Source organism: Flavobacterium sp., assembly GCF_044357305.1.
Taxonomy (GTDB): Bacteria; Bacteroidota; Bacteroidia; order Flavobacteriales; family Flavobacteriaceae; genus Flavobacterium.
Genome location: NZ_JBIKPS010000012.1, coordinates 1 through 57,671 on the forward strand (window position 1 = coordinate 1; position 57,671 = coordinate 57,671).

The following is a 57,671-nucleotide window of genomic DNA, read 5'->3' on the forward strand; positions in this document are numbered from 1 at the left end:
CACCTCCACAACATTGTTATGTACTGGTTGAACAACCAATAATAGTAAATCCACTTCCGCTAATTGTTTCAGGACATGTTTACCAAGAATGTGATGACGATACCGATGGTTTTACCGTGTTTAATTTGAACTCCCAAGCGAGTATTTTACTAAACGGTAATGCATTGCCATTAACCAATTACACCTTGGCCTTCTATTTGGATGCGGCACTTACGCTACCAATATCCAGTACGTTTACCAACACCAATACCACAGGAAATACGCAAACTATTTATGTGGTTGCCAACAATACCGTTACCGGATGTAAAAGCCCTGTATCGCAATTTACTATAATGGTAAATCCAAAACCAACTCTTGCAGTACCATTAGATTATGCTACTTGCGATGATGAGGCAAACGATAACGACGGGTATCATTTATATGCTCTAGATGCTTTGATACCTGCTATTTTAGGCGCTACTCAAACCCTAACGGATTATGATGTAAATTTCTACGATACCCAATACAATCCATCAGCAACACCACCATTGTTACCGACGGCTATTACTAACTTGTCAACCTACCAAGCTTATACCCACACTATTTGGGTAGTGGTAAAAAACAAGCTAACGGGTTGCGAACGAATAGCTACTTTTAACCTAACCGTTGAGCAGTATCCACAACCTAAAATTGTGGCAGCTAACAATGTTATTTGTGTGGATTTCAACAACCAACAAGTGGTTAGAGATTTAGTCTTGACAGCTACAAACACCACGCCTTATTTAGGAACTGTGCCAACGTACACCTACCAATGGCTGGATGCTGCAGGAGTTGCTATACCAGGAGCAACAAATTCTACTTATACTGTAAATAATGCCTTTACCAACCAGACAAGTTCCGACTTTAGTGTGGTAATGACTAGTACCGGTTCATTAGCATGTAGTGGAACCTCAAATCCGTTCACCGTGTTGCAATCCGGACAAGCAGTGACTCTGCCAGTAGGAAGCCAAGGATACACGGTTACCAATGCTTTTTCGGAAAACCAAATCATCACAGTTACCGTTACCGGATATGGAACTTACGAATACAGTTTGGATGATGGACCACGCCAAGAAAGCAACGTATTTGAAAACGTAGGTTTAGGCGAGCACTTTATTACCGTTTGGGATACCAAAGGTGGTATTGCCATAAGTTGTGATCCATTAGTGATAAACCAGGTGCAAACCATTGATTATCCGCATTATTTCACTCCAAATGGCGATGGTATACACGATACATGGAATATTAGTGGATTGCAAAATGATTTTTCAGCAAAAATTTATATATTTGACCGCTTTGGAAAACTAATCAAACAAATTAGTCCACAAAGCCCAGGATGGGACGGAACCTACAACGGAAACCTAATGTCTTCAACAGATTACTGGTTTACTGTTGACTATAGCGAAGCAGCAGCTTACAAACAATTTAAAGCGCATTTTTCGTTGAAACGATAAAGAAAATAAATACATACTTAGAAAGTGCTGGAGCGATTCAGCACTTTTTTTGTGGGATAAATTTGTGATGAGAAACCTCACCCCCGCCCCCTCTCGATTGCTTCATACTTTGCAAAAACAGGAGAGGGGAGCCGAAGTGTGAATGTATTGTAGATGTTTTTTTTGTAAAAACTACCCCGTCTTTTGGGCTTCCCTTCAAATGAAGGAATGGATGCTAGATTTTTATAGTTTGTTTTTACTAGTTATTTCTGGTAAAATTCTATACGTGTTGCGTGAGGGATGGAAGCGGTATCCTTTTCTTTTTTTATTGCGAGGTCACGAGCAATAAAAAAAGAAAAGATATAGCGGACAGCCCGACCCGAAGGGGCACGCCATAAAAGAAAAATTAATTTTGATTAAAATGTGTTTGATGTAATTATTCTAAAATAAAACTTACCGAAACATTCGCGGTTACTTCAATTTCACCAACTGCAAGGGTTTCTTTGGGAGTCATATTTCCGGGAAGTCCAGCATCTGCCATTGCCATTTTATACATGGGTTGCGGGAAATAGGCTTGGGTATTGTCATTTATTAAAATGGCTTTACCAACTTTTTGATTCAAAACCGAAACATAGTCTTCGGCTTTGTGTTTGGCTTCTTTGATGGCTAGTTTTCGGGCTTCCGATTTGTATTCTTCTAATTTAGAAGACTTAAATTCTACATCGCTAATGTTGTTAATTCCGTTATCAACTAGACCCATCATTAAACTATCGTATTTAGAAATGTCTTTTAAAACTATCGTTATAGATTGTGATGCACGATAATTGTATTTCTTTTTATCATAATCGTAGTTTCTGTTTAAACTTACATTGGTAGTTTTAAAATCAGAAGTCGAGATTCCAAAATCCTTAATGAATTTTAGCACTTTATCAACTGTTTCGTCGTTTAGTTTTTTAACTTCGGTGGCATCTTTTCCTAAATTTTCTACTCCGAAATTAACAACCACTTGATCTGGTTTTACACTAATTTTTCCTTCTCCAGAAACGGAAATTTGAGGAATTTGTTTTTGCTCTTGTGCCTGTGCCAATGAGGCAAGCATCGCGAATGCGATTAAAATTGCTTTTTTCATAATAAAAATGTTTTAGATTATTCCTTATTCAAAATTTATGCCAATTATAGTTTCCCTTGCTTGGCCATAATCGCCATTATTATAATTGGGATGGTTAAAATAACAACCATAAACGTATTTTCGGTAAGTATTTGAGGATGCAAAATAATAGAAAAAATATAGCCACCAATGGCACCACCAAAATGCGCGGTATGTCCAATATTGTCATTTTTGGCTCTCATTCCATAGATGGAATATAGCAAATACCCAATTCCGAAAAGGTAAGCAGGTATTGGAATAGGAATGAAAAATAAAAATATTTGTAGACTTGGATCTAATAATATTGCCGAATAAATAATTCCGGTTACTGCTCCCGATGCTCCAATAGCACTATAATTGTAGTCGTTTTTGTGGAGGAATAAAGTAAGCATACTTCCAAAAATCAAACTTGCAAAATAAATTAATAGAAAGGAATAATTCCCTAACGCTCCGGACACTACCGGCGCGAAAAAATACAGCGTAAGCATGTTGAATGCTAAATGTGCAATGTCGGCATGCAGAAAGCCCGAAGTAATCATTCGTATTTGTTCTCCTTTAAGAATGCTTCCAATATGGAATTGGTATTTTCTGAAGAAATAGGTATTCTCAAACCCTTTAAAACTAACAATTACATTGACGGCAATTAGGGCTATTAAAAAAAATGTAGTACTCATAGCGTATATTTTAGGTAAAAATAACAATTGTTGTGTAGGTTTTGTTAAACCAAAGTTATAAAATTAACTTAAAATGTATATTTGCATAAAATTATTACAATGCAGTTTTTACTTTATATTCTTATTTATCCGTTATTGTGGCTTATTTCGATACTGCCATTTCCTTTATTGTATCTTTTATCCGATTTCGTTTATGTGATTTTATATTATATAATAGGCTATCGTAAAAAAACAGTTCGAGAAAATTTGGCAATGGCTTTTCCTAATCTTTCCAAAAACGAACGGTTGATTATTGAAAAAAAATCCTTTCATCATTTGTGTGATATGTTTCTTGAAATGATTAAAACGCTAACTATTTCTAAAGCAGAAATGGACAAACGGTATGTTTTTACTAATCTAGAAACCTATTTAGATTTAGAAAAGAAAGGAAAAAGTATTGCTTTGTTATGTGCTCATTATGCCAGTTATGAATGGGCAGTATCGATGAACCATCACATCAATTTTATTGGTTATGGGATTTATAAAAAAATTGCAAACAAATATTTTGACAAACTAGCCAAAGATATTCGCTCTAAGTTCAAAGCGGTTTTGATAACTACCAAAGAAACTAAACCAACTATAGAATATAATACCATACATAAAATATTAGGCGTTTATGGTTTTGCAAGCGATCAAACCCCAAGACGTTCCGATAATTTGTATTGGGATACTTTTTTAGGAATTCCAACCCCAATTCACTTTGGTGCCGAAATGCTCGCCAAACGATACGATATGAATGTTATTTATCTGAGGGGAAAAAAAGTGAAACGTGGCTATTATGAGGCAACCTTTGAAGTACTTTCCGAAGATGTAAAATCAGTTCCCGATTATAAGATTTCAGAACAATTTATGCGAAAAGTAGAAGAACAAATCCACGAAGCTCCCGAATTCTATCTTTGGACACACAAGCGTTGGAAACATAAGAAAATAGATTAGGAAAAGTACGAGGCACGAAGTCGGAAGTCGGAAGTACGAAGTTGGAAGTACGATTTACGAGGTTGGAAGTTGAAAGTATAAAAAAATCCAAAAATTAGAATTTCTAATTTTTGGATTTTTCATTTCGTACCTCGTACTTCCAACCTCGTACCTTAATTATACATTTTCTTTCTTAACTCTTGTACTTTTTCATCATCCAAATATTCATCAAATGTCATGTAACGGTCAATAACACCATTCGGAGTGATTTCTAAAACTCTATTGGCAACAGTTTGAGCAAATTCGTGGTCATGTGTCGTGAATAATACCGAACCCTTAAAGTTTTTCAAGGAATTGTTAAATGCCGTAATAGATTCTAGATCCAAGTGATTTGTAGGTTCGTCTAGCATTAATACATTGGCACGCATCATCATCATTCGAGATAACATGCAACGCACTTTTTCTCCACCCGAAAGTACCGTACATTTTTTCAATGCTTCTTCGCCTGAGAAAATCATTTTTCCTAAGAAACCACGAACATAAACTTCGTCACGCTCTTCTTCGGTTTTCACAAACTGACGCAACCAATCTACTAAATTCAAATCACCATCAATAAAAAACTGACTGTTGTCATTAGGTAAATAGGATTGATTAGTAGTAATTCCCCAATTAAATTCCCCAGCATCTGCTTGTTGATTTCCGTTTAAGATTTCATAAAAAGCGGAAGTAGCACGGGAGTCTTTAGAGAAAATAACAACTTTATCACCTTTAGCCATATTCAAATCCACGTTTTTAAACAATACATCCCCATCTACAGACGCAGCAAGATTTTGAACATGCAATATTTGATCTCCAGCTTCACGTTCTACATCAAAGATGATTGCAGGATATCTTCTACTAGAAGGGCGAATTTCGTCAAGATTTAATTTTTCAATCATTTTCTTACGAGAAGTTGCTTGCTTAGATTTAGCAACATTCGCACTAAAACGACGGATGAATTCTTCTAATTCGGCTTTCTTTTCTTCCGCCTTTTTATTTTGCTGTGCTTTTTGTTTAGCAGCCAATTGGCTAGACTCGTACCAAAAAGTATAATTTCCAGAATAGTGATTGATTTTCGAAAAATCAATATCGGATATGTGGGTACAAACCGAATCTAAAAAGTGTCTATCGTGCGAAACTACAATAACCGTATTTTCATAATTAGCCAAGAAATTTTCCAACCAAGTGATGGTTTCAAAATCCAAGTCATTGGTAGGCTCATCCATTACCAAAACATCCGGATTACCAAAAAGTGCCTGCGCCAATAACACACGAACTTTCATTTTCCCTTCAATTTCGCCCATTAAATTATAATGCATGTCGGCAGAAATTCCAAGATTAGAAAGCATTGCTGCAGCGTTAGAATCGGCATTCCAACCGTTCATTTCTTCAAATTGTACTTGCAATTCTCCAATTCTATTGGCATTTTCATCCGAATAATCGGCGTACAAAGCATCCATTTCTGTTTTTACAGCAAACAATACTTTGTTTCCCATCATCACTGTTTCTAAAACCGTATTTTCATCAAACATGTTGTGGTTCTGATTCAAAACCGACATCCGTTTTCCAGGCTCCAAAATTACTCTACCCGAAGTTGGGTCAATATCGCCAGCAAGAATTTTTAAAAAGGTAGATTTACCAGCGCCATTAGCACCAATAACTCCGTAACAATTGCCTTGTACAAAGCTCGTATTTACTTCGTCAAATAATATTCTTTTGCCAAATTGAACTGATAGATTGGAAACCGTAAGCATAAAATTGGGTGTTTTAAATTTGGTGCAAAAGTAGTGAAAAACGATTAGATTTTAGTAGGTTGGAATAGTTTTTTTGCTTCCGCAAAATTGCTGCTCTTTGTATATGGATTAAAGTTGGCTTTCTTTTTTTAATGCCAATTCCAATCCTTCATAATCCAACAAAACTTTAGAGATTTGACCTTTTTTATTCAAAATAAAATGGGTTGGAAATCCGCTTAAATGCAGCGTTTCATTCATGTATTTTTTCATGTTTGGAACGGCCGAATAGGCTAAGGGTTTTTTAGTTAAAAAAGTACGCAATTGTTGCGAAGTATCTTCGGCTAAACTTATAAAGACTATATCATTTCGATCTTTGTATTGTGCAACCAACTTATTAACTGCAGGAAATTCTTTAATACAAGGTGCGCAATGAATAAACCAACATTTAATAACTACAATTTTCCCTTTTACAGATTCGTTTGTGATTGTTTTTCCGTTTAAATCGGTAAAAGAAAACTCCGGAAATGGCTGTCCTTCCATTTTGTAATGTTCTAATTCTTCTACAGCAAGAGCAGTTAAACTGGCTTTTATGCTGGTGTCGGTTCCAGGAAGGATTTTAAAAAGTTGGTAATAAATTATTGAATTAGTAGAAGTTAATTTTATTGGAATAAAGTCTCCGGTAGTAAGCTGGTTTAAAAAAGATTCCTTTGTAATTTCATTAGATTCAGCATCTAAAGCAATATAATCTGAAGAAAGAAGAATGTTTTTTCTTTGGTATTCCTGCCAGCCTTGATAATTTTTTTGAATTATGGAGGGATCCATTTCTGGTTTTCCGTAATTTTTTTGTCCAAAAGATATAAAGAAGGAAAGCAATACGATTAGGATACTTATGGATTTTTGCATTGTTTTTTTATTTGAATTCAAAAATACAAAATAATTAACAAAACTTTTGTTTAATATTTTGAATTAATCATTAAACAATATTTATCTTTACACTTTAATAAACCCTCAATTAAATACTAATGGAAAAAACAGCTAAACCTACTAGTAAAAAGAAATTAATAGACGAAACTATTATTATTTCTATGTACATGGATTATGTTTTGAATTCTAATCAAGAACCTAAAAATGTTTTTGTTTTTTGCAAAGAGTGCAAAATTACTGAAACAGAATTTTATACCTTCTTTAGTTCTCTAGACGCATTAAGGCAGGACATTTGGTTGAAGTTTTTTGAAAATGCCTTGGAGACAATCGAAAAAGAAGAAGCATATGAAGGTTATTCAGATAAGAATAAGTTACTAACCTTGTATTTTACTTTATTTGAAGTATTTGGATTAAACAGAAGTTTTATCTTGTTTTCTTTAAAAGATAACAAAGATGTGTTAAAAAACTTAAAGAGCTTAAAGAACCTTAGAAGTTATTTTAAAAGTTACGTATCAAATCTTTTAGAAAACGGCAATTCGGAAATACGTCAAAAAGCTTCTTCGGTTATTAACCCTGTTTTGTCAGAAGGGGCATGGATACAGTTTTTATTTGTTTTAAAATTTTGGTTAGACGATACTTCAAAAGCGTTTGAAAGTACAGATATATTAATAGAGAAATCGGTAAATACAGTAGTAGATTTATTAGATACAAAACCATTAGAAAGCTTATTTGATTTGGGTAAATTCCTTTGGAAGGAAAAAATGGAACGATGAAAACATTAGATAAAATTCCTACGGGAAAAATGGAACGAGCAGGGCAATTAATTAGAACTGGATTTAAAGTTGGAGGAAACTATGCCGCCTATTATGGAGAGAAAATAGTGAACCCTTCTTTGAATAAAGACAAACTGAATGAAAATAATGCCGAAGATATTTATGACGGCTTAAAGAATTTAAAAGGAAGTGCTCTTAAAGTAGCTCAAATGTTGAGTATGGATAAAAGCATCATGCCACAACAATATGTAGATAAATTCTCGTTATCACAGTTTTCGGTTCCGCCATTATCTGCGCCTTTGGTTCGAAAAACCTTTAAAAAATATTTTGGAGATTATCCCGAAAGTTTGTTTGATACTTTTACTCCAGATGCAGTAAATGCCGCCAGTATTGGGCAGGTACATAAAGCAACCAAGTACGGAAAAAATCTTGCAGTTAAAATCCAATATCCAGGAGTTGCCGATAGCATCAGTTCGGATTTGGCTTTGGTAAAACCTTTTGCGGTTAGAATGTTTAATATAAAAGGAAAAGATTCCGATAAATATTTTAAAGAAGTTGAAGATAAATTATTGGAAGAAACCGATTATGTGTTGGAACTTAAGCAAAGTTTAGAAGTTTCTAAAGAATGCCAACAAATAGCTAATTTAAGATTTCCAACCTATTACCCAGAGCTTTCATCAGAAAAAATTTTAACGATGGAATGGATGGAAGGAGAGCACCTTTCGGAATTCACTTCTCATAATAATGACCGTGAAAAAGGGGATAAACTAGGGCAGGCCTTATGGGATTTTTATATGTATCAAATGCACCATTTAAGAGAAGTGCATGCCGATCCGCATCCTGGAAATTTCTTAATTGATAAGGATTCCAATTTAATAGCAATTGATTTTGGATGCATCAAGCAAGTACCACCAGAATTTTACGTGCCGTATTTTGAATTAGCTAATCCTATTGTAATTAACGACCCTAAGTTATTTAATGATAAATTATACGAATTAGAGATACTACGGAAAGACGATTCTAAAGAGGAAATCTTGTATTTCACTAAATTGTTTCATGATTTATTAGGTTTGTTTACCAAACCTTTTCATGGCGATTTCTTTGATTTTTCCGATGAAGATTTTTTTGGTCAAATAGCTACCATGGGCGAAGAATTTGCTAAAGATACCCAACTAAGAAAAATGAATGGCAATAGAGGTTCCAAGCATTTCTTGTATATAAATAGAACCTTTTTTGGTCTTTATAATTTATTACATGATTTAAAGGCTAGAGTAGATACAAAGACCTACATTCAATATATTAAATAAAACATTTTGGTAAAGAAAGAGCAGTATTCCTATTGGGTTGCTGCTCTTTTTTTATTGGGATTAGTTTTATTTCTAATAAAAAATAATGTTATTTTGCAGCATGTTAAAAGTTGAAAATATAATCTTTTCGTATCAAAAAGAAGTTACCATTTTAGACAGTTCTTTTACTTTAGATAAAGGAAAATCGCTTGCTATAATAGGTGAAAGTGGCTGTGGGAAAAGCACGCTTTTAAAACTTATATATGGTTTGTATGATTTAGATAAAGGGAAAATCTTCTGGAAGGATTTAGAAGTTTTAGGTCCTAAATACCATCTTATTCCGGGTATGGAATACATGAAGTATTTGGCACAAGATTTTGATTTGATGCCTTTTATTACCGTTGCCGAAAATGTTGGAAAATACTTATCTAATATTTATCCTGAAGCCAAAAAAGAACGCATTACCGAATTATTAGAGATTGTAGAAATGCAAGAGTTTGCAGATGTCAAGGCCAAATATTTAAGTGGTGGTCAGATGCAACGGGTAGCCATTGCGAGAGTTCTGGCTCTAGAACCAGAGGTGTTATTGCTGGACGAACCTTTTAGCCATATTGATAATTTTAGAAAAAATAGCTTGCGCAGAAAGTTGTTTTCTTACTTAAAACAAAAGAAAATCACCTGTATTGTTGCTACCCATGATAGTACTGACGTGTTATCGTTTGCTGATGATGTATTAGTAATGCAACAAGGAGCAATAATAGAAAAAGGAAGCCCAAAATTCATTTATGAAAATCCCAAAAATCTTTATGTTGCTTCTCTTTTTGGCGATGTGAATGCTATTGAAATTAAAGGAAAAACGCATTTTGTTTATCCGCACCAACTAAAGGTGGTTAAAAATTCGGATTTAAAAATAGCCGTAACCACTTGCTATTTTAGGGGAAGCCATTATTTAATAGAGACGCAATATGAAAAAGGCATTTTGTTTTTTGATAGCAAAACGGACTTTCCTACAGATGAAGAATTGTTTTTAGATATCGAAATTACACCATAGTATATAATAAAGCAACCAATTGTTTTACCGCAATTCCACGATGACTAATAGTAGATTTTTCTTGCATGGTTAATTCCGCAAAAGTCTTAGTAAGTCCATCGGCAATAAAAATAGGGTCGTAGCCAAAGCCGTTATCGCCAACTTTAGTATCTGTAATGGTACCATTAATAATTCCAGTGAAAAGTTGTTGCACACCATTTAAATTCAAACAAATTACCGTTTTAAAATTAGCTTTTTTATTCGATTCATCTTTAAGTGCCAAAATTAATTTATCCATATTGTTCTCGTCGTTTTTAGGTTCTCCCGCATATCGAGCAGAATATACCCCTGGCGCTCCATTAAGTGCTTCTACTTCCAATCCAGAATCATCTGCAAAACAATTCAAACCGTATTTTTCGGTAACATAATTGGCTTTTAAAATGGCATTTCCTTCAATAGTAGCTGCAGTTTCTGGAATATCATCGTTACAACCAATATCTTGAAGGCTCACTATTTCTATAGAAGCCGGAATTAATTGTTGAATTTCTTTTATTTTATTGGCGTTGTTAGAGGCGAAGACGAGTTTCATTGGAGGTGTTATTTTATAATTAATTGAAGACTTTTGCTGTTTGAACCATTAGTAAGTTTACAAATATATACGCCATTTTCTAAATTTCTAGCGTCAATAGTTTGATAGTTTACACCTGTATTAAATTCATTTATTTGTACTTCTTTTACGATTCTTCCAAGGGTGTCAAAAATTGTAATTACAGTATTTTGATTTTCTTCTGATGAAAAAGTAAAATGAATTTGCTTGTCTTGAGATGGATTTGGCGCAATAGTAAAGTGAGTAGCATCCAATGAATTTTCGTTAGTTGCAGCGGTATTTGAAGTCATTAGCCAAATTGTTGCATTCATTATTAAATTTTGATGATTTCCAGCCATAGTTGGATCATTATAACCATCATAAAGTGTGTCATTTGGGTCGCCAGTGTTATCGTCAAAAGGGGAGCTATCCCCAATAGCAACTACTTTTCCAGAATTAAATGTTGTAGATGCGCAAAAAACATTAGTTAAGCCAGAATTTGTAGAGGAGTTTTTATAAATTAAACCTTTTGTATTTGGGTTTTGTGAAGTATTTAAAGTCATAGAATCTCCGCCACTAAATTTTAATTTAGTTACATTTCCCGCAATTCCATGTAAAATAGGATCCGTTGGAAGGTTGGCTACTTTTGATGTTGTTTCAGAAATTCCATTCGGGCTTCCAACTAAATTGAATTGTATTCCAAAAGGATTATTTTGAACCGAATTAGTACTCATAAAATCATTCCATACCATAGGCGAATCAAAACCATCATTATTTCTATCGGCTCCAGCATGATCTGAAATCAAGAACAAGCCACCACCATTAGAAATGAAATTCATTATAGCAGTTTTTTCTGCTGCAGTAAATAAAATATTTGGTTCTGGAACAACAAATACTTTATAATTGCTTAAGTCTTGTAAATTACTTGAATTGCCATAAGTTATTGCTCCATTATATGGAAGTGTTTCCACTACGTAGCCTTGTTTTACACAATCTACAGCCCAAGCAGATATTGCTCCATCCCAATAGCTTTCAGTAGTTGAAGACGAAATTCCAGATTGTGCAGGTGTTGGAATTTTTTGAGGATTGCTTTCGTTTCCCCCCGACAATACTAATGTACCACTAGAAGTAAAATTAATATTGAATAAATCTGTATCAATAATCCAATCAGCACTTCCAGCCATTTCTGCCTTACTGGCGTCAAAAAGTATTTTGTTTTGCGCAAAACTAGATACCGTTGAGAAAAATGTTAGAATAAATAAACAGGTTTTTAGTATTTTCATTTTATTTTATTAATGGAAACCACCAAAATTAGTACATTTTTGATTAAGGATGCTTAACCATGTCTTAAAAAGCGGTATTTAACGAAATTTTATGTGGATTAGTTTCGGAATAGTGGTCAAAAAATTATTTTTATTATTACTTTTGCCTCGCTTTTTAACAACATATTTTATCATGGTAAAAGATTTATTTGAAAGAATTCAAAACAATAAAGGACCTCTAGGAAAATGGGCTTCTCAAGCCGAAGGATATTTTGTGTTTCCTAAACTAGAAGGAGAATTAGGACCAAGAATGCAATTTCAAGGAAAAGATATTTTAAACTGGAGTTTGAACGACTATTTAGGTCTTGCAAACCATCCCGAAGTGCGTAAAGCCGATGCCGATGCAGCTATTGAATATGGTGCAGCTTACCCAATGGGAGCACGTATGATGAGCGGACACACTAAATACCACGAACAATTAGAAGAAGAATTGGCTGCTTTTGTAATGAAAGAATCGGCATATTTACTGAATTTTGGATACCAAGGAATTCTATCCATTATTGATGCGTTGGTTACTCGTAATGATGTAATTGTTTACGATGTAGATGCACATGCTTGTATAATTGATGGAGTTCGTTTGCACAGTGGGAAACGTTTCACCTACCGTCATAACGACATTGAAAGCATGGAGAAAAACCTGCAACGTGCCACAAAATTAGCTACCGAACAAGGAGGTGGAATTCTTTTCATCACCGAAGGTGTTTTCGGAATGCGCGGGCAACAAGGAAAATTAAAAGAAATTGTTGCAATGAAAGCAAAATACAATTTCCGATTATTAGTGGATGATGCTCACGGTTTTGGTACTCTTGGAGCAACAGGAGCTGGAGCAGGTGAGGAGCAAGGCGTTCAAGACGATATAGATGTGTACTTCTCTACTTTTGCAAAATCTATGGCTAACATTGGTGCTTTTGTAGCTGCAGATAAAGATATTATTGATTATTTAAAATACAATTTACGTTCGCAAATGTTTGCCAAAGCGTTGCCAATGATTCAAACTATTGGTTCATTAAAACGTTTGGAATTGTTGCGTAAATCATCTGAATTGAAAGATAAACTTTGGGAAAACGTAAATGCGCTTCAAGGCGGATTGCGTGCCAAAGGATTTAATATTGGCGATACTAACACTTGTGTAACACCAGTATATTTAGAAGGAAGTGTGCCAGAAGCAATGGTTATGGTGAATGATTTAAGAGAAAACTACGGTATTTTCTTGTCGATTGTAATCTATCCGGTAATTCCAAAAGGGATTATACTATTGCGTATGATTCCAACAGCGTCTCATACCTTAGCTGATATTGATGAAACCTTAACTGCTTTCGAAATCATTCGCGATAAATTAGTAAACGGAACTTATAAGAAAATAGCGGATGCCACTAAAGTTGATTTAGACGCTTAAGTAATTCCAGTTTTAGATATTAAAAAATCCATTCAGTTTTTGAATGGATTTTTTTTGCACAAAAGTTAAACCTTAATTTAATTCTCAAACTAGATCACTTATAGTTTAACCTAAAATTAATATTTTGGTAATACCTTCTTCCTTGTATATAATTATTTTTGATTACTATTAATTTATAAGTAGTATTACAGATAGAATATTTGAAACAGTCCACGTTATTTTCTATTTTCAATTCCTCTGTGCGAATCTCAATCGGCACAAGTTTAACCACCTCCCAAAATCAGCAATATCCAAATCTAAACCATGTGTTAATTCATTTTAATACCAATAGCCCTATTCATTATGTCAAAAAATAAAAGAAAAATTGATCTATTAGTACTTTCCGATATTCATTTAGGAACTTATGGATGCCAAAGCAAAGAGTTGTTAAACTACATGAATAGCGTAAAACCTAAAATTGTAGTGCTCAATGGTGATATTATTGATATGTGGCAATTTAGCAAAAGGTATTGGCCAAAATCGCACATGCAGGTGGTTCATAAAATAATCAATTGGGTAAGTAAAGGCACCAAAGTCTATTATATTACGGGGAATCATGACGAAATGCTTCGAAAATTTGAAGGGTTTAAAATGGGAAAACTAAGTATTGAAAACAAATTGGTTTTAGATTTAGATGGTAAAAAAGTTTGGATTTTTCACGGAGATGTATTTGATGTAACCATGCAAAATTCGAAATGGTTAGCTCGTTTAGGATCTCATGGCTATGATTTGTTGATATTGATTAATGCTTTTTGTAATTGGGCTTCTGTAAAAATGGGAAGGGAAAAAATATCCTTATCTAAAAATATAAAAAACAGTGTTAAACAAGCAGTAAAATTCATTAATGATTTCGAAAAAACCGCAGCCGATATTGCTATCCGAAATGGCTATGATTATGTGTTATGTGGTCATATTCATCATCCAGAAATGAAAACCATTACAACCGAACACGGACAAGTGGAATACTTAAATTCGGGAGATTGGATTGAAAATCTTACTGCCTTAGAGTACAATAATAAAGAGTGGAGCATGTATAAATACGATGCTAGCGATTATAAAAATGCTACTAATGAAAATGAGGACGGTTTAGTATTGATGGAAAACGAGCAAATTTTCGAACAAATGTTGGGTGGTTTTTTACAAACCAAAGATATTGCAACTTCTTTAAATTTTAAATAATGAAAATTCTATATGCTGTTCAAGGCACCGGAAACGGGCATATTACAAGAGCAATTGAAATAATTCCGTATTTGCAACAAAAAGGAGAAGTGGATATTTTAGTGAGTGGTATCCAATCGGATATAGAATTGCCATTTGAAGTAAAATACAGATTTAAAGGGATGTCTTTTATTTTCGGAAAAAAAGGGGGAGTTGATTTTTGGAGAACCTTTGTGAAACTAAATTCTATCAAGTTAATTAAGGAAGTAAAAAAACTCGATCTAAAACCGTATGATTTAATCATTAGTGATTTTGAACCTATTTCTTGTTGGGCAGCAATCAAGGCCAAAAAAGAATGTATTGGCTTGAGTAATCAAGTGGCAACACTGCATCCGCTTGCGCCTAAACCAAAGAAAAATGATATTATAGGAAAGTTAGTATTGCAAAATTATGCGCCAACTACTTACAATTACGGGTTTCATTTTAAACGATTGGACGGAACTATTTTTACCCCAATAATAAGAAAACAAGTTCGTGAATTAACTCCTACTAATGAAGGTCATTACACGGTTTATTTGCCATCGTATGATGATAATCAAATTCTAAAATGGTTGCGAAAAATGCCTGCAATTAATTGGCAGGTATTTTCAAAAAACAGCAAAAAAGATATTCAAATAAAAAATATTAGAATCACTCCAATAAATACGGAATTGTTTTTAAAAAGTATGGCTTCTGCCGAGGGGGTTTTGTGTAATGCAGGTTTTGGCACTGCAAGCGAAGCCCTATTTTTAAAGAAAAAACTAATGGTAATTCCTATGAAGAAACAATTGGAGCAAGCCTATAATGCTCAAATGCTACAAGAAATGGGTGTGGCTGTAATAAAAAAATTAAATAACGATACGATTCCAAAAATTAGAAAATGGCTAAATGACGATACCATCGTTGCGGTGGATTATCCCGATAATACCGAAGAAATCGTTTCTTTAATTGTTGCTAATCATGCAGGAAATAAAAAAATCAACACCAACTACGAATCGGATAATTACACCTTCTTTCAATAATAATGAATCATTATTGTCCGATTAAAATATTTAGTACTAAAAACTATTATATTTTTTTTCTCGCAAGGGCGCGAAGTCGCAGTTTATATTTAAGTGCTTTGCGACTTTGTGTCTTAGCGAGAATATATTAAAAATTAAGTTGAGTCTAAAATTTTGCTATATTTATAAGACTTAACAAAGCAAATAGTTAGTTTTATCAGACAACAATAATAATGAATTATAAAAAAGAAGATTTCGGAGAAGATTTTATCTGGGGGATTTCTGCTTCGGCTGTTCAAACCGAAGGAGCTCATGACCACCTCGGAAAAGGATTGTCTATTTGGGATGAATTTGTAACTAAAAAAAATAAAATCCTAAACAAAGACAACCATTATGTTGCTGCCGATTTTTATAATCAATACAAAACGGATATCGATTTAATCAAGCAAATGGGAATTCCTAACTTTAGGTTTTCCTTGTCTTGGAGTCGAATTTTACCCAACGGAATTGGAGAAGTAAATCCAGCAGGATTGGATTTTTACCATAAAGTAATTGACTATTGTTTAGAAAACGACATTCAACCTTTTATTACCCTATACCATTGGGATCTTCCTTTGGCATTAGAGAAAAAAGGAGGTTGGGTAAATAGAGAGGTCTTGACATGGTTTGAAGAATATGTCAAGGTTTGTGTTACTGCTTTTAAAGATAAAGTTACCCATTGGATGGTGCTCAACGAGCCTATGGTATTTACTGGAGCCGGATATTTTTTGGGTGTTCATGCTCCAGGCAAAAAAGGGTTAAAGAATTTTATTCCCGCTATGCACCATGCCGTTTTATGTCAGGCAATTGGTTATAATGCTATTAAATTAATAGATGCAAAAGCACAAGTGGGAACTACTTTTTCGTGTTCTTATGTTACCCCGCATTCGAGTTCAATACGAGATAAAAAAGCAGCGTTTCGGGTAGATGCCTTAATCAATCGCCTTTTTATTGAGCCTTCACTTGGATTAGGATATCCCGAAGATGCTCTTCCTTTTTTGAAAAAAGTAAAGAAGTACATCATGCCAAATGATGATTCCTTGATGAAAGTTACTTTTGATTTTATTGGGATTCAAAACTATACCCGAGAAGTAGTTGCTTATTCCATTTTTACGCCCTTTATAAATGCAAAAATAATTCCTGCGGATACCAGAAAAGTATTTTATACCGCTATGGATTGGGAGGTTTACCCCGAAGCGATTTTCGAAATGATTACCAAATACGATGCTTATGAAGGCGTAAAAAAAATAATGATTACCGAAAATGGAGCCTCTTTTCCTGATGAGGTTCTTGATGGCGTTGTGGCAGATGATAAACGGATTAATTACTTAAAATCCTATTTGAAACAAGTATTAAAGGCAAAATCAGGAAGTGCTAAACTTTCGGGTTATTTTGTATGGTCACTTACCGATAATTTCGAATGGGGTGAAGGTTTTAAACAACGTTTTGGTTTGATTCATATCGATTATGAAACGAAGAAAAGAACGGTTAAAAATTCAGGGTGGTGGTATAAGGATTTTCTTGGTGATAAATAGAAAATCCTAACTAACATCCATTAAATGTCTTTCCTATACGTTCTTCTTCGTCTAAAAATCACTGGATCAAAGTGTTTCCACAGTTGATGAATGGCGTGGTTGTCTTCTAACTCGGGTGTTCTAACACAATTAAGAATTCCTTTTTCAGTAAAAGTATTGTAGTATTCGTTAAAAATTATTGCGGTAACTCCTTTGCTTTGGTACTCGGGTGCCACACCTATTAGATAAAATAAAACTTCTTTAGACTCTTTTTTTGCTTTAAGCAAATGATAAAATCCAAACGGAAATAATTTGCCTTTTGCCTTCTGTAAGGCTTCAGCAAAACTGGGCATTACAATACTAAAAGCCACTAGATTGTGGTCTTTATCTTCTACAAATTTGATGTATTCGGGATTGATAAAACTGATGTATTTTTTCTTGAAATATTCTTTTTGAACATCGGTTATGGCTACAAACGACGATAAATCGGCATAGGAATTATTAAACAAATCAAACATTTTGTCCACAAGAGGCATGATGTCTTTTGTTTTAGTAAAATTTAAAGGTTTTAGTTGGTATCTTTTTTTAATTAACTCTTGGGCTTTATAGAAAAACTCGGGTTTTACATTTTCAAATGGGAATTTATTTTCGAGGTATTCTTTTTCTTTTACGTACCCCAATTGCTCTAAATGATCCTTGTAATATGGATAGTTGTACCAAGTAATCATCGAACCTATTTCATCAAAGCCTTCTGTAAGAACCCCAACTTTATCTAAATTAGAAAATCCCATTGGGCCTTCTATATATTCTAGATTATTTTTTTGTGCAAGTTCTCTTACTTTCTCTAGTAATGCTCGAGTAACTTCTACATTGTCAATTACATCCCACCAACCAAAACGAACTTTCTTTTTTTGTTGGTTGTTTACTTCATCCCAATTGATAATGGCGGCAATACGTCCCACAATTTGGTCGTTTTTGTAAGCCAAATAAAAATAAGCTTCGGCACTTTCAAAGGCTGGATTTTTAGTTTTATCAAATCCATCCAACTCTTCCTGAATTAATGGTGGCACCCAATAGGCATGGTTTTTATACAATGAAAACGGAAATTTTACGTACTCTTTTAATAACGCTTTCGTATTGGCTTCTTTAATTGTAATCATTTTCTATGGCTATGGTTTTTCGACTTGAACTTCGTCTAAACGTTTTTTAGTTTTTTCTTTATCTTTTCCTTTGGTGCTTTTGTCTTTCTTTTTATCTTTTTTTGGAGCTCTTAACATAACCTCTTCATAATTGGTATCATAGCGCCAAGAAAATCCAATTCCTCCATAGAGTAACCTTGGTGTATCTTTATAATTTCTACTGATTGAGGCATCAATTTGAATATCGCTATTGAATAAATAAGCGGCTCCCACGGTAAATATTCCATCTGAATAATAATCGCTTTTAATGCCTTTGTTTTCAAGAAACCCCGACCATTGGTCATTAAATCCTTTAGTTAAAGTTACTACATATCCCATGGATTGATTGACTGAACTTACTTGATCTACAAAAATATTGGTAACAAAAACCCATGCTCCAGGTAGAATGTTTTGGGTTATTACCATTGCTTTAGGTGCCAAAGTAGCCATTTTTTCTGTGGTTCTCCAAAAAGGATTGGAACTTGAATTGTAATTAAACCCTGCATAAACAGCCACTGCGGGTATTAATTGATGCCAATTGTACTTGTGGTTTTTTTTCCAACTGTACATGTCTATTTTTGTTTCATAGTTCTTCATAGGGTCGAAGGCCAAGTACTTAAATCCAACAGTTGTCGTTTTTAAACCGCTTCTTTTGGTATCCAAAAAAGGGGTTTGATAGGTGTCTTTTTGGTAATTAAAATTGACAATAGCTTCCAGTTGTTCTTTGTAAAATCCATACCTTCCAGTAAAATCAATTCCAAAACCGGTAGCATTGTAATCTAAAACATTATGCCGTTCCTTGATGTAACTAACGCCTGATTCCAATTGGATTACTGTTTTTCCAACAGAAAACGCCGACATAGAATTTCCAGGACGGTTAGAATTTATTACATCGGTATATTGCCCATAGTTATTTTGAATAAAAAATAAGCTTGTAAGCAGGATAAAATTGGTTACTCTCATTATAAATAATTAAATATTCGCTTTTGAAATTCAAATGTACTATAATTTATTATTTATTTAAGAGCTAATCCTAATTTTGAATGTGGTAATTTAGTATTTTTGACAAAAATTTTTATGTTATGCAAGAAGCTAATTTTTCGAGTCTAGTTAAAACCTTGTTTTGGATTATTGCCATTTTTTATGTTGTAAAGTTTTTAGCGCGATTATTTTTGCCCGTAATTGCTAAAAAAGTGGTTGAAAAAGCTACTGAACAATTTCAGCAACAATATCAAAATCAACAGCAGCAAAAGGCGACAAACGGTACACCTAATCCTGATAAACCCAAAGAAACCAAAAAAGTAGGTGAATATATTGACTATGAAGAGATATAAAGCTAGCCTTTGAGTTTAAAAGTAAAATTTTGAACTTAAATTTCTTAATATAACAGTCAACAGTACATTATATAAAAATACATTATACCATATACATTCCTCATAAAATGAAGCAAATTCAAAAATTATATCCTCATTTATTAGCCATTTTAGGTTTTATAGTCATTGCCCTTATTTATTTTTATCCGGTATTGCAAGGAAAAAAAATTAACCAATCAGATATTGTTCAATACACAGCCATGGCTAAAGAGCAAAATGACTTTAGAGCTTCAGATCATTCGGAACCTTATTGGACCAATTCTGCTTTTGGAGGAATGCCTACCTACCAGTTGGGCGCTAAATATCCAAATGATTTTATTGGTCATTTAGACGATGCCTTACGTTTTTTACCAAGACCAGCCGATTATTTGTTTCTTTACTTTTTGGGATTTTATGGGTTGCTTTTGGTTTTGAGAATAGATCCATTGAAAGCCTTTTTTGGGGCATTAGCTTTTGGTTTTTCCACCTATTTGGTAATTATTTTAGGCGTTGGACATAATGCTAAAGCGCATGCAATAGCCTATATGCCTTGGGTTATTGCAGGTGTGATTTTAGTTTTCAAAAAGAAATACGTTGTTGGTGGTTTGCTTACCATGATTGCGGTTGCTTTAGAAATAAATGCCAATCACTTTCAAATGACTTATTATTTATTGATTGTACTATTGGCTTTAGGAGTTTATTATGCTATTAAATTCATCAAAAACAAAGAATTCAATCCGCTATTAAAAGTGGCAGGAACTTTTGCTGTTGCTATCCTTTTTGCTGTTGGGGCAAATGCAGCAAGTCTTTTAGCTACAAAGGAATATTCAGATTTTAGTACAAGAGGAAAAAGTGAATTGCAATTGAAACCTGATGGAACAAAAAAATCATCCACTACAGTTTTAGATAAAGAATACATCAATGAATACAGTTATGGAATTTTAGAGAGTTTAAATTTAATTGCTCCAAGACTTTTTGGAGGCGGAAGCGCAGAAGAATTGAACGAAGACTCCTCTGTTTATGATTTTATGATAAAATATGGCGCTTCCGAGGCAGAGGCTAAACAATTTACAGCATTTTATGCCCGTACCTATTGGGGCGATCAACCTAGTGTTGCAGCTCCTGCCTATATTGGTGCTGTAGTTTTCTTCTTGTTTGTGTTAGGAATGTACCACGATAAACGTAAAATAAAATATGTTTTTCTTATTGCTGCAATTGTTTCTTTAATGCTTTCTTGGGGTAAAAACTTCTCAATTATTACGGATTTATTCATCGAATATGTTCCAATGTATGATAAATTTAGAGCTGTTTCCTCCATACAAGTAATTTTGGAATTGTGTATTCCAATTATAGCAATTCTCGGATTTCATTCCTTTTTTACTACAAACCAAGAAAAGCAATTGAATAGTTTGTGGAAAGCTGCTGCAACTACTTTAGGATTGATTGTTTTATTGTTCTTATTTAAAAACTCGTTTGATTTTGTAGGTGCCATGGACGGCGACTTGAGAACAATGTTTAGTCAAAGTCAAGACAAATCGTTTGCTGTTGGTTTTCTAGATACCTTGAAAGAGGACCGAAGAAGCTTGTATGCTGCCGATTTATTGCGATCTGGATTTTTTATTTTCCTAGCTGCTTTGGCGCTTTATTTATACATTAAAAATAAATTAGCACAAACAACAGCTATTGTATTAGTAGGATTGTTTATGGTTTCCGATTTATTTTTTGTAGATAAAAAGTATGTAAACAGTACCAATTTTGTTAGTGCTAGAGAAGTTGATGTCCCTTTTGAAGCTACTCCAACCGATTTACAAATTCTTCAAGATACTACCCATTTTAGAGTCTTGGAAGTAGACGGAAATTTATCGAGTGCTCGAGCATCATTTTTTCATAAATCAATTGGCGGCTATAGTGCGGTTAAACCTAGAGCTATGCAAGAGTTGTTTGATTATCAAATTGCTAAAAATAACAAAGAAGTAATTGATATGTTGAATGTAAAATACATCATTCAAACCAACGATAAAGGAGAACAGTTTCCAACATTAAATCCAGATGCCAATGGAAATGCTTGGTTTGTCTCCGATTTAATAATGGTTAATTCAGCAGATGCCGAGATGAAAGGGTTGGAAAAATTAAACACGAAAAATGCTGCAATTTCAAATTCTTATGAGTTCGGTTCTTTATTTAAAAATGATTTGAAGAAATTCACAAAAGACTCCACTGCAACAATTAAACTTACAAGTTATAAACCTAATGATTTAAAATACAACTCAACCAACAAAAATGAAGGGTTGGCTGTTTTTTCTGAAATGTATTATAAAAATGGGTGGAATGCCTATGTTGATGGCAAAGCTACCAATCATTTCAAAGTGGATTATGCTTTAAGAGCGATGCTTATTCCGGCTGGAAGTCATACAATCGAATTCAAATTTGAACCACAAGTTGTAAAAACAGGAAGTTTGATTGCTTTGGTTAGTTCATTAGGAATGGTATTGCTATTAATTGGTGGGATTTATTTTGAAAATAAAAAGCAGATAAAATAGTTAAAGTAATTTTAGTAAATTTGACTTATTATTTTCAAATAATATGAAGCCAACCAAATTTAATCATGCACATCCTATTGAAATGGAAGCACGATACATTGCAGAGGTACGAAAAATGACGCCACAACAGCGATTTGAAAAACTCATGGCTATTATTGAAATTTCTTATCTTTTGAAAACAGCCAAAAAATATTCCAAATTAAAATAATTTGTCATTAATGAAAGAAAATATTGATGGCGCTAATCCAATTCCTCCTTCGGTGGCTAGGGGGCTAAAAGTCCTAATCATAACCTACTATTGGCCGCCAGCAGGTGGGCCAGGAGTGCAACGATGGTTAAAATTTGTAAAATATTTGCCCGATTTTAATGTTCAACCTATAGTTTATGTTCCTGAAAATCCTACGTATCCTATTGTTGATGAAGATTTGATAAATGAAGTTTCTGATAAAGCAATTATTCTTAAAAATAAAATATTTGAACCTTATCAATTAGCTGGTTTTTTATCAAAAAAAGAAACCAAAAAAATCAGTTCAGGGATTATTCCTGCAGCCAAAAAACAAAGTTTTGTTGAGAAAATTATGCTTTGGGTTCGTGGCAATTTATTCATTCCTGATGCGCGTAAATTTTGGGTAAACCCATCTGTAACTTATTTAAAAAAATACATTCAAGAAAACAATATTGATACTATTGTAACATCGGGACCACCTCATTCGTTGCATTTAATTGGATTAAAATTAAAAGAAGAATTAGGCGTGAAATGGTTTGCTGATTTTCGCGATCCTTGGACAACCATTGGTTATCATAAAGCATTGAAGTTGTCTTCGTATGCCAATAAAAAGCATAAATTTTTAGAAAGTAAAGTCCTCAATACTGCTGATACTATTATCGTTACCAGCAAAACCACAAAAACCGAATTTCAAGCACTTACCAATAAGCCAATTGAAGTGATTACTAATGGCTATGATGTAGAGAATATTCCGAGGCAAACCTTGGACGAGAAGTTTACAATGGCGCACATTGGTTCTTTTTTGTCCGATAGAAATCCTAAAATTTTATGGGAAGTATTGCAGGAATTGGTTTCCGAAAATGAAACATTCGCAGCTCAGTTCCAATTGAAATTAATCGGAAAAATAAGTCAGGAAATTCTAGACAGCATTTCACACTATCAATTAGATTCTTATTGCAATAATTTGGGATATGTTTCGCATTCGGAAGCTATAGTACATCAAAGAAAATCGCAAGTATTATTGTTAATAGAAATTGATTCAGAGGATACTAAAAGCATCATTCCGGGTAAATTATTTGAATATATGGTTTCTGAACGGCCAATTATTGCCATTGGTCCAAAAGATTCTGATTTTGCTGAAATTATTTCAACTACCAATACAGGAGTTTTCTTTACCTACCATGAAAAAGAACGTTTAAAAAAGACTATTGGTTCTTATTTTGAATTGTATTTTGAAAACAAATTACAGGTTTATCCTGTTGGATTACAACACTATTCAAGAAAAAGTTTGACGGAAAAACTTGCAAAACTAATAACTCATAACTCCTAGCATGGGAATCGTTCAATCACAGTCTATAAAAAACACTCTAATTACTTTCTTCGGATTTGGAATAGGCGCTATAAATGCTTTGTTTTTTTATACTAATTTTTTAGGAAAATTGCATTACGGAATTGTAACAACCATTCTTTCAGGTGCTAATATCATGATGCCTTTGATGGCTTTTGGTGCTCAAAATACCCTAATTCGTTTTTTTTCTCAATATAAAACCGAAAGAGAACGAGAGGATTTTTTATCGTTTATGTTGTTTTTGCCCTTAGCTTTTATTATACCTATAACGGCTATTTTTTATATTTTTTACGATCCAATATCGAGTGGTTGGTTGAAAGAAAATCCAAGTTTGGAACCTTTTTTTTGGTTGATACCAATTGTAGGTTTGTTTATGGCCTATTTTGAAGTTTTCTATGCTTGGGTAAAAGTTCATATGTATTCGGTGGTTGGAAATTTCATCAGTGAGGTTCTAATTCGAGTGATTGTAATGATGTTGTTGTTTTCGGTTCATTTTAATTTAATTGACAAAACAACTTGTGTTTATGGTATTGCTGTTGCTTATTTTGCCCAGTTAGTTGTTATGAAACTGTATGCTATTTCAGTGAAAATGCCAGTTTTAAGATTTGTAATTCCTGAAAACAGTAAAGAAATTGTTCAATATTCATTGTTTATTATTGTTTCTGGAGGCGTAGCAGTCATGCTAGTTGATTTTGATAAAGTAATGATTCCTTTTTATAAAGACATCAGTCAAAATGCTTTATATGCAGTTGCAATTTTTATTTCAACTGTAATCATTGTGCCTTATAGAGCAATGAATCAAATAGTTGCTCCAATTACGGCTAAATTAATGTCTGAAAATAAACACGATGAATTGAATGAATTATATAAAAAAAGTGCTATAAATCTTCAAGTAATTGGAGGCTTTATTATGATGCTTATATTTTTGAATATTAAAGAGTTATATAGAATAATTCCCGATGAATATAGTGGTGGAATTTGGGTTGTTTTTATGATTGGATTGTGCAAGTTTTATGATGTTTTATTAGGAAATAATAATTCGATTATTGTCAATACAAAATACTACAGAACGGTTTTATTGTTCGGAATTATTACTGTAGTTTTAATGATAGTTTTAAATGCAATTTTTATTCCTCTTTATGGTATCGAAGGTTCTGCATTTGCTACTTTAATAACGATTGTGATATACAATACCATTAAATTATTGTATGTTGTTAAAAAAATGAATTTATATCCTTTTACAATAAAAACACTTTATTCCTTAGGTATATTGGTGACTTGTTTTATAATTTTCTTCTTTTGGGAATTTCCTTTTCATCCAATTATTAATATCGGGTTAAAGTCAATATTGATATCCGTTTACTACGGGTACAGCAATTATAAGTTAAAAATATCCGATGAGGTAAATTCAGTGATCACGACGATTTTATTGCGCTTAAAAGTAAAGTAAAAAAATCCTAATCCGCTTCCCAGCTTCATAGGATTTTTAAACAAACCTAACCAACCCATTTTTTTAATTTCTACCTTCTTTTTTATCTTCATCAACTAGAGCTTTAGTTCCGTCAGTTCTATAATAGTAAGACTGATTTTGACTCTGATTGTGATTTGTATTTTGATAGTTTGTTGCATAACCGCTGTATGTAAATCCAGCTCTTCTGCCTTTAACTTGTCCAATCATGTCTACAATTTCACCTCTTCGGTTGTACACTATTTGCATTCCACCCACTTGAGTCAAGGCAAATCTGTTGTATCTCATATATACGGTTCCAATTCGGCTCACTCTATCTTGGTTGTCATAATTGATGAAAGTGTTTCCAACTCTTCTAACTCTACCAAAACTATCATGTTCTATTAAAACGCCAAAGTTTACTGGAGTGTTTCTATTTCTTCGTTCGGCAGCTGAGGTTCTTTTTCCAGCCAATCTATAATTATAATCGCCGTGAGAATCTTCTGGACGAGTGTTAAAATCAAAGTCGCCGTTTGGAAAAACAAAAAACTCAATGCCTCGTTCTGTAAATGAGATTGGCTCATCAAAGCTAAATCTTGTTCTTGTTCCTTCATCAGTAAAATTTAATTCTGATGCCTTCGCTACATTTCCTAACAGTAAAATACTAGCTACTACTAATGTAATTTTTTTCATGATAATTAGAATTAATTTTTTTACTTACTCTTTCGATTTTCAGTTTCTTCGACCAGATTATTGTTCCGATGTTTGATACATTCCAAATTGCGTGCCAAACCCTTTTTAATAAATTGTCAACGATTTGTTAATGAAAATTAACTATTTGACAAGCAATTTATTATTTGCTTAAATTGGATAAAAATATAGTAGGAAGTTTATTTTATTTTATTATTTTTGGTGTCGATACCCAAACAATCTACTCATCTTGTTATGAATTTCACAAAAAGAAACCTATTATTTTTAGTTTTTACTTTATTTAGCGTAACTAATTCTTTCAGTCAATCGTTTATTCAAGCCTATGCCGATGTGGTAAACCAATGTTCGCAAACTAATATTACTACTAATTTGACTCAATATGAAGCCTTAGGAGTGAAGCGTAGAGGCACCGTTGCATTGCAAAATACTTTAGATTGGTTAAAGAATAAATATTTGAGTTATGGATATACTACTTCACAATTACAAGAATATTCATATACTTACTCAGGATCGGCTGCGGCTTGTAAGAATCTTGTAGTGACCAAAGTTGGAACAACCTATCAGAATACTTTTTTAATTGTTTGTGGTCATTACGATTCTATTTCTGGTACAGGAACTAATGATAACGGTAGTGGTGTGGTATCTATTTTGGAAGTAGCTCGATTATTACAAAATATTCCTACCGAATATTCTATAAAATTCATCAATTTTAGTGGGGAGGAAGACGGCTTAAAAGGAAGTCAAGATTTTGTGGCAAATGTTGTCAATGCGACTTCTCCTAAAATGAATATCCGATTGGTTTTTAATTTAGATGAAGTAGGTGGTGTTGCTGGATTAGTTAATAATACCATCACTTGTGAACGCGATTTAAGTTTACCAACTGCCAATAATGCCTTATCTTCTGCTTTTACTAATCAATTGATTGCCTGTGTAGGATTATATTCTCCGTTAAATACCTTTTTAGCGCAAGCTTACGCTTCTGATTATATGTCATTTCAGAGTAACAGTGACATTATCACTGGTTTTTTCGAGAAAAATGAAACTACTCATAAACATACGCCTACGGATTTATTGATAAATATGGATCCAATTTATAATTATAATGTGGCTAAAGCAACTATTGGAGCTACGATGCATTTTGCTGTTGCGAGTACTGCTTCTTTGACAACTGAAGAAGCCGTTAAAGATTTCAATGTAAGTTTCTTTCCCAATCCTGCGAAGGATACTTTAAATATTAACTTAGGTTCTATAATAGCAACTAATTATACTTTTTCATTGATTGATATTAATGGAAAAACGGTTTTAACCCTTCCAATTGAAAATGCTAAATTGATTGAATCGATTCCAATTTCTGGTTTGGCAAAAGGATTGTATTTAGGTGTTTTGCAAGCCGGAAGTCAACGAATAACTAAGAAAGTGGTTATTGAATAATTTTATTGGAAAAAGGCTGTAAAGCATATATTCTTACTTTTTTTATCAAAAAATAAATTGAAAATAGACTTGTTTTGAAACTGATAATTTAAAAAAGACAAAGCCTTTTTAGCCCTGATTGCAGTGTAAATCCTCGCCTTTTTTTGGCGAGATTGAAACGAAAAGCAGGAAAATGGATTGCTAAAATGCCCAAGCCATTCGCTCCAAAAAAACTACAACTTACCTTTCAAATACTTCCCAGTAATTGATTTTTTATTCTTTACAATATCTTCAGGAGTTCCAGCGGCTAGAAGTAATCCACCGTTTTCACCACCTTCGGGACCAAGGTCAATAATCCAATCGGCACATTTTATTAAGTCGAGGTTGTGTTCTACTACCAAAATCGAATGTCCTTTATCTATTAAGGCATCAAACGAAGCCAATAATTTTTTTATATCGTGAAAGTGCAAACCAGTTGTAGGCTCATCAAATACAAATAGTGCTTTGTCTTTTGTAGTTCCTTTTACCAAGAAAGAAGCCAATTTGATGCGCTGTGCTTCACCACCCGAAAGGGTAGAAGACGATTGCCCCAATTGCACATAACCCAATCCAACATCTTGTAAAGGTTGTAGTTTTTGTGTTATTTTAGTCTGCTTATGTTCGTTGAAAAACAAAATAGCATCATCCAAAGTCATGGTTAAGATATCATCGATATTTTTTCCTTCAAAATTCACTTCCAAGATTTCTTTCTTGAATCGTTTTCCGCCGCAAGTTTCGCAAGGCAACTCCACATCGGCCATAAAAACCATTTCCACATTGATGGAGCCATCGCCTTTGCAGGTTTCGCATCGTCCACCATCCACATTAAACGAGAAATGTTTGGGTTGGTAGCCACGAATTTTAGATAATTTGGTTTTCGAATACAAATCCCGAATATCATCGTACGCCTTAATATACGTCACCGGATTGGAACGCGAACTTCTTCCAATTGGGTTTTGATCTACGTATTCAATATGCTGAATTTTGTGGTAATGCCCTTGCATATCGGTATATTGTCCTGCTTTTTCACTAACGCCTTCCAATCTTTTTTGGATGGCTGGAAATAATATTTTCTTAACTAACGTACTTTTTCCGCTTCCAGAAACTCCCGTAATCACGGTTAAACATTCCAACGGAAACCGAACATCCAGGTTTTGCAAATTGTTTTCTCTAGCGCCAAGGATATCAATATAAGTTCCCCATTTTCTGCGGGTTCTAGGAACTTTAATTTCCATTTCACCATTAAGGTATTTGGCGGTTAACGAATCCGATTGTAAGATTTCATCAAAGGTTCCTTCGGCTACCAATTCTCCACCATGCGTTCCGGCTTCAGGACCAATATCAATAATCCTATCGGCTTGTTTCATGATGTCTTCATCGTGTTCTACCACAATAACGGTATTGCCTAAATCCCGAAGATTTTTCAACACTTCAATCAATAATTCGGTGTCTTTGGGATGCAAACCGATACTTGGCTCGTCCAAAATATACATCGAACCAACCAAACTACTTCCTAGTGAAGTTGCAAGATTAATACGCTGGGATTCGCCACCAGATAGCGTTGCCGAATTCCTATTTAAAGTCAAGTAATCCAAACCTACGTTGCTTAAAAATGCCAAGCGACTGTTGATTTCAATCAGCAATCTTTTGGAAACAGTAGTATCGTATTCGGATAGTTTTAATTCTGTAAAAAACGGAATCAATCGTTTGATAGATAAATCAACCAAATCGGAAATGGTTTTGCCTCCCACTTGAATGTAATTGGCTTCTGCTCGTAATCGTTTGCCTTTACAAACATTACATTTGGTTTTTCCGCGGTAACGCGATAACATTACGCGGTTTTGAATTTTATAATTTTTTTCTTCTAATTCCTTGAAGAAATCATTTAGGCCTTGAAAATATTGATTTCCTTTCCAAATCAAATCTTTCTGTGCTTCCGAAAGTTCAAAATAAGGCTTATGAATAGGGAAATCAAACTTGTAGGCATGGTTCACCAATTCGTCTCGGTACCAGCCCATACTTTCCCCACGCCAAGGATAAATGGCATTTTCAAAAACAGAAAGTGCAGTATTCGGAATTACTAATTCTTCATCGATGCCAATAACGTTGCCATATCCCTCGCATTTTGGGCAGGCACCATACGGATTGTTAAAACTAAACAAATGCACATTTGGCTCTAGGAACATCATGCCATCCAATTCGAAATTGGAACTAAAATGCATGCGGTTATTATCTTTTAAATCTTGCAAATAACAATCGCCTTTTCCTTCAAAAAAAGCAGTTTGCACCGCATCCGATAGACGGTTGAAGAATTCTTCTTCGTCTTTTACAACAATACGGTCAATGATTAGTAAAATGTCTTTATTGTCCAGCGAATGTTTGTCAATTTCATCCAAACGCACCATTTCATTATTTACTAAAATCCTAGCAAAACCTTGTTGCAATAATACTTTTAGTTTGTCTTCTAGTTTTCTGCCTTCTTCCAAATGAATAGGAGCAAGGAGCAACCAACGGCTTTCTAAATCGAATGTTTTTACAGAAGAAATAACATCAAAAACGTTGTCTTTTCTTACTTCCTTGCCAGAAATTGGTGAAATTGTTTTTCCAATTCGAGCAAAAAGTAATTTTAAGTAATCGTATATTTCAGTAGAAGTTCCAACAGTAGAACGGGCATTGGTTGTATTTACTTTTTGTTCAATGGCAATAGCAGGAGCAATTCCTTTGATGTAATCTACTTTTGGTTTGTCCAATCGCCCAAGGAATTGTCGCGCATAAGAAGACAAACTTTCTACATATCGGCGTTGCCCTTCGGCATACAAAGTATCAAATGCCAAAGAAGATTTTCCTGATCCCGAAAGCCCCGTAATCACTACTAATTTATTCCTAGGAATAGCCACATCCAAATTTTTTAAATTGTGAATGGCAGCACCTTTTATGATTATATTTTTCTTAGGATCGAGGGTAGCAATATCTTTTGGAATCATAGTAAAAAACTAATTTTTGCAAAGATAATGATTTCTAAAATGAGATTGGGTGTTGAACAAATCACAAATTATATTTTGATGATTTTATACTATATTTGGATTATTGTTTTACGACAATATTGCATATTTGCTATGTAACACCACAAGTTAACGCTAAGAGTAGCATCCAAACATAAAATATATTTTTTGGAAGAAAAAGAACTTATCCTAAGATTAAAGAAGAACGATGAAATTGCGTTCGGTTTAGTGGTGGATTTATTTTCCAAAAAGGTTTACAATACCTGTGTTGGGATGTTGCAAAATCTGGAAGATGCCCAAGACGTTACTCAAGAAATCTTCATTACCATCCATTTAAATATTAAAGATTTCAAGGAAGAATCTTCCCTTTCTACTTGGATTTATAGAATATCCGTCAATAAATGTTTGGAATTTATCCGAAAGAAAAACAGAAAAAAACGGTCTGGAATTTTTAGATCTATTTTTTCTTCCGAAAGTGAAAAAGCCCTTGAAAACCATTCGGATTTTAGTCATCCCGGAATCCAATTGGAAAATAAAGAACGTTCCATAATTTTATTTAAAGCCATTAGTTTATTGCCTGAACAGCAGCAAACTGCTTATATTTTGCATAAAGTAGAGCAGGTGAGTTATAATGAAATAGCCGTAATTATGGAAGTTTCGTTATCGGCAGTAGAATCACTACTTTTTAGAGCTAAACAAAATTTAAAGAAGCATTTGGCAACTTATTATGAAGAAAATGAAAAATAACCGCAAGTTTTTTAAGAATTAAATCTCTATACAAATATGAACACCCAAGAAAATACTATAGAAACCACTTTACAATCATTGGATAATCTCCAAAGATTGGAAGTGCCTATTGGTTTGCAATTTTCTATTAAAAATAATTTTAATGGAAATGCACCATCTACTATGAGTACAACTCAAAAGTGGATGTTGGCTGCAAGCGTTGTCGTACTTATTGGAATAAACGTTCTTACAATAAAACAATATTCGAAACAATCCGAGAAAACTACTGACACCGCTTCTTACGAAAAGAATTTAGTATATAAAGAATATTTTTCTAATACAATCGAATAAAAATTGAACCCATGAATAATGTAAAATTTTTAAAATCCATTTTGCTAGTCCTGCTACTAGTAAATGTAGCAACCATAAGTTTTTTATGGTTTACAAAACCACCCAAGCCTAATCTGCAAGGTTCCGCTAAAGGTTTTTTTGCACATGAATTATCATTTTCTGCAAAACAAGAACAACAGTTTGAAGCATTGCAAACTGCTTTTCAGGAGCAAAGAGAATCATTAAGACAATCGAATAGAGAAACTCATGATGCCTTTTTTGATTTGCTTCAAAATCCTAAAGTAGATTCTGCTACTGTTAAAAAAGCAGCTGATGAAATTGTTAAAATTAAAGAAAAAGAAGAACTAGCCATTTTTTATCATTTTCAAAAAGTGAGAGCCATTTGTGATGCAACACAAAAGCAAAAGTTCGATAAGATAGTTAAAGAAGCAGCGAAAATGATGGGTCCAAGACAACATGAAGGTCATGGTCCGCCACCTCCACCTCCAGGAATGGGAGACGGACAAGGGCCACCACCTAGAAGGTAATTTATGAAAAAAGTAGTTGTAGTAATAGTAATTTTTGCTTTGGCATGTCTTTCTTTTCAAATGAAAATCAATAAGAAAGACGTTCCGGTTTCATTGCATCTTAATTTTCAAAACGAACCTTTAGTTTTGAATGATAAAAAATATGTGACCAAAACAAACGACACCGTTACGGTTACTAAAATGAAATTTTATCTCTCTAATGTTGTATTAGAATTGGAAGACGGAACACAATATAAAGAAAACAATAGTGTTCATTTGGTGGATGCAGAAACCTTAAGTTCCTTAGAGTTTCATTTGAAAAACGCACCAGATTTAAAAATAAAAAAAATTCGATTTGATATTGGAATAGATAGTTTGACAAGTGTTTCTGAAAATTTTGATAGTGATTTAGATCCAGCATTGGGAATGTATTGGGCTTGGAATACAGGATATATCAATATGAAATTGGAAGGGAAAAGTTCGAGTTGTACCAATGTTAAAAAAGAATTTCAGTTTCATATTGGAGGGTATTTGCCAAAGCAAAATGCCTTGCGAAAAATAGAGTTGGAAGTTGCGGAAAGTCAAAATATAATTATAAACGTGGAATTGGATAGATGGTTAGACGCTCTATCCTTAAAGGAAACAAATTCGATTATGATACCAGGAGAAAAGGCAATAGCAATGGCTAGAATTTATAAAAATATGTTTTTAATTGATGAAGAGAAATAGTCTATTTAATATAATACTGCTACTTTTAAGTTTTTTCTTTTTTTCATGGAAAAATTTAGAAGAATCTTCTGAATATATAAGTTTTAATGTTCCAAAAGGATGGCCAAAACCTGTTTATGATTTTAAGAAAAACCAACTTACCTCGGAAGGTTTTGAATTAGGAAGAGCATTATTTTACGACCCCATTCTCTCTAGAGATAGTACTATTTCATGTTCTAGTTGTCATTTGCAATATACAGGTTTTGCACATACCGATCATGCGTTAAGTCATGGCATTGATGGCAGAATAGGAACTCGCAATGCCCCAACTTTAGTAAATTTGGCTTGGACCAAGGTATTTAATTCGGATGGAGGAGTACTTAGCTTAAGTGCGCAACCCATCAACCCGATTACCAATTCGCAAGAAATGGATAATACCTTGGTAAATGTTTTAGATAAATTAAACCAATCTAAAAAATATAAGAGCCTATTTAATAAAGCTTTTGGGGATAGTTTAGTAACCACCAAAAAACTGTTGCAAGCCATTGCGCAATTCACGGTTTCATTACAAACGTATAATTCAAAATACGATAAAGTAATGCGGCATGAAAAAGATATTTTCTTTACGGATCAAGAAGAAAATGGGCACCATTTATTTAAACGAAATTGCGAATCATGTCATAAAGAACCATTGCTTACCAACGATAATTTTGCAGATAATGGCTTGCCAATGGACAAAGATTATAAAGATTATGGAAGAGTGAATATCACCCAAAATCCAAAAGACAGTTTTAATTTTAAAGTGCCAACCTTGCGTAATATTGAATTTACTTATCCGTACATGCACGATGGACGGTTTATGAAGTTACGGGAGGTTATTAATTTTTATACCGATGGAAAAATTAAAAGAAAAACATTGGCAAAAGAATTACAAAAACCAATAATTTTAAATGAAAACGAAAAAAAAGATTTAATTGCTTTTTTGAAGACATTAACCGACAAAGAGTTTTTATTTAACCCAAAATTTAGTTTTCCTAAAGAGTAAAAAGAATATATTTTAATCTAAATCAAAAAAACAATATGAAAAAAACAAGTACTTTTTTAATTTTATTGATGACATTCTCTTTGAATGCTCAGACTAATCCTATTATTTCAAGTTGGTTACAAAATACAACTGGAATCACAGGAAGACATTATGTTGCCGGAAATGCAACACCTATATCAGATGCAGTACAAGCAAATGTTCAAACAGTTCAATACAATGCTACTAATGTATATGTTTCGGCTACAGGAATTCCTGCTTATATAACCGGACCTTTTCAAGATGGCAATCCATCTTTAGCAACTGCTCAAAATAAGATTTTCAAGTTTCCTATAACTCCAACTCAAAATACAGGAACTGCAACAGCAACTTCAGGAGGGAATATTGGGATATTCAAAAATGGAGTTGCTTTATTTGATTATCGTGATGGAGTTGCTTGGAATAATACTACTCAGTCACTTTGTGGAGGACCAGGATTTACGCCTTGTCCTGGTGGTCCTGGAACTACACAAGCATGGAATCGAGATGCAATTCCTGCAGAGCGTGCAGGTTTTGATTGTGCAAAAGCACATCCAGCGATGGGAAATTACCACCACCATCAAAATCCTAGTGCATTTAATTTAGACTTAAATATTTTATCTACAGTTTGTAGCACATACCCTTCGGATGGTTTGTATGTTATTAATACGTCTCAACATTCGCCACTTTTAGGATTTGCTTATGATGGATTTCCAATTTATGGAGCCTATGCATATACAAATATAGATGCAACTGGTGGAATTTCAAGGATGAAATCAAGCTATCAATTAAAAACTCAAACTACTAGAACTAACGGGCCATCTGTAGGTCAGGTTGTTGGTACACAAACTATAATTAATGGATATTTTAGAGAAGATTATGAATATGTTGCTCATCCTGGAGACGCTACCTATTTAGATACTCATAATGGACGCTTTTGTAAAACTCCAGAATATCCTAATGGTATTTATTGTTACTTTACCACTGTTGATGCAAATCATAATTCTGCTTATCCGTATGTAGTGGGACCAACTTATTATGGAAATGTAGTTGCAACAACTGTAACAACTGTACCAAGCGGAACAACAACTTATTCCCAACTTTCTAATGATGTATTTGAAAATAAAGAATTTAAAGTTGTAATAGCTCCAAATCCAGCTCAAGATTTTATTGCAATACAAACTCAAATGGCTGAAAAAGATTATAAAGTAGAGCTTATTGATGAATTAGGTAAAATAATTAAAACCTTAAAGATTCTTCAGGGAAGTACACTTTCAATTATTGAAACAGATACCGTTCACAACGGAGTTTATTTTGTTAGAATTTCAGATGGAATAAATTATAAATCAACTAAAGTGATACTAGAATAATAGTAATGTTTTTATTTTGACTCCTCTTTTTTTGGAGGTGGAATGCTCATTAATTTCAAAAAAAAAATTATACATTTATAAACATTTTTGATTTTAATAGTAAATATCAATTACGAAATCGAAATAGTGCAACACAACATTAACTCAACATTTTATCATTTTAATATTTTTTCAGTTTGTTGATATCAAATAAATAAATAACGAAAACCATTGATAAACATTATTTTAGGTTTTTAATATACAAAAAAAATCAATATTTTTTTTGTATAGTTTTTTTATTATAAAACAATGTTGTGGAGATTTAAAATTTATTAAATTTGAATATTAATTAATAACACAAAAATTATGAAAAAAATTACTCTTTTATCTGTCTTGATGACATCTTTCTTTGGTTTTGCTCAACCATCGAACAATGCACCTGTACCAACTAAAGCTCCTGCAGATGTAATCTCAGTTTATAGTGATAGTTATACTAACATTGCTACCAATTACAATCCAGGTTGGGGTCAGACAGGAGCTGTTAATCCAACTTTTAATCCTGGTGGATCTGGAAATTTTGTTATGGCTTACACAAATTTCAATTATCAAGGTACTAACTTAACAGCACAAAATGCTGCTGGGATGGAATTTTTACATGTGGATATTTGGTCAGCGGCAAATCCTGCAAATACTATTATACAGGTAAGTCCTATTAATCAAGGAACGGGCGCAGGTGAAACACTTGTAACAATAAATCATACTCAAGGTTCTTGGTATAGTGTTGATATACCTAAAAGTGCTTTCACTGGTATGACATGGAATAATGTGTTTCAAATGAAATTTGCTGCAAATGGACCTGGTAGTACTGTGCCTGCAGATATTTATTTAGATAATATCTATTTTTGGAAAACACCTACTGCAACTGGTACTGATGCAACATTAAGTAATTTACAAGTTAACGGTGCTACCGTTCCAGGATTTTCTGGAGCAGCTCTAGATTATAATTTTGATTTAGTAGTTGGAACAACTGTAATTCCTCAAATAACTTTAGCAACTACTAATGACCCTTCAGCAACGATTACTTTGATAACACAAGCTACTGCTATACCAGGCACAGCATCCGTTAAAGTTACTTCTCAAAATGGTGCCGTAATTAAAACTTACACAGTAAATTTTGCAGCAACAATACCAAATCAATCTCCAACCCCTTCAACTCCAAATGCTGAAGTTTTGAACATATATAGCGATACAGCTGGATATACAAATAACTGGGTTCCAGATTATTCTTTTGGTGGATATGCTGCAATTCAAGATTTAGATCTTGGAACTGGAGTTAATGAATGTATTAAAATGAATTTTGCTGCAATGGGATATGGTCAAGGGACTAATGGTGTAACAAATGTTACTCCTTACAACTGGTTACATTTTGATTATTTTGCTGATAATGATTCCAACCAAATTCGATTTATTATGATAGGTAATAATGGTGGAGTTGCAGAATATGTTTATGAATTAACTCCTGAAGGAAGTGATGGAACACTTGTAAAAGGGTCATGGCAAAGTGTTAATGTTCCATTAAGTTTCTTTGTAAACAAAGGTTTTACAAAAAGTACTTTCTTTCAATATAAATTAGGTACAACTTCAGATTTAGTATCTAAAATAGTATTTTTTGATAATATTTATCTTTCATACAACCCTGGTACAGTTTTAAATAATACTAATTTTGCTGCTTCTACAGTTAATATGTTCCCTAATCCAACTTCGGATAATGTAACAATTACTTCTAAAACTGAAATAGAAACAGTTTCTATTTATAATGTTTTAGGTCAAGAAGTTATGAAAAATACACCAAAATCGGATTCTGTAACTATTAATATTGCAGATTTCCAAGCAGGTGTTTATTTAGTAAAAACTACTACAACTGACGGAATTAGTACTTCTTCCAGAATAATTAAAAAATAATTTTTCTCCTATTTTAGAAAAGCACGTTTTATAAACGTGCTTTTTTTTTTTTGATATTTAGTGCAATTATTAATATCTTTATATTTTAATATTTAAATCACCCCATGTTTAAAATTAATTTTTCTAAGCTACTATTGTTAATTTTATTAGTAAATGGTTTTTTGAGTTTCTCTCAAGAATTACCTCCTATAATAAAATATAGCCCTAATATTTATAATGCTGGTAATCAAAACTGGATGGTTTCGCAAGATAAAAACCACATTTTATATTTTGCTAATAATGAAGGTTTGTTAGAGTATAACGGTACCGTTTGGACTTTGTATAAATCTTTAAATGAAACCATCATCAGATCGGTTAAAGCAATTGATGATTTGATTTATACTGGGAGTTATATGGAATTTGGTTATTGGAAAAGAATGACTAATGGTCGATTAACTTACTTTTCATTGAGCAATAAAATAAAAGATAAAATTATTGATGATGAACAGTTTTGGAATATACTAAACTTTGATAAATGGGTAGTTTTTCAATCTTTAAACAGAATTTATATTTATGATTTAGAAAGCAAAAATTTTAAAATAATTACTCCAAAAAATAGCATTACAAAGATTTTTAAAACCGAAAGTGCTATTTATTTTCAAGTTATTAATGAAGGTTTATTTGAAATTGAAAACGGAAAAAGTCAATTAGTTTCAGAGGATTTAATTTTTAAAAACAATAGAATTGTCAATGTTTTTCAAGATGAAAGTGGATTAATAATTCACACCCAAACGAATGGGTTTTATAGATTAATTAAAAACAGTATTTCTAAGTTTGTTACTTCTGCCGATTCTGAATTAATTAATACTAGTATTTATAGTAGTTACCAATTAAATAACGGCAACTTTGCAGTGGGAACCATTTCCGATGGAATATTTATTATTTCTAAATATGGAAAAATAGAATACCACATTTCACAAACCAATGGATTAAGTAATAATACCGTACTTTCATTATTAGAAGATTTTGATAAGAATTTATGGATCGGTTTAGATAATGGAATAAATTGCATCAATTTGCAATCCCCTGTTAAAAGTTATTCCGATGAATCGGGAAAATTAGGTACTGTTTACGCTTCAGTTCTATACCAAGGGAAACTATATGTGGGCACTAACCAAGGGTTGTTTTACAAAGCCAATAATAGTAAAGATTCCTTCCAATTTATTTATGGTACAAAAGGTCAAGTTTGGTCTTTATTTGTAAATGGAGATACTCTTTTTTGTGGTCATGATTCAGGAACTTTTGTAATTGAAAGCAATATTGCTAAGTGTATCTTTAATCAATCGGGCACTTGGAAATTTCAAACTATCCCAAATAAAAATTTATTACTTCAAGGAAATTACTACGGAATCTCAGTATTAGAAAATAATAACGGTCAATGGGTGTTTAGAAATAAAATAGCTGGATTTGGCTATTCTTCAAAGTATTTTGAATTAAGTAGTTCTAATCATGAAATATATGTAAGTCACGAATATAAAGGGATTTTCAAATTTACAATTGATAATAATTTCACTAAAGCAGAAAAAATAATTAAGCTTAATTCTCCACCAAAAGGTAAAAATGCGAGTTTAATCAAATATAATAATGCTATTTATTATACTTATAAAGAGGGCGTATTTAAGTTAAATAATAAAAACCAAACTTTTGAAAAAGATTCATTGTTAAGCAATATTCTTACCAAAGATGAGTATACTTCGGGGAAAATGATAGTAGACAAATCGAATAAAATTTGGTTTTTTTCCAAGAATTACATCTATTATTTTTATCGAAATAAATTGAACTATAAACTAAAGCAAAATACTATACCTATTCCTTCAAAATTCACAAATTCATTAACTGGATATGAAAATATCTCGCAGCTTAATAATTCAGAGTATTTTATTGGCACTACCGATGGTTATTATACCATCAATTTAAATGATTTAAGTTTTAAAAACTACACTGTTTTCATATCTACAATAAGTGTTAATAAGCTAAACGAAAAATCTAATGATATTTCCATTCAAGATGTAGGCGAGTTGCATTACGATGAAAACAATATCGCTATTAATTATTCTGTTGCAGAATTTAACAAATACATCAATGCAGAATACCAATATAAATTAGAAGGCTTCCAAGAAAATTGGAGCCAATGGAGCACTAAGTCTAGTATAAATTTTAAAAATTTATCTCCAGGAGATTATAAATTTATTGTTAGATCTAAAATTGCTAATTCTAACCTTGAAAATTCTGCAGTTTATAAGTTTACAATTTTAAAGCCCTGGTATTTCACTAATTTAGCTTTATTTATTTATTTTCTAGGACTACTTTATCTTGCCTTTTTTATAAATAAAAGATATAAAAGCTATTATACTAAACAAAAAACGAAGTTAATTGAAGAGAATAATTTATTGTTAGAAATTAAAGAATTAGAAAATGAACAGCAGTTAATGAAGTTGCGTAATGATCAATTATCGTTGGATGTAGATGCCAAAAATAAAGAGCTTGCCTTTTCAACAATGAGTTTAATAAAAAAGGATGAATTGCTTACGCTCATTAAGGATGATTTAAAGAAAACTACCGATGAAGGAAATAAAAGCATGAGTATTAAATCTGTTATTTCTACAATCACCAAAAACATTAATAACGAAGACTCTTGGAACATCTTTAAAGATGCTTTTGATACAGTAGATAAAGACTTTTTGAAAAAATTAAAAACCATGCATCCTCTATTAACTCCTAATGATTTAAGACTTTGTGCTTATTTAAGATTGAATCTTTCTTCCAAAGAAATAGCACCATTACTTAACATTTCAGTTCGAAGTGTAGAGATAAAACGATATCGTTTGCGTAAAAAAATGAATTTAAACCACGAAAACGGTTTGGCTGAGTATATACTCTCTGTGTAATGACTTTATTTTTGTTCAATTGTAACTATACAAAGGTACAACATTGTTTGTTTTCGCATTCTTAAATTGCAGTTTTTACTGCATATATTTTAAAATCAAAGTTCTATATATCAAGCACTTGTTATTAATATAGAGAGTCTGTACTATTTATATTTTGATGTATATTTTTTGTTGTATTTATTTTTGATTTTATTAAAATGTTATCCTATACTTTTATAAAATAAATCAAAGTTAAATTAATAGTATTAATCTTAAATAAATTAAAACTTCATACTAAATTAAACTTTAAATTTTTTTGTTAACCAATAAACTAAGATTACCCTTATGAGAAAAATTATTATTTTACTAACACTTTTTTGCTTTTCTGCATCTCTACATTCTCAAACTGATAGAGTAGTAGTTGAAAAGAGCAATTCTGGTTTTAAACTTAAAGTCAACGGAAGTGACTTTATGATAAATGGAATAAATTGGGATTATTTTCCAATTGGTACCAATTACAATTATAGTTTATGGAAACAATCCGATGAGGTAATTAAAGCAGCATTAGATACTGAGATGGGCTTATTGAAAAATATGGGAGTAAATACCATAAGACAATATTCAGGTATTCAACCTAAATGGATAACTTATATTCATCAAAAATATGGTATCTACACTATGATTAATTATTCGTTTGGTAGATATGGACTTACCTTAAATGGAAATTGGGTTCCTAATATTAATTATTCGGATACTGCAACCCAAAATGAACTAATTAAGGAAACGAAAGAATTGGTTGCTACCTATAAAGATACTCCAGGATTATTGTTGTTTTTATTAGGAAATGAAAACAATTACGGATTGTTTTGGGATGGTGCAGAATCAGAAAACATTCCTTTAGAAGATAGAAAATCTACTATCAGAGCTAAAGATATGTACAAGATTTTTAATCAAGCCGTTCTTGAAATCAAAAAAGCAGACACCTCGCACCCTGTTGCAATTTGTAATGGTGATTTATTATTTCTTGACATAATTGCAAAGGAGTGTAAAGACATAGACATTTTAGGAACCAATATGTATCGTGGTGTTTCTTTTGGAGATGCTTTTCAAAAAGTAAAAGAAAAATTAAATAAGCCATTACTTTTTTCTGAATTTGGTGCTGATTCTTTTAGTGCTATTGAAAATGCCGAAGACCAAAAATCTCAAGCCTATTATATGGTAAATAATTGGAAAGAAATTTACCAAAATGCTGCTGGTTTAGGTAAAGCAGAAAATTCTTTGGGAGGTTTTACTTTTCAATTTAGTGATGGTTGGTGGAAATTCGGACAAACTAAAAATTTAGAAATTCATGATGATAACGCTTCATGGTCTAATGGTGGATACCAATCTGATTTTCAGCAAGGAGAAAACAATATGAATGAAGAGTGGTTTGGTATTTGTGCTAAAGGACCAACCAATGCTAGAGGATTGTATAATTTATACCCACGTGCAGCATACTATGCCTTGAAAGAAGCTTACCTTATAAATCCATACCAAAGCGGAGCAACTTTTGCTTCTATTGAAAAGCATTTTGATAGTATTCAATTAATGGATGCTGTTTTAAGAGCAAGAGGAGATAAAGCAGCTCTAGGTGGAAATGATACTGAGATGTTAAAAATCAGTAACCTTAGAGCAGAATTCACCACATTTAATACAGGAGGTAGTTTAATTACTACCCCAAAAAATGCAGATCCAACTTCTACTTCCTATCCTAATAAATTAGGTTTTGATCAAATGCAATCATACTATGTTGGGGTAGAAGGAAATCCTGCGCCAAATATGAAAGCCAATGTAAACGTAAACATTCTTGGGCACGTTGCAGAAAATCCAATTAATGAAATCTTTTATGAAAATAGAGGTAGAAGCCAAAATGTAAAAACCGAAAATGGTGTTGTAACGCAAAGCGATGTTAATAGAGTTCAAGTTTACAATGCTTCGTATACTTGGAATGAGAAAGCTTTTGATTTAAGAGGTTTTTATAGAACAGGTCATTACCATTGGGGTTATGAAGGCGATTTCTTCGGATTATATCCAGAAGCTAATTATGGTCCTAATTTAGATTTATATAACGGAGAAACTTCAGGTTTTGAATTGGATGGGAAAAAAGCTTTAAATGGTTTAAAAGTTGCCTTTGGACCACAATTATGGTGGGGAGCTAACCCAGCTTATCTATTAAAATATGCTAAAAAATTCGGAAATATTGATCTAGCTGCTGTTTATCATGAAGATATTGCAGACGCTAACGTAGCAACTACCTCAATTGCTATTCCAATGCCAAAAACACGTAGAGCTACAGTTTATTTCAAAACGAAACTAGGAGCTTTTGGTTTTGAATTAGGAGGGATTTTGGCAGGACAACCATTAAATGGTAGAACTTTTCAATTTGCACAAGAAAAAGATGGTGTGTATACCGTTTATGATGACAAAATTACTGCTAAAGACAATTGGGGAGGTAAAGCTAAAATTACCTTCTCTAAAGGTGGATTTAACATGTACACACAAGGCGCAATAATGGGACTTGTTGCTAATGGAGGTGCCGATAATACAAAAACCTTTACAGGTTGGAGATTAAAAGATAGTGGAAGTGGAAACCAAACTAACTTCTTAGCTGGTTTAACTTACAGCATAGGTAATCTTCAAATTGCGCCAAACTTCTTATGGCAAAAACCATTAGTTGGTGCTATGCCAAACGATATCAATGCGCCTGGAAGATTAAGAAATATTCAATCGGATCCATTTGTTGTTAGAACTAATAGAGAAACAGTTGGAGCAGAGTTATTACTTACTTACGATCCAACTCCTGCAACTTGGTATTACGAATGGGATAATGATATGGCTGAAGATGCTAAATTTGCAATTAATTTAGATTTTGTTTTCCGTCATTTGCCAACAACTCAAGATGCTGCTATTGGATTTTTAGTAAATCGTACTGCATTTGCATTTCCAAATTCAACTCCAGCACATGATTTATGGGAGCTAAATTCAAGAATCGTTTCTAAACTAACTCCAGATTTAGGATTTATTACAAATCTTTATGTAGGTAATGCACAAGCAAACGGAAGTGACACTAGACTTATTGAACGAATGGGTGGAGATCTAAGATTAATCTATAAAAAAGTAAAATTAGTTACTTCATTAAAACTGAACGATTGGGGTCCATACGATTACCACCGCGATTTTAACTTGACTTATCCAACTCAGTTTTCATTAGATTTATCTACTTCTGTAGGAAAACCAAATTGGTTCATTTTACCTAATACCAAATTAGGAATAATGGGAACTTGGCGATCATTAGACCAATATTCTCCAAGATTTCTTCCAAATCAAACTGCTTCATTGTTCGCTACACAACCTATTATAAGTCCAGTTGGATTTAATAATGGTTCTGAGTGGGAAATAAGAACTTATATTCATATTAACATTGGAAAATAATTTTAAAATAAAAAAGATGAAAAATATAAAAATCAATTATATCAAAAACGTATTTGTAGTAGCATTGCTTTCACTTACAAATTTTAGTTGTGAAAGAAATATGGCTGATGATGCTACACTTTCTACTTTCTCTAAAAACGGAGATGTTTTTATCGATACGTTTAGTGCCGGATTAGGATATGGTGCTTTTGGAGGGTCAAAATATACTGCTTTTACGGTAGATACCGATGTTAAATACCTTGGAACAGCCTCTATGAGATTTGACGTGCCAAGTGTTGGTGATCCGAGTGGTGCCTATGCAGGTGGTGTTTTTATTGATGGTTCGGGTCGTAATTTAACCGAATTTGATGCTTTAACTTTTTGGGTAAAAGGTTCGCAAGCTGCAACATTAAACGAAGTAGGTTTTGGAACCGATTTCGGGTTAAATAAATACAACGTTAGAATGCAAAATGTTCCAATTGATACTAATTGGAAAAAGATAATTATTCCTTTGCCAGATGCTTCTAAATTAATCCAAGAAAAAGGAATGTTTTGGTATTCTGAAGGTGCAGAAAATAATTTAGGTTATACTTTTTGGATTGATAATGTAAAATATGAAAAACTAGGGACAATTGCTCATGGACAGGCATCAATTATGAATGGGACTAATGCATCTGAAACAACTTTTGTTGGTGTAACTTCTAAAGTTGATGGAGTTATTGCAACATTTAATATGCCAAATGGTATTAATCAATCTGTAACTATTAGTCCTGCTTATTTGAATTTCACATCTTCAAATCCAACTGTCGCTTCTGTTGATTCTTCTGGGGTGGTAACTTCATTAAGTGCAGGAACTTCTATTATTACAGCTACATTTAACGGAATCCCAACAACTGGTAAGTTAACAATTAATTGCGTAGGTGTATTTTCACATTCACCCGTTCCTACTTTAAATCAAGCTAATGTAATCTCAATTTTTTCAAATGCATATACAAATGTTCCTGTAAACTATTATAATGGATATTGGGCACCTTGGCAAACAACTTTGTCAAATGATTTTTCGGTACAAGGCGATAATGTTTTAAATTATACTGTTTTTAACTTTGTGGGTATTGAGTTTAGTAATCCAACAATAAATGCTAATTCAATGACTCATTTTCATTTAGATGCATATATTCCGGGTGCAATAGCTCCTGGAAGACAATTAAGAGTTGTCTTAGTTGATTTTGGAGCAAATGGTATTTATGGTGGTGGAGACGATACACGCCATTCTACAACATACACGGCACCTTTCTTAGTTTCTCAAAACTGGATGTCTATTGAAATTCCTTTTTCTGCAATGCCTGGTCTGTTAAGTAGATCGCACCTAGCTCAAATTATTTTGGAAGGTGGTGACAATTCCGTTATTTACGCAGACAACATCTATTTGCATAATTAATAAAACAAATTTTTAAAAAAAAACATATTCTTATGAGCTTAAAATTCTTAAAAATAAATACAATTTTGTTTACTATTGGTTTTTTTGTTACTGGTTGTTCCACTGATGAAAAACAAACAGTAACAACAATGAATAAATTGGTAATGCAAGATGAGTTTGATACTGCTGGTGCTCCAAACAATGCCATATGGAATTATAATATTGGTACTGGAAGCAATGGCTGGGGAAACAATGAATTAGAGTATTATACTAACAGACCTGAAAATATCAAAGTTGAAAATGGTATGTTAAAAATAACTGCAATCCGAGAACAATTTATGGGGTCGGGATATACTTCTGCTAGAATAAATAGCATGGGTAAATTTGAGCAAAAACATGGCCGTTTTGAAGCTCGTATCAAAATGCCTTACGGAAAAGGTTTATGGCCTGCCTTTTGGTTGTTAGGTGCTAATTCAAGCACTGTTTCTTGGCCACAATGTGGAGAAATAGATATTATGGAATATCTTGGTAGCAATCCAACTTCAATTTTTGGAACCCTTCATGGTCCTGGTTATTACGGAGCTAATGCAATTACTAAAAATTACACATTAAGTAATAACAGATTTGATACGGATTTTCACATTTTCGGAATAGAATGGGGAGAAGATTATATCAATTTCTACGTAGACGATGTGCTTTACAACCAAATCACACCGGCTAAAGTTCCAGGTGAATGGGTGTTTAACCAACCTTTTTATATAATTCTTAATCTTGCAGTTGGTGGAAATTATCCAGGTTCTCCAAATAGTGAAACTCTTTTTCCACAATCAATGCTTATTGATTACGTTAGGGTTTACGAATAATATAAATCAAAATAATTAATTATTTCAATACCAATATTAGACTTTTTGTTTCAAGAAGTCTAATATCTTTTTTTTTATTTTCAAATAGAAGAAATAGAATTTAAACACAATCATGAGCCCAAATTCAACTACAATAGATAGTAATAAGAACTTAATACTGGATAAAACTGTTTCTATGGAAATAGCAACCATTAATGGCGAACAATATTATAAAATAGCCAATAACGATGCTATGCGTCCTTTTTTCATGAGTATTGTAAGTGATTCCAATCATTGGATGTTTATTTCCAGTAATGGTGGACTTACAGCTGGTAGAAAAAATGCCGAATTTGCACTTTTTCCTTATTATACAGATGATAAAATCACAGAATCTGCTGATATTACTGGGAGTAAAGCTATTTTTCAAATTACTTTTGAAAATCAAATTTTGGTTTGGGAACCTTTTTCAGAACGATTTACCGATAAATATTCAATTACCAGAAACCTTTATAAAAACTTCTATGGCAATAAAATAATTTTTGAAGAAATTAATAACGATTTACAATTAACGTATAGATGCCATTGGAATACAAGTAATAAATATGGATTTATAAAAAAATCTGAAATCCATAATCATTCCTATAAAGAGTATACCATTTCACTTTTAGATGGAATTCAAAATATTATGCCATATGGTGTAAATAGTGATTTGCAAGCCACAACTAGTAACTTGGTAGATGCCTACAAAAGAAGTGAACTAGAACAAACTACTGGATTAGGGATTTTTGCTTTAAGCGCCATTATTGTAGATAAAGCCGAACCAAGCGAAGCATTAAAAGCAAATATCGTTTGGTCTTTAGGAATAGAAAATCCAACGCATTTAGTTTCTTCCTTACAACTTTCCAACTTTAGAAAAAAACAAAAAGTTTCTTCTGAAAACGATATTAAAGGTGAAAAAGGAGCCTATTTTTTAAATTCTGAAATAACTCTAAATGCCAATTCCCAAAAAGATTGGATGTTTATTGCTAATCTAAATCAGGATCATTCGGATATTGTTCAAATAATTGAAACAATTAAAAAGGAAAAAAATATTCAAAAATTAATTAATGAGGATATTGCATTAGGAACTCAAAATTTAATTAAAATTAATGCTTCTTCGGATGGTCTTCAGGCTACAGCAGATCATCTAAGAGATACAAGACACTTTGCAAACACGTTATTTAATATTATGCGTGGTGGAATATTTGATTATAATTATCAAATAGAAAAATCCGATTTTATTAATTATTTAATAAAAGCAAATAAATTTGTTTACCAAAATCTTGAAAATAACTTACAACAACTACCCGAATTATTTTCTTTGCAAACGTTAAAAACTTTTGCAGATAAACAGAAGGATGTAGATTTTGAACGATTATCCTTAGAATATTTACCACTTAAATTCAGTAGAAGACACGGAGATCCAAGTCGCCCTTGGAATAAATTTTCCATCAATACCCAAAGTGAAATTGATGGTTCTAAAATTTTAGATTATCAAGGAAACTGGCGTGATATATTCCAAAACTGGGAAGCATTAGCACATTCCTATCCTGAGTTTATTGATAGTATGATTCATAAATTTTTGAATGCCTCTACATTTGACGGATACAATCCGTATCGTGTTACTAAAGATGGATTCGATTGGGAAACTATTGAGCCCGATAACCCTTGGTCTTACATAGGATACTGGGGCGATCACCAAATTATTTATTTGTTGAAATTTCTTGAATTCATAGAAAAACACAATCCAAATAAATTAGACACGTATTTTGAAAAGGAATGTTTTGTTTATGCTGCAGTTCCTTATACGATTAAATCGTATGATGAAATAGTAAAAAATTCCAAAGATACTGTTGGCTATAACCACAATTGGGAGTCCATTATTAAAGAAAGAAAGCAAACCATTGGTGCCGATGGTGCCTTGTTAAATAGCAATGATAAAGAAATTTATCATGTGAATTTTATTGAAAAGATACTAGCTACCGTATTGTCTAAAATGTCTAATTTTATTCCCGAAGGTGGAATTTGGATGAACACCCAACGTCCAGAATGGAACGATGCTAATAATGCTTTGGTAGGTAATGGTGTTTCTATGGTTACACTTTACTATATGAGAAGATTTTTAAAATTCTTCCAACAATTATTAGATAATTCTAATCTAGAAAATATTAAGATTTCTAATGAAATGGTAGAATTTTACCATGAAGTAAGACAATGTTTAGTAGAAAATGAACATTTACTTTCTGGAAAAATAGACGATCAATCCAGAAGAAAAATATTAGACCGTTTAGGAAAAGCAGCTTCCGATTATCGCTATCAAGTTTATAATAGTGGATTTTGGGGTAAAAAAAGAACCCATTCTATGGCTGGGTTAAAAACATTTACTCAAGTATGTTTGAATTTTATTGACCATTCTATTAATGCCAATAAAAGAGCTGACAATTTGTACCATGCCTATAATTTAATGACTATTAAAAACGATAACGAGATTTCTATTTCCTATTTAAGTGAAATGTTAGAAGGTCAAGTTGCCGTGCTTAGTTCGGGATATTTAAATTCTAAAGAAGCATTAATCGTTTTGGATGGCCTAAAAAACAGCAAATTATTTAGAGAAGATCAATACAGTTATTTATTGTATCCAAATAAAGAATTATCCAAATTTTTGCATAAAAATACTATTGCGAAAGAATCCGTTACACAATCCCAATTATTAACGCAGTTATTGGCAAATAACAATGCACAAGTTATCAAAATGGATTGCGATGGAAACTATCATTTTAATGGTAATTTCAACAATGCTAACGATTTGAAAATAGCTTTAGAGCAATTAAAAAATCAAAATGAATACCAAGCTTTAGTTGAAAAAGAATCCGATAAAATAACTGAAATTTTCGAAAATGTTTTTAACCACAAATCATTTACAGGAAGATCCGGGACTTTTTATGGCTATGAAGGATTGGGTTCTATCTATTGGCACATGGTTTCTAAACTGCAATTAGCGGTACAAGAATGTTGTTTCAAAGCTACTGAAGACAAAGAATCACCTGAAGTAATCGGACGTTTATTAGAACATTATTACGAGATAAACGCAGGAATTGGCGTGCACAAATCGCCAGCACTTTATGGGGCCTTTCCTACAGACCCGTATTCGCATACACCAGCAGGAAAAGGAGCGCAACAGCCTGGAATGACTGGTCAAGTAAAAGAAGATATATTAAGTCGTTTTGGAGAATTAGGTGTTTTTGTAAAAAAGGGCAACCTATATTTTACGCCTTATTTATTACGAAAAGATGAATTTTTATCCGAATCGAAAACATTCCACTATATAGATGTTCAAATGGAGCAGAAATCGATCGATTTAGAAAAAAATTCACTTGCTTTTACCTATTGTCAAATTCCGATTGTTTATAAAATTGGAAGCACTAATAGTATTGAAATTGTATACAACAATTCGACAACTAAAAAGTTGGCAACATCCTATGTTGATAGTGAAATAAGCCAACAATTGTTTGGAAGAACAGGGGAAATTAATCAAATCATTGTACATCTTTTAGAAACGGAATTGAAATAAATTCGTTAACTAAAACAAAAAAGACATTATAAAAATTAATGAAATCATGGTATAAACATATTGTTCTGTTTGGATTACTATTTATTTTTTTTGGTTGCAAAGTAGCTAAAGAAACCCATAGTAGTGCATCCTTAACTGCAAAAGATATTTTGGGAAATCCAAACTATTTAGCACTATGTTACGGTGGTTATAGAACCAATACCAGAGAAACGCAGCCAACAATTGTTCAAATTAAAGAGGATTTGAAAATTTTATCGGCAATGAATATTAAGTTAATTAGAACTTACAATGTTCATTTTGAAGAAGCGGCCAATTTGTTAAAAGCCATTCAAGAATTAAAAAAAGAAGATGGCAATTTTGAAATGTATGTAATGCTTGGTGCTTGGATAGATTGTAAAAATGCCTGGACAGATAAAACGCCAGATCACAATGCGGAAAGCGAACGAAATGCAAAAGAAATTGCAACTACGGTAGCATTAGCAAATCAATATCCGGAAATTGTTAAAATTATTGCAGTTGGAAATGAAGCAATGGTAAAATGGGCAGAAAATTATTATGTGCAACCAAGTGTAATTTTAAAATGGGTAAATTATTTGCAAGATTTAAAAAAGCAAAATAAGTTATCTAAAGATTTATGGATTACAAGTTCCGACGATTTTGCCTCTTGGGGTGGTGGGGATAAAAGTTACCAAACTAAGGATTTAGAGGAGGTTATAAAATCTGTAGATTATGTTTCGATGCACACGTATCCGTTTCATGGGACCCATTACAATTCTGATTTCTGGAAAATTCCAAACAAGGAGGCATCCTTTTCGGATAATGAAAAAGTAGATGCGGCAATGGCGAGAGCCCAAGAATATGCCCAAACGCAATATAATAATGTAAAAAACTATGTAAAGAGTATCAGTCCAAACAAACCAGTTCATATTGGTGAAACAGGTTGGGCTTCTAGTTCGGATGGATTGTATGGCAATGAAGGTTCAAAAGCTTCAGACGAATACAAACAAGGTCTGTATTATAAAAGCATGCGAAAATGGACGAAAAAAAAAGGAATCAGCTGTTTTTTCTTTGAAGCATTTGATGAAAATTGGAAAGACAAAGCAAATCAAAATGGTTCTGAAAATCATTTCGGACTTTTTACAGTAGATGGAAAGGCAAAATACGCATTATGGAACCAAGTAGATACCAAAACATTTAAGAGGTTAAAAAGAGACGGAAATTCCATTGGAAAAACATTTTCAGGAAATGAAGAATTGTTAAAAAAAACAGTTTTAATTCCACCAAACTAATTTATTAAATGAATCAAAAAATTTCTAAAATAATAAAAAAATAAAATTCTATAAATATGTCAAATAATAATATAAAAACAAAAGCGATTGTCCCGATGGGTCAAAAAATCGCCTTTGGATTAGGAATGTTAGCTAATCAAATGTTTCCTGCAGCTTTAGGTATTTTTATGGTTGTGTTGGTTGAAAATTTAGGAATGCCAACTTGGATGTGGGGTATTACCTTCTTTTTACCTAGAATTTTAGATGCTTTTATTGACCCAATTATGGGATTTATATCTGATAATACCAGATCTAAATGGGGCAGAAGAAGACAATATGTTTTTATTGGTGCCATTATTATGGGAATTTCATTTGTAGTAATGTGGCAATTATTTAGAGAAAGCGGCATTGATTATAATTTCTATTACTTTCTTATTTGGTCAATAATATTTTACATAGGACTTTCGATTTTTAGCGTTCCTTTTGTAGCAATGGGATATGAAATGAGCGATGATTTTCATGAAAGAACTAGTATTATGGCAATTTCCCAATGGATAGGACAGTGGGCATGGGTGATTGCTCCTTGGTTTTGGGTAGTAATGTACGATCCAAGTTGGTTTCCAAATGCTGATACTGCTACAAGAACTTTAGCCGTTTGGGTAGGAATTTCGTGCATGATTTTAGCAATGATTCCTGCAATTTTTATCAAGAGCAAGTCAACAATAGATGAAACTAGTTTTTCACCATTAACATTTAGTAAAATGGGAGGCAGTTTAAAGGAGATTTTTTCAAGTTTTATAGAAGCTTTTAAAAATAAACCTTTTAGAAAACTTTGCATTGCAACTTTCTTCATTTTTAATGCCTTTAATACTGTTGCAGGATTTACTTTTTTTATAGTAGTTTATTATTTGTTCAACGGAGTTTCTTCGGATGCAGGAATTTGGCCAACACTTTTCGGATGTTTAGGAGCTTTGTCTACTACTTTTATAGTAATTCCAATAGTGTCATGGATGTCTAAAAAAATTGAAAAAAAGAAAACCTTTTTAATTTGTCAAGGAATATCAATTTTCGGATATCTTTTGCTATGGTTTCTATTCATTCCCGGAAAACCTTACATGTTTATATTTGCCTTACCTTTCTTTTCGTTTGGTATTGGAAGTTTATTCACTTTAATGATGTCCATGACAGCTGATGTTTGTGATATGGATGAACTAATTTCTGGTAAAAGAAGAGAAGGAATATTTGGAGCTATTTATTGGTGGATGGTGAAATTTGGTTTTGCAATTGCCGGATTGTTAACCGGTATTATTATGTCTGCTGTGGATTTTCATCCAGGTGCTGCAACGCAAGCAGAAGGAGCTGTTTCGGGTTTAAGACTATTTTTCTCCGGAATCCCAATTTTAGGAACACTAATTGGAATGTGGGTAATGAGAGACTATGACTTGACGGAAGACAAAGCAAAAGAAATAAAAGAAAAGCTAGAAGAAAGAAGAGAACTACAATCACCTAGCCATTAAGATTTTTCTTTTTACAATCTAAAATTTAATTAAAATAATATAACTAAATCTTGAATATGAAAAATAGCACACTTTATAAAATTATTTTTTCTTTTTTTATGTTCTGTCAATTCGGTTTCGCACAAGTGGACGTAGTCTATTCTGATTTAGTTTGGTCGGATGAGTTCAATACCAACGGAGTAGTAAATCCAACTAAATGGTTTCATCAAACACAATTACCCGCTAGTGGAAATTGGTTTAATGGAGAAGTACAACATTACACAGATCAATTAACTAATTCATTTGTAGATGCAGGAATGCTAAACATTGTTGCCAAAAAAGAACCTTATACTAATCAAGGTATTACAAAACAATATACCTCAGCTCGATTGAATTCTAAATTTGCTTTTAAATATGGTCGGGTAGATATCCGAGCAAAAATTCCAAAAAATTTAGGCACTTGGCCTGCATTATGGATGCTTGGAAAAAATGTAAATGAAGATGGCGCATTTTTCGACTCTAGTTTTGGTACAACAAGTTGGCCTGCTTGTGGCGAAATAGATATATTAGAACATGGAATTACACAATCTCAACCAGATAATTACATTCAAAGTGCCTTGCATACACCTTCATCATTCGGAAATACCGTAAATATTGGTGGTGTAGTTGTGGGAAATAATATTGCCGATAACTATCACATATATTCTGTAAATTGGTCTCCTTTTCAAATATCGTTCTTGCTTGATGGGGTAGTTTTTTACACCTACAATCCAGCTGTTAAAACTCCAAACAACTGGCCTTTTAATGAAGAACAGTACTTATTATTAAATATTGCAATGGGCGGTGTTGCAGGTACTGTTCCAGATAATTACGTTCAAAGTTCTATGTTGGTTGACTATGTACGCGTTTATCAAAACACAACCATTGATACACAAATACCATTAAATTTCACAGCTACCATAGGCGCAGTTACAAGTACTTCTGTAGAATTATTATTAAATGCCACTGACAATTCGGGTACAATTGGTTATAATGTTGCTTATGGATCAACTTCTAATAGTATGGCAGGAACTTCTGGAGTTCAAAAATCGGTTGTTATTACAGGCTTAAATCCTAATACCTTATATAGTTTTACTGTAACAGCAAATGATTTATCTGGAAATGCCGCAGTAAACAATCCAATTGTTCTAAATGCTACGACCTTGCCAAACTCCACTCTAATATGTTCTGGAACTTCTACTTTAGCACAACAAGGTTCTTTTTCAACAGGTTACAATTATGAATTTCAAACCAATGGAACAGACGTTAAAATAACTTACGGACTTTTAGATACCGATAAAGTAGGCGTAATTGCAATATTATGGAAACAAACTCCATTTACGCAAACCAATATGACAAATGTTTCTGGAAATATATTTACCCATACCATAACGGGGCAAACTTTAGGATCTACCATTAAGTATGGAGTTAAATTTGCCTATGCTGGTGGTTTGTCGGTAACAAGTTATTATTCTTATGTAGTAGGAAGTTCATGTGCCTTACAATTAGATACTTTTTCAGAATTGAACCAAATTTCGTTTCCAAATCCCGTTACAGATGTTATAAATATTACTTCCAATATTAATCTAGATAAGGTGGAACTTTATAATCTTTTGGGGAATTTAGTATTAAAAACCGAAACAAATACTAATTCAATAGATGTTACAAATTTGTCCTCTGGAATTTATCTTATTTCAGTTTATTCTGGAAATGAAAGAGTAGTTAAGAAAATTATTATTCAATAAATTAAATCAGTTCTATTATTTTTTAAAGTGTGTAAAAATTCAATTTTTACACACTTTTTTTATGAAATAGATTCAAATAATTCTTAAATATTAGATTGTTATTTAGTTATAAAACTCACTATAATTGGTTTTTTTATTCATGATTCTTTCCCATTTTTAATATTTATTGTGTAAAAAGTGTTAAATTTTCATTTTGTATTTGGATATTAAGAAATTATTAAGTTATATTTGGCTATAATTTAATCAAAATTAACAGTCGCCTATCAAAAAAAATTACTTTTAGAAAAAAATATTTAGATTTTTAACACAACACTAAAAGGTAATTTTATGGCTACTACTCAAATCCCAGATGCTTTATTGGTAAAGAATTATATAGCTGGCGACGAAAACGCTTTGTCTATATTAATTAAAAAACATCAGTCTAAAATTTATGGTTTTATATATTCCAAAATGCCAGATCGTGATGTTGCCGACGATATTTTTCAAGATACTTTTATCAAAGTAATTAAAACGTTGAAATCTAATTCTTATAACGAAGAAGGAAAATTCTTACCTTGGGTAATGCGAATTTCCCATAATCTTATTGTAGATCACTTCCGAAAAAATAAAAAAATGCCGATGCTTCGCGAAACCGAGGAGTTTTCCGTATTCTCAATACTTACGGATACTTCTTTGAATGCTGAAGGAAGAATTATTACCGATGTAATCGAAAAAGATTTGCAAAAAATAATTTTAGAACTTCCAGAAGATCAAAAGGAAGTACTTATGATGCGTATTTATCAAGACTTAAGTTTTAATGAAATTGCAGAGCTTACCGGAGTTAGTATCAATACTGCTTTAGGAAGAATGCGTTATGCTTTAATGAACTTGAGAAAAATAATTGAAAAAAACAATATTATTTTAACTAATTAAACAATATTTCTTTTGCTATTTCGTTATATATATATAATTTAAAATAGACTATGGCAAAACTTTACTCTAAAAAAGCATTAGCAAACACCAAAATGTTACCAAAAAAAGAAACAATTAGTTTTATTCTTAATTATTCAAAAGCATTGAATATTATTAAAATAGGTAACCGAAATTACGAATTTATTGCTAATTAATTAATATCCCGGTAGATTTATCGGGATATTTTTTTTTCGTATTCGTTTAAAACACTTTTTCTTCCAATCGTTTTAGTAATAATATCTTTTTCCAAATTCCATCCTCTAGCTTGCGAATATTCCCGACCATACCAAATGATTTGAAGGTGCAAATCATTCCATAATTCTCTTGGAAAAATGGCTTTGGCATCTTTTTCGGTTTGCACTACATTCTTTCCCGAAGTCAAATTCCATCGGTACATTAATCGATGTATATGAGTATCTACAGGAAATGCTGGCACACCAAAAGCCTGACTCATTACTACACTTGCTGTTTTATGCCCAACTGCAGGAAGTTCTTCCAGTGCTTCAAAACTTTGGGGTACCTCACCATTGTATTTATCGAGTAAAATATGTGATAAGCCGTGAATCCCTTTTGATTTCATTGGTGATAAACCACAGGGACGAATAATTTCTTTAATTTCTTCCACACTCATTTTTATCATATCCCAGGGATTATCTGCTTTTGCAAATAATAAAGGCGTAATTTGGTTTACCCGAACGTCTGTGCATTGTGCCGATAAAAGTACTGCAATCAACAAGGTATAAGGGTCCTTATGATCTAATGGAATAGGAATTGTTGGGTACAATTCTTTTAACGTATTTATAACAAACGTTGCACGCTCTTTTTTGGTCATTTATAATTAAATTTGAAATGTAAAATAAATCATTTTCAAGATCAATTGCAATAGGAAATTCAATTACAATGTCAATTGCAATTTCAATATCAATAAAAAAAATAACAATAGTATTATGACAACATTAGTAAAAGGAGATAAAGCACCTAACTTTTCAGGGAAAGACCAAGATGGGAACTCACATTCATTAGCTGACTATAATGGAAAAAAATTAGTAGTTTTCTTTTATCCAAAAGCTAATACACCGGGTTGCACAGCAGAAGCCTGTGATTTAAGAGACCACTTTGAAAGTTTCCAAGCCAATAATTATGCGTTATTAGGCGTTAGTGCTGATCCTGAAAAAGCACAACTTAAATTTAAAGAAAAATTCAACTTCCCATTTCCGTTATTGGCTGATGAAGATAAATCCGTAATCCAAGCTTTTGGAGTTTGGGGCCCTAAAAAATTCATGGGAAAAGAATACGATGGAATTCATAGAACTACTTTTGTAATTGATGAAAATGGTATTATAGAAAATGTAATTTCCGATGTAAAAACTAAGGCCCACGCTTTTCAAATATTAGGTAACCTATAGTTTTTCTAACATAATTCTTTTCTTAAATTTTTTTAAATTTTTAAAATGCGTTGGCGTTAATCCAGTTACTTGCTTAAATTGACTGGATAAATGGGCAACACTGCTATAATTTAGTAAATGCGTAATTTCATTTAATGTTAGTTCATCATATAATATAAGCTCCTTGGCCTTTTCTATTTTATGAAGCACAATAAAATGTTGAATTGTAACACCTGTAATTTCTTTAAATAAATTGGACAGGTAAGTGTAGTTATGATTTAATTTATTGCTTAGATGTATAGAAATTTTTTCTCTTGGAGGTTCCTCTGAATAATGAACCATTTCTACAATTATATTTTTTATTCTTTCTACAATAGTAGATTTTTTTTCGTCCATTAATTCCAATCCAGATCTATTTAGGATTTTCTTTAATTCTTCCCTTTTTTGAAGAGGAATATCATCATCAATTATTTTTATTTCCCCTAAATCTAAACAACTGAATTTTATGCCTAAGGAATTTAATGCATCTTTAACTACTAATTTACAGCGCAGCGAGACCATGTGTTTAACATGTATTTTCATAAGATAATTTTGCCTTTTTAGATTAAAAAAATAATACTATTTCAGAAATTATTTCTGGTGTTAACAATTAATATTTTAGTAGGTAAAAATTAAACTAAACGTCCAAATTCGATTTACAATTGGGGACTTTACGAAAATTAGGAACAAAAAAATAAATAACGCTTCGAGGCTTTACGCTATTAAGTATCAAATTAAAGATAATAGAAAAAAATCAATTAACCAACAAAAAAGACAATTTTATTGTTGTTAAATTTTGTTAAATTTCAAAATTAAGCCTTACCATCCTATTGAAAAAGTACCGTAAGTTTTCTTTTTTCTGGATAATCGAATCAATATTCCAGCAGTAAATCCGTTAAGTACAGGGTAATTATTAGCAGAAATAGTTGGAATGGAATAGCCTATTCCAAAATCCATAAAATTTAAAAAAGAAAGTCCAATTTGGGGAGAAATATATTTGTTGGAACCTTCTAGTTTAAAAACCAATTTCCATTTGAGTTATAAGATATATGAAAGTTAGGAGAATTATATAGCTTGTTTCCATAGCTTTCAATACTATAACCTATACCTAAAAACAGTTTATCTAGTTGCTTGCAACTTAAGCAAATTTCAACACCACCACTAAATTGATTTCTTCTAGAATTAAGATATTCAAGATATACAATGGGTTCTATATTAATTGTTTTCGCTTTATTTGCATTTCTATTTTCATAATTCAATAAAGATTTATCTTCTCGATACCAATAAATTTCTCCAACTAAATATTTAGCATCTTTATCATAAGAAAAACCACTCATTTGTATGGTATTGGATTTATAAAAATCTCGAATTACATATAATGAATCTACTCCTTTTATTTTGTATCCTAAAGCGGTTTTTGTTTTAATTTTTAAAGGTAGAAGCCTATAAAATTGTGCCGAATCTTTAGTGCAAATGTTCCAATTATGATTGAAGTAAATGGTA

47 protein-coding genes (1 of these 47 running past the window's edge) are annotated in these 57,671 nt (G+C 32.4%); 33 read left to right on the plus strand and 14 right to left on the minus strand.

Features of this window, described 5'->3' with window-relative positions:
* Nucleotides 1-1,472 (plus strand): T9SS type B sorting domain-containing protein (locus ACIQ2J_RS08920; protein ID WP_396168748.1); only part of this gene is annotated, 1,472 nt, incomplete at its 5' end.
* A 415-nt stretch (nucleotides 1,473-1,887) separates the two neighbouring features.
* Here ACIQ2J_RS08920 and ACIQ2J_RS08925 read toward each other — a convergent pair.
* Together ACIQ2J_RS08925 and ACIQ2J_RS08930 are read right to left on the minus strand one after the other, a co-directional pair.
* Entirely contained in the window at nucleotides 1,888-2,580 is a 693-nt protein-coding gene (locus ACIQ2J_RS08925) for an SIMPL domain-containing protein (protein WP_396168750.1), read from the minus strand.
* A 44-nt stretch (nucleotides 2,581-2,624) separates the two neighbouring features.
* Nucleotides 2,625-3,272: a rhomboid family intramembrane serine protease gene (locus tag ACIQ2J_RS08930; protein WP_396168753.1), complete on the minus strand. Its 648-nt coding sequence runs from the start codon at nucleotides 3,270-3,272 to the stop codon at nucleotides 2,625-2,627.
* A 99-nt stretch (nucleotides 3,273-3,371) separates the two neighbouring features.
* Between ACIQ2J_RS08930 and ACIQ2J_RS08935 the strand changes: the two genes are divergently transcribed.
* Complete coding sequence (locus ACIQ2J_RS08935) at nucleotides 3,372-4,247, plus strand: lysophospholipid acyltransferase family protein (protein ID WP_396168756.1); 876 nt, start codon at nucleotides 3,372-3,374, stop codon at nucleotides 4,245-4,247.
* Between the two features lie 152 nt (nucleotides 4,248-4,399).
* Here the strand turns inward: ACIQ2J_RS08935 and ACIQ2J_RS08940 are convergent, their stop codons facing one another.
* Entirely contained in the window at nucleotides 4,400-6,019 is a 1,620-nt protein-coding gene (locus ACIQ2J_RS08940) for an ABC-F family ATP-binding cassette domain-containing protein (protein ID WP_396168758.1), read from the minus strand.
* A 108-nt stretch (nucleotides 6,020-6,127) separates the two neighbouring features.
* Complete coding sequence (locus ACIQ2J_RS08945) at nucleotides 6,128-6,901, minus strand: TlpA family protein disulfide reductase (protein ID WP_396168760.1); 774 nt, start codon at nucleotides 6,899-6,901, stop codon at nucleotides 6,128-6,130.
* Between the two features lie 119 nt (nucleotides 6,902-7,020).
* On the opposite strand from ACIQ2J_RS08945, the gene ACIQ2J_RS08950 reads away from it, so the two are divergent.
* From ACIQ2J_RS08950 to ACIQ2J_RS08960, 3 genes are all read left to right on the plus strand, one after another.
* Nucleotides 7,021-7,695, plus strand: coding sequence for a TetR family transcriptional regulator C-terminal domain-containing protein (locus tag ACIQ2J_RS08950; protein ID WP_396168763.1), 675 nt, complete (start codon nucleotides 7,021-7,023; stop codon nucleotides 7,693-7,695).
* Nucleotides 7,692-9,002 carry an ABC1 kinase family protein gene (locus tag ACIQ2J_RS08955; RefSeq protein ID WP_396168766.1) on the plus strand — a complete coding sequence of 437 codons (1,311 nt, stop codon included), beginning with the start codon at nucleotides 7,692-7,694 and terminating at the stop codon, nucleotides 9,000-9,002. Before ACIQ2J_RS08950 ends, ACIQ2J_RS08955 begins: the two co-directional genes overlap by 4 nt.
* Before the next feature lie 100 nt (nucleotides 9,003-9,102).
* Entirely contained in the window at nucleotides 9,103-10,032 is a 930-nt protein-coding gene (locus ACIQ2J_RS08960; protein WP_396168769.1) for an ABC transporter ATP-binding protein, read from the plus strand.
* On the opposite strand, the gene ACIQ2J_RS08965 is transcribed toward ACIQ2J_RS08960, so the two are convergent.
* Nucleotides 10,022-10,600 (minus strand): non-canonical purine NTP diphosphatase, encoded by a 579-nt coding sequence (locus ACIQ2J_RS08965; protein ID WP_396168772.1) that lies wholly within the window; start codon nucleotides 10,598-10,600, stop codon nucleotides 10,022-10,024. The genes ACIQ2J_RS08960 and ACIQ2J_RS08965 overlap by 11 nt on opposite strands.
* Nucleotides 10,601-10,608: 8 nt before the next feature.
* Nucleotides 10,609-11,880 (minus strand): T9SS type A sorting domain-containing protein, encoded by a 1,272-nt coding sequence (locus ACIQ2J_RS08970; RefSeq protein WP_396168774.1) that lies wholly within the window; start codon nucleotides 11,878-11,880, stop codon nucleotides 10,609-10,611.
* Nucleotides 11,881-12,052: 172 nt separating this feature from the next.
* On the opposite strand from ACIQ2J_RS08970, the gene ACIQ2J_RS08975 reads away from it, so the two are divergent.
* The 4 genes from ACIQ2J_RS08975 to ACIQ2J_RS08990 all read left to right on the plus strand — a co-directional run bounded on the left by ACIQ2J_RS08975 (nucleotide 12,053) and on the right by ACIQ2J_RS08990 (nucleotide 17,126).
* On the plus strand, nucleotides 12,053-13,315 hold the full coding sequence (locus ACIQ2J_RS08975; protein WP_396168776.1) for an aminotransferase class I/II-fold pyridoxal phosphate-dependent enzyme: 1,263 nt from the start codon (nucleotides 12,053-12,055) through the stop codon (nucleotides 13,313-13,315).
* Between the two features lie 342 nt (nucleotides 13,316-13,657).
* Complete coding sequence (locus tag ACIQ2J_RS08980) at nucleotides 13,658-14,533, plus strand: UDP-2,3-diacylglucosamine diphosphatase (RefSeq protein WP_396168779.1); 876 nt, start codon at nucleotides 13,658-13,660, stop codon at nucleotides 14,531-14,533.
* A complete protein-coding gene (locus ACIQ2J_RS08985; protein ID WP_396168781.1) occupies nucleotides 14,533-15,573 on the plus strand; it encodes a glycosyltransferase family protein in 1,041 nt (346 codons plus the stop codon). The genes ACIQ2J_RS08980 and ACIQ2J_RS08985 overlap by 1 nt, the downstream gene beginning before the upstream one ends.
* A gap of 212 nt (nucleotides 15,574-15,785) precedes the next feature.
* Nucleotides 15,786-17,126, plus strand: coding sequence for a GH1 family beta-glucosidase (locus ACIQ2J_RS08990; RefSeq protein ID WP_396168783.1), 1,341 nt, complete (start codon nucleotides 15,786-15,788; stop codon nucleotides 17,124-17,126).
* 20 nt (nucleotides 17,127-17,146) lie between these two features.
* Here the strand turns inward: ACIQ2J_RS08990 and ACIQ2J_RS08995 are convergent, their stop codons facing one another.
* Both ACIQ2J_RS08995 and ACIQ2J_RS09000 read right to left on the minus strand, forming a co-directional pair.
* Nucleotides 17,147-18,265, minus strand: a complete 1,119-nt coding sequence (locus ACIQ2J_RS08995; protein ID WP_396168785.1) for a GTP cyclohydrolase — start codon at nucleotides 18,263-18,265, stop codon at nucleotides 17,147-17,149.
* A 9-nt stretch (nucleotides 18,266-18,274) separates the two neighbouring features.
* The gene (locus ACIQ2J_RS09000; RefSeq protein ID WP_396168787.1) at nucleotides 18,275-19,246 is read right to left on the minus strand and encodes a transporter; all 972 of its coding nucleotides are present in this window, start codon (nucleotides 19,244-19,246) and stop codon (nucleotides 18,275-18,277) included.
* A 119-nt stretch (nucleotides 19,247-19,365) separates the two neighbouring features.
* Between ACIQ2J_RS09000 and ACIQ2J_RS09005 the strand changes: the two genes are divergently transcribed.
* The 5 genes from ACIQ2J_RS09005 to ACIQ2J_RS09025 all read left to right on the plus strand — a co-directional run bounded on the left by ACIQ2J_RS09005 (nucleotide 19,366) and on the right by ACIQ2J_RS09025 (nucleotide 25,199).
* Entirely contained in the window at nucleotides 19,366-19,617 is a 252-nt protein-coding gene (locus ACIQ2J_RS09005; RefSeq protein ID WP_396168791.1) for a DUF4834 domain-containing protein, read from the plus strand.
* Between the two features lie 107 nt (nucleotides 19,618-19,724).
* Nucleotides 19,725-22,175: a YfhO family protein gene (locus ACIQ2J_RS09010; RefSeq protein WP_396168796.1), complete on the plus strand. Its 2,451-nt coding sequence runs from the start codon at nucleotides 19,725-19,727 to the stop codon at nucleotides 22,173-22,175.
* A 43-nt stretch (nucleotides 22,176-22,218) separates the two neighbouring features.
* Nucleotides 22,219-22,383 (plus strand): hypothetical protein, encoded by a 165-nt coding sequence (locus tag ACIQ2J_RS09015; RefSeq protein ID WP_396168799.1) that lies wholly within the window; start codon nucleotides 22,219-22,221, stop codon nucleotides 22,381-22,383.
* A gap of 10 nt (nucleotides 22,384-22,393) precedes the next feature.
* On the plus strand, nucleotides 22,394-23,731 hold the full coding sequence (locus ACIQ2J_RS09020; RefSeq protein ID WP_396168802.1) for a glycosyltransferase family 4 protein: 1,338 nt from the start codon (nucleotides 22,394-22,396) through the stop codon (nucleotides 23,729-23,731).
* Nucleotide 23,732: 1 nt separating this feature from the next.
* A complete protein-coding gene (locus ACIQ2J_RS09025; protein ID WP_396168804.1) occupies nucleotides 23,733-25,199 on the plus strand; it encodes a lipopolysaccharide biosynthesis protein in 1,467 nt (488 codons plus the stop codon).
* A gap of 63 nt (nucleotides 25,200-25,262) precedes the next feature.
* Here the strand turns inward: ACIQ2J_RS09025 and ACIQ2J_RS09030 are convergent, their stop codons facing one another.
* Entirely contained in the window at nucleotides 25,263-25,889 is a 627-nt protein-coding gene (locus tag ACIQ2J_RS09030; RefSeq protein ID WP_396168807.1) for a hypothetical protein, read from the minus strand.
* Between the two features lie 252 nt (nucleotides 25,890-26,141).
* On the opposite strand from ACIQ2J_RS09030, the gene ACIQ2J_RS09035 reads away from it, so the two are divergent.
* A complete protein-coding gene (locus tag ACIQ2J_RS09035) occupies nucleotides 26,142-27,338 on the plus strand; it encodes a M28 family peptidase (protein WP_396168809.1) in 1,197 nt (398 codons plus the stop codon).
* A gap of 212 nt (nucleotides 27,339-27,550) precedes the next feature.
* On the opposite strand, the gene uvrA is transcribed toward ACIQ2J_RS09035, so the two are convergent.
* Nucleotides 27,551-30,340, minus strand: a complete 2,790-nt coding sequence (gene uvrA, locus ACIQ2J_RS09040; RefSeq protein ID WP_396168811.1) for an excinuclease ABC subunit UvrA — start codon at nucleotides 30,338-30,340, stop codon at nucleotides 27,551-27,553.
* Nucleotides 30,341-30,526: 186 nt separating this feature from the next.
* Here uvrA and ACIQ2J_RS09045 point away from each other — a divergent pair, with 186 nt between their 5' ends.
* From ACIQ2J_RS09045 to ACIQ2J_RS09125, 17 genes are all read left to right on the plus strand, one after another.
* Nucleotides 30,527-31,105, plus strand: coding sequence for an RNA polymerase sigma factor (locus ACIQ2J_RS09045; protein WP_396168813.1), 579 nt, complete (start codon nucleotides 30,527-30,529; stop codon nucleotides 31,103-31,105).
* A 36-nt stretch (nucleotides 31,106-31,141) separates the two neighbouring features.
* Nucleotides 31,142-31,435, plus strand: a complete 294-nt coding sequence (locus tag ACIQ2J_RS09050) for a hypothetical protein (RefSeq protein WP_396168815.1) — start codon at nucleotides 31,142-31,144, stop codon at nucleotides 31,433-31,435.
* 11 nt (nucleotides 31,436-31,446) lie between these two features.
* Nucleotides 31,447-31,962, plus strand: coding sequence for a periplasmic heavy metal sensor (locus ACIQ2J_RS09055; RefSeq protein WP_396168817.1), 516 nt, complete (start codon nucleotides 31,447-31,449; stop codon nucleotides 31,960-31,962).
* A gap of 3 nt (nucleotides 31,963-31,965) precedes the next feature.
* Entirely contained in the window at nucleotides 31,966-32,670 is a 705-nt protein-coding gene (locus ACIQ2J_RS09060; protein ID WP_396168821.1) for an MbnP family protein, read from the plus strand.
* Nucleotides 32,657-33,694 carry a cytochrome-c peroxidase gene (locus ACIQ2J_RS09065; RefSeq protein ID WP_396168823.1) on the plus strand — a complete coding sequence of 346 codons (1,038 nt, stop codon included), beginning with the start codon at nucleotides 32,657-32,659 and terminating at the stop codon, nucleotides 33,692-33,694. The genes ACIQ2J_RS09060 and ACIQ2J_RS09065 overlap by 14 nt, the downstream gene beginning before the upstream one ends.
* A gap of 35 nt (nucleotides 33,695-33,729) precedes the next feature.
* Nucleotides 33,730-35,079 (plus strand): YHYH protein, encoded by a 1,350-nt coding sequence (locus ACIQ2J_RS09070; RefSeq protein WP_396168825.1) that lies wholly within the window; start codon nucleotides 33,730-33,732, stop codon nucleotides 35,077-35,079.
* A gap of 345 nt (nucleotides 35,080-35,424) precedes the next feature.
* On the plus strand, nucleotides 35,425-37,020 hold the full coding sequence (locus ACIQ2J_RS09075) for a T9SS type A sorting domain-containing protein (protein ID WP_396168827.1): 1,596 nt from the start codon (nucleotides 35,425-35,427) through the stop codon (nucleotides 37,018-37,020).
* 104 nt (nucleotides 37,021-37,124) lie between these two features.
* Nucleotides 37,125-39,947, plus strand: a complete 2,823-nt coding sequence (locus ACIQ2J_RS09080; protein ID WP_396168829.1) for a triple tyrosine motif-containing protein — start codon at nucleotides 37,125-37,127, stop codon at nucleotides 39,945-39,947.
* A gap of 324 nt (nucleotides 39,948-40,271) precedes the next feature.
* Nucleotides 40,272-43,397 (plus strand): glycoside hydrolase family 2 TIM barrel-domain containing protein, encoded by a 3,126-nt coding sequence (locus ACIQ2J_RS09085; protein WP_396168831.1) that lies wholly within the window; start codon nucleotides 40,272-40,274, stop codon nucleotides 43,395-43,397.
* Nucleotides 43,398-43,413: 16 nt separating this feature from the next.
* Nucleotides 43,414-44,814, plus strand: coding sequence for a glycosyl hydrolase family 16 (locus tag ACIQ2J_RS09090; RefSeq protein ID WP_396168833.1), 1,401 nt, complete (start codon nucleotides 43,414-43,416; stop codon nucleotides 44,812-44,814).
* A 32-nt stretch (nucleotides 44,815-44,846) separates the two neighbouring features.
* Complete coding sequence (locus ACIQ2J_RS09095; RefSeq protein WP_396168835.1) at nucleotides 44,847-45,656, plus strand: family 16 glycosylhydrolase; 810 nt, start codon at nucleotides 44,847-44,849, stop codon at nucleotides 45,654-45,656.
* A gap of 112 nt (nucleotides 45,657-45,768) precedes the next feature.
* Complete coding sequence (locus tag ACIQ2J_RS09100; RefSeq protein ID WP_396168838.1) at nucleotides 45,769-49,245, plus strand: hypothetical protein; 3,477 nt, start codon at nucleotides 45,769-45,771, stop codon at nucleotides 49,243-49,245.
* Between the two features lie 38 nt (nucleotides 49,246-49,283).
* Entirely contained in the window at nucleotides 49,284-50,534 is a 1,251-nt protein-coding gene (locus ACIQ2J_RS09105; RefSeq protein WP_396168841.1) for a glycosyl hydrolase family 17 protein, read from the plus strand.
* A 56-nt stretch (nucleotides 50,535-50,590) separates the two neighbouring features.
* Complete coding sequence (locus tag ACIQ2J_RS09110) at nucleotides 50,591-52,030, plus strand: MFS transporter (protein WP_396168844.1); 1,440 nt, start codon at nucleotides 50,591-50,593, stop codon at nucleotides 52,028-52,030.
* Between the two features lie 56 nt (nucleotides 52,031-52,086).
* Complete coding sequence (locus tag ACIQ2J_RS09115) at nucleotides 52,087-53,793, plus strand: family 16 glycosylhydrolase (RefSeq protein ID WP_396168848.1); 1,707 nt, start codon at nucleotides 52,087-52,089, stop codon at nucleotides 53,791-53,793.
* 327 nt (nucleotides 53,794-54,120) lie between these two features.
* Nucleotides 54,121-54,705, plus strand: a complete 585-nt coding sequence (locus ACIQ2J_RS09120; protein WP_396168851.1) for an RNA polymerase sigma factor — start codon at nucleotides 54,121-54,123, stop codon at nucleotides 54,703-54,705.
* Between the two features lie 50 nt (nucleotides 54,706-54,755).
* Nucleotides 54,756-54,899, plus strand: a complete 144-nt coding sequence (locus tag ACIQ2J_RS09125; RefSeq protein WP_396168853.1) for a hypothetical protein — start codon at nucleotides 54,756-54,758, stop codon at nucleotides 54,897-54,899.
* Between the two features lie 17 nt (nucleotides 54,900-54,916).
* On the opposite strand, the gene nth is transcribed toward ACIQ2J_RS09125, so the two are convergent.
* Nucleotides 54,917-55,576 carry an endonuclease III domain-containing protein gene (nth, locus tag ACIQ2J_RS09130; RefSeq protein ID WP_396168855.1) on the minus strand — a complete coding sequence of 220 codons (660 nt, stop codon included), beginning with the start codon at nucleotides 55,574-55,576 and terminating at the stop codon, nucleotides 54,917-54,919.
* Between the two features lie 115 nt (nucleotides 55,577-55,691).
* Between nth and bcp the strand changes: the two genes are divergently transcribed.
* Nucleotides 55,692-56,150, plus strand: coding sequence for a thioredoxin-dependent thiol peroxidase (bcp, locus tag ACIQ2J_RS09135; RefSeq protein ID WP_396168857.1), 459 nt, complete (start codon nucleotides 55,692-55,694; stop codon nucleotides 56,148-56,150).
* Here bcp and ACIQ2J_RS09140 read toward each other — a convergent pair.
* From ACIQ2J_RS09140 to ACIQ2J_RS09150, 3 genes are all read right to left on the minus strand, one after another.
* Nucleotides 56,145-56,711 (minus strand): helix-turn-helix domain-containing protein, encoded by a 567-nt coding sequence (locus tag ACIQ2J_RS09140; protein ID WP_396168860.1) that lies wholly within the window; start codon nucleotides 56,709-56,711, stop codon nucleotides 56,145-56,147. The two genes, bcp and ACIQ2J_RS09140, sit on opposite strands and share 6 nt — an antisense overlap.
* 276 nt (nucleotides 56,712-56,987) lie before the next feature.
* A complete protein-coding gene (locus ACIQ2J_RS09145; protein WP_396168862.1) occupies nucleotides 56,988-57,125 on the minus strand; it encodes a hypothetical protein in 138 nt (45 codons plus the stop codon).
* A 53-nt stretch (nucleotides 57,126-57,178) separates the two neighbouring features.
* On the minus strand, nucleotides 57,179-57,671 hold the 3' portion of the coding sequence (locus tag ACIQ2J_RS09150; protein ID WP_396168864.1) for a hypothetical protein. It continues 62 nt past the right edge of the window; the window shows 493 of its 555 coding nt (coding positions 63-555); its start codon lies beyond the right edge, outside the window — the gene reads right to left on this strand; the stop codon is at nucleotides 57,179-57,181.

Excerpts from the sequence above, each read along its gene's own strand:
- ACIQ2J_RS08925 (WP_396168750.1), bottom strand. The coding sequence starts at position 2,580 with ATGAAAAAAGCAATTTTAATCGCATTCGCGATGCTTGCCTCATTGGCA.
- ACIQ2J_RS08930 (WP_396168753.1), bottom strand. The coding sequence starts at position 3,272 with ATGAGTACTACATTTTTTTTAATAGCCCTAATTGCCGTCAATGTAATT.
- ACIQ2J_RS08935 (WP_396168756.1), top strand. The coding sequence starts at position 3,372 with ATGCAGTTTTTACTTTATATTCTTATTTATCCGTTATTGTGGCTTATT.
- ACIQ2J_RS08940 (WP_396168758.1), bottom strand. The coding sequence starts at position 6,019 with ATGCTTACGGTTTCCAATCTATCAGTTCAATTTGGCAAAAGAATATTA.
- ACIQ2J_RS08945 (WP_396168760.1), bottom strand. The coding sequence starts at position 6,901 with ATGCAAAAATCCATAAGTATCCTAATCGTATTGCTTTCCTTCTTTATA.
- ACIQ2J_RS08950 (WP_396168763.1), top strand. The coding sequence starts at position 7,021 with ATGGAAAAAACAGCTAAACCTACTAGTAAAAAGAAATTAATAGACGAA.
- ACIQ2J_RS08955 (WP_396168766.1), top strand. The coding sequence starts at position 7,692 with ATGAAAACATTAGATAAAATTCCTACGGGAAAAATGGAACGAGCAGGG.
- ACIQ2J_RS08960 (WP_396168769.1), top strand. The coding sequence starts at position 9,103 with ATGTTAAAAGTTGAAAATATAATCTTTTCGTATCAAAAAGAAGTTACC.
- ACIQ2J_RS08965 (WP_396168772.1), bottom strand. The coding sequence starts at position 10,600 with ATGAAACTCGTCTTCGCCTCTAACAACGCCAATAAAATAAAAGAAATT.
- ACIQ2J_RS08970 (WP_396168774.1), bottom strand. The coding sequence starts at position 11,880 with ATGAAAATACTAAAAACCTGTTTATTTATTCTAACATTTTTCTCAACG.
- ACIQ2J_RS08975 (WP_396168776.1), top strand. The coding sequence starts at position 12,053 with ATGGTAAAAGATTTATTTGAAAGAATTCAAAACAATAAAGGACCTCTA.
- ACIQ2J_RS08980 (WP_396168779.1), top strand. The coding sequence starts at position 13,658 with ATGTCAAAAAATAAAAGAAAAATTGATCTATTAGTACTTTCCGATATT.
- ACIQ2J_RS08985 (WP_396168781.1), top strand. The coding sequence starts at position 14,533 with ATGAAAATTCTATATGCTGTTCAAGGCACCGGAAACGGGCATATTACA.
- ACIQ2J_RS08990 (WP_396168783.1), top strand. The coding sequence starts at position 15,786 with ATGAATTATAAAAAAGAAGATTTCGGAGAAGATTTTATCTGGGGGATT.
- ACIQ2J_RS08995 (WP_396168785.1), bottom strand. The coding sequence starts at position 18,265 with ATGATTACAATTAAAGAAGCCAATACGAAAGCGTTATTAAAAGAGTAC.
- ACIQ2J_RS09000 (WP_396168787.1), bottom strand. The coding sequence starts at position 19,246 with ATGAGAGTAACCAATTTTATCCTGCTTACAAGCTTATTTTTTATTCAA.
- ACIQ2J_RS09005 (WP_396168791.1), top strand. The coding sequence starts at position 19,366 with ATGCAAGAAGCTAATTTTTCGAGTCTAGTTAAAACCTTGTTTTGGATT.
- ACIQ2J_RS09010 (WP_396168796.1), top strand. The coding sequence starts at position 19,725 with ATGAAGCAAATTCAAAAATTATATCCTCATTTATTAGCCATTTTAGGT.
- ACIQ2J_RS09015 (WP_396168799.1), top strand. The coding sequence starts at position 22,219 with ATGAAGCCAACCAAATTTAATCATGCACATCCTATTGAAATGGAAGCA.
- ACIQ2J_RS09020 (WP_396168802.1), top strand. The coding sequence starts at position 22,394 with ATGAAAGAAAATATTGATGGCGCTAATCCAATTCCTCCTTCGGTGGCT.
- ACIQ2J_RS09025 (WP_396168804.1), top strand. The coding sequence starts at position 23,733 with ATGGGAATCGTTCAATCACAGTCTATAAAAAACACTCTAATTACTTTC.
- ACIQ2J_RS09030 (WP_396168807.1), bottom strand. The coding sequence starts at position 25,889 with ATGAAAAAAATTACATTAGTAGTAGCTAGTATTTTACTGTTAGGAAAT.
- ACIQ2J_RS09035 (WP_396168809.1), top strand. The coding sequence starts at position 26,142 with ATGAATTTCACAAAAAGAAACCTATTATTTTTAGTTTTTACTTTATTT.
- uvrA (WP_396168811.1), bottom strand. The coding sequence starts at position 30,340 with ATGATTCCAAAAGATATTGCTACCCTCGATCCTAAGAAAAATATAATC.
- ACIQ2J_RS09050 (WP_396168815.1), top strand. The coding sequence starts at position 31,142 with ATGAACACCCAAGAAAATACTATAGAAACCACTTTACAATCATTGGAT.
- ACIQ2J_RS09055 (WP_396168817.1), top strand. The coding sequence starts at position 31,447 with ATGAATAATGTAAAATTTTTAAAATCCATTTTGCTAGTCCTGCTACTA.
- ACIQ2J_RS09060 (WP_396168821.1), top strand. The coding sequence starts at position 31,966 with ATGAAAAAAGTAGTTGTAGTAATAGTAATTTTTGCTTTGGCATGTCTT.
- ACIQ2J_RS09065 (WP_396168823.1), top strand. The coding sequence starts at position 32,657 with ATGAAGAGAAATAGTCTATTTAATATAATACTGCTACTTTTAAGTTTT.
- ACIQ2J_RS09070 (WP_396168825.1), top strand. The coding sequence starts at position 33,730 with ATGAAAAAAACAAGTACTTTTTTAATTTTATTGATGACATTCTCTTTG.
- ACIQ2J_RS09075 (WP_396168827.1), top strand. The coding sequence starts at position 35,425 with ATGAAAAAAATTACTCTTTTATCTGTCTTGATGACATCTTTCTTTGGT.
- ACIQ2J_RS09080 (WP_396168829.1), top strand. The coding sequence starts at position 37,125 with ATGTTTAAAATTAATTTTTCTAAGCTACTATTGTTAATTTTATTAGTA.
- ACIQ2J_RS09085 (WP_396168831.1), top strand. The coding sequence starts at position 40,272 with ATGAGAAAAATTATTATTTTACTAACACTTTTTTGCTTTTCTGCATCT.
- ACIQ2J_RS09090 (WP_396168833.1), top strand. The coding sequence starts at position 43,414 with ATGAAAAATATAAAAATCAATTATATCAAAAACGTATTTGTAGTAGCA.
- ACIQ2J_RS09095 (WP_396168835.1), top strand. The coding sequence starts at position 44,847 with ATGAGCTTAAAATTCTTAAAAATAAATACAATTTTGTTTACTATTGGT.
- ACIQ2J_RS09100 (WP_396168838.1), top strand. The coding sequence starts at position 45,769 with ATGAGCCCAAATTCAACTACAATAGATAGTAATAAGAACTTAATACTG.
- ACIQ2J_RS09105 (WP_396168841.1), top strand. The coding sequence starts at position 49,284 with ATGAAATCATGGTATAAACATATTGTTCTGTTTGGATTACTATTTATT.
- ACIQ2J_RS09110 (WP_396168844.1), top strand. The coding sequence starts at position 50,591 with ATGTCAAATAATAATATAAAAACAAAAGCGATTGTCCCGATGGGTCAA.
- ACIQ2J_RS09115 (WP_396168848.1), top strand. The coding sequence starts at position 52,087 with ATGAAAAATAGCACACTTTATAAAATTATTTTTTCTTTTTTTATGTTC.
- ACIQ2J_RS09120 (WP_396168851.1), top strand. The coding sequence starts at position 54,121 with ATGGCTACTACTCAAATCCCAGATGCTTTATTGGTAAAGAATTATATA.
- ACIQ2J_RS09125 (WP_396168853.1), top strand. The coding sequence starts at position 54,756 with ATGGCAAAACTTTACTCTAAAAAAGCATTAGCAAACACCAAAATGTTA.
- nth (WP_396168855.1), bottom strand. The coding sequence starts at position 55,576 with ATGACCAAAAAAGAGCGTGCAACGTTTGTTATAAATACGTTAAAAGAA.
- bcp (WP_396168857.1), top strand. The coding sequence starts at position 55,692 with ATGACAACATTAGTAAAAGGAGATAAAGCACCTAACTTTTCAGGGAAA.
- ACIQ2J_RS09140 (WP_396168860.1), bottom strand. The coding sequence starts at position 56,711 with ATGAAAATACATGTTAAACACATGGTCTCGCTGCGCTGTAAATTAGTA.
- ACIQ2J_RS09145 (WP_396168862.1), bottom strand. The coding sequence starts at position 57,125 with ATGGATTTTGGAATAGGCTATTCCATTCCAACTATTTCTGCTAATAAT.